Annotated in this window: 53 protein-coding genes, 2 tRNA genes and 1 pseudogene (2 of these 56 cut by a window edge); 11 read left to right on the forward strand and 45 right to left on the reverse strand. The window is 69.5% G+C overall.

Annotated features, from left to right (window positions below):
• Positions 1–348 carry the final stretch of a multidrug effflux MFS transporter gene (locus tag HCA44_RS01880; protein ID WP_169646917.1) on the forward strand. 855 nt of this gene lie to the left of the window's left edge, so 348 of the gene's 1,203 nt are visible here — the last part of the coding sequence; its start codon lies off the left edge, out of view; it ends in the stop codon at positions 346–348.
• A gap of 49 nt (positions 349–397) precedes the next feature.
• Here HCA44_RS01880 and HCA44_RS01885 read toward each other — a convergent pair whose 3' ends face one another.
• The 11 genes and pseudogenes from HCA44_RS01885 to HCA44_RS01935 all read right to left on the reverse strand — a co-directional run bounded on the left by HCA44_RS01885 (position 398) and on the right by HCA44_RS01935 (position 10,850).
• Positions 398–1,174: a siderophore-interacting protein gene (locus HCA44_RS01885; protein ID WP_169646810.1), complete on the reverse strand. Its 777-nt coding sequence runs from the start codon at positions 1,172–1,174 to the stop codon at positions 398–400.
• 54 nt (positions 1,175–1,228) lie between these two features.
• Positions 1,229–2,380, reverse strand: coding sequence for a DNA-processing protein DprA (dprA, locus tag HCA44_RS01890; protein ID WP_169646811.1), 1,152 nt, complete (start codon positions 2,378–2,380; stop codon positions 1,229–1,231).
• Between the two features lie 134 nt (positions 2,381–2,514).
• A pseudogene (locus tag HCA44_RS01895) lies at positions 2,515–4,014 on the reverse strand (YifB family Mg chelatase-like AAA ATPase); the annotation flags it as partial.
• A 1-nt stretch (position 4,015) separates the two neighbouring features.
• On the reverse strand, positions 4,016–4,375 hold the full coding sequence (locus HCA44_RS01900; RefSeq protein WP_169646812.1) for a YraN family protein: 360 nt from the start codon (positions 4,373–4,375) through the stop codon (positions 4,016–4,018).
• A gap of 157 nt (positions 4,376–4,532) precedes the next feature.
• Positions 4,533–4,994, reverse strand: coding sequence for a limonene-1,2-epoxide hydrolase family protein (locus tag HCA44_RS01905; RefSeq protein ID WP_240945221.1), 462 nt, complete (start codon positions 4,992–4,994; stop codon positions 4,533–4,535).
• A 44-nt stretch (positions 4,995–5,038) separates the two neighbouring features.
• The gene (locus HCA44_RS01910) at positions 5,039–5,350 is read right to left on the reverse strand and encodes a DUF2469 domain-containing protein (protein WP_169646813.1); all 312 of its coding nucleotides are present in this window, start codon (positions 5,348–5,350) and stop codon (positions 5,039–5,041) included.
• 49 nt (positions 5,351–5,399) lie between these two features.
• On the reverse strand, positions 5,400–6,188 hold the full coding sequence (locus HCA44_RS01915; protein WP_346764521.1) for a ribonuclease HII: 789 nt from the start codon (positions 6,186–6,188) through the stop codon (positions 5,400–5,402).
• Position 6,189: 1 nt separating this feature from the next.
• Positions 6,190–6,912 carry a signal peptidase I gene (gene lepB, locus HCA44_RS01920; RefSeq protein WP_346764538.1) on the reverse strand — a complete coding sequence of 241 codons (723 nt, stop codon included), beginning with the start codon at positions 6,910–6,912 and terminating at the stop codon, positions 6,190–6,192.
• A gap of 240 nt (positions 6,913–7,152) precedes the next feature.
• Positions 7,153–7,494, reverse strand: a complete 342-nt coding sequence (rplS, locus tag HCA44_RS01925) for a 50S ribosomal protein L19 (protein ID WP_169646815.1) — start codon at positions 7,492–7,494, stop codon at positions 7,153–7,155.
• A gap of 93 nt (positions 7,495–7,587) precedes the next feature.
• Entirely contained in the window at positions 7,588–8,472 is an 885-nt protein-coding gene (locus tag HCA44_RS01930) for a hypothetical protein (RefSeq protein ID WP_169646816.1), read from the reverse strand.
• Positions 8,473–8,537: 65 nt separating this feature from the next.
• Positions 8,538–10,850, reverse strand: a complete 2,313-nt coding sequence (locus HCA44_RS01935) for a Tex family protein (protein WP_169646817.1) — start codon at positions 10,848–10,850, stop codon at positions 8,538–8,540.
• A gap of 116 nt (positions 10,851–10,966) precedes the next feature.
• Here HCA44_RS01935 and HCA44_RS01940 point away from each other — a divergent pair, with 116 nt between their 5' ends.
• Positions 10,967–11,974: a hypothetical protein gene (locus HCA44_RS01940; RefSeq protein WP_240945222.1), complete on the forward strand. Its 1,008-nt coding sequence runs from the start codon at positions 10,967–10,969 to the stop codon at positions 11,972–11,974.
• Positions 11,975–11,981: 7 nt separating this feature from the next.
• Here the strand turns inward: HCA44_RS01940 and trmD are convergent, their stop codons facing one another.
• The 23 genes from trmD to HCA44_RS02055 form a co-directional block, all read right to left on the reverse strand.
• Complete coding sequence (trmD, locus tag HCA44_RS01945) at positions 11,982–12,686, reverse strand: tRNA (guanosine(37)-N1)-methyltransferase TrmD (protein ID WP_169646818.1); 705 nt, start codon at positions 12,684–12,686, stop codon at positions 11,982–11,984.
• A gap of 2 nt (positions 12,687–12,688) precedes the next feature.
• Positions 12,689–13,261 carry a ribosome maturation factor RimM gene (gene rimM / locus HCA44_RS01950; protein WP_169646819.1) on the reverse strand — a complete coding sequence of 191 codons (573 nt, stop codon included), beginning with the start codon at positions 13,259–13,261 and terminating at the stop codon, positions 12,689–12,691.
• Positions 13,262–13,274: 13 nt separating this feature from the next.
• Positions 13,275–13,517, reverse strand: a complete 243-nt coding sequence (locus tag HCA44_RS01955; protein WP_169646820.1) for an RNA-binding protein — start codon at positions 13,515–13,517, stop codon at positions 13,275–13,277.
• Positions 13,514–13,969, reverse strand: a complete 456-nt coding sequence (gene rpsP, locus HCA44_RS01960; protein ID WP_169646821.1) for a 30S ribosomal protein S16 — start codon at positions 13,967–13,969, stop codon at positions 13,514–13,516. The genes HCA44_RS01955 and rpsP overlap by 4 nt, the downstream gene beginning before the upstream one ends.
• Before the next feature lie 176 nt (positions 13,970–14,145).
• A complete protein-coding gene (locus tag HCA44_RS01965; protein ID WP_169646921.1) occupies positions 14,146–15,243 on the reverse strand; it encodes an amidohydrolase family protein in 1,098 nt (365 codons plus the stop codon).
• Between the two features lie 33 nt (positions 15,244–15,276).
• A complete protein-coding gene (gene ffh / locus HCA44_RS01970) occupies positions 15,277–16,839 on the reverse strand; it encodes a signal recognition particle protein (protein ID WP_169646822.1) in 1,563 nt (520 codons plus the stop codon).
• A gap of 115 nt (positions 16,840–16,954) precedes the next feature.
• On the reverse strand, positions 16,955–19,519 hold the full coding sequence (locus tag HCA44_RS01975; protein ID WP_169646823.1) for a [protein-PII] uridylyltransferase: 2,565 nt from the start codon (positions 19,517–19,519) through the stop codon (positions 16,955–16,957).
• The gene (locus HCA44_RS01980; protein ID WP_169646824.1) at positions 19,509–19,847 is read right to left on the reverse strand and encodes a P-II family nitrogen regulator; all 339 of its coding nucleotides are present in this window, start codon (positions 19,845–19,847) and stop codon (positions 19,509–19,511) included. The genes HCA44_RS01975 and HCA44_RS01980 overlap by 11 nt, the downstream gene beginning before the upstream one ends.
• Positions 19,848–19,943: 96 nt before the next feature.
• On the reverse strand, positions 19,944–21,248 hold the full coding sequence (locus HCA44_RS01985) for an ammonium transporter (RefSeq protein WP_346764522.1): 1,305 nt from the start codon (positions 21,246–21,248) through the stop codon (positions 19,944–19,946).
• A gap of 207 nt (positions 21,249–21,455) precedes the next feature.
• Complete coding sequence (ftsY, locus tag HCA44_RS01990) at positions 21,456–22,952, reverse strand: signal recognition particle-docking protein FtsY (RefSeq protein WP_169646825.1); 1,497 nt, start codon at positions 22,950–22,952, stop codon at positions 21,456–21,458.
• Positions 22,953–22,989: 37 nt separating this feature from the next.
• The gene (gene smc / locus HCA44_RS01995; protein WP_169646826.1) at positions 22,990–26,589 is read right to left on the reverse strand and encodes a chromosome segregation protein SMC; all 3,600 of its coding nucleotides are present in this window, start codon (positions 26,587–26,589) and stop codon (positions 22,990–22,992) included.
• 22 nt (positions 26,590–26,611) lie between these two features.
• Positions 26,612–26,893 carry an acylphosphatase gene (locus HCA44_RS02000; protein ID WP_169646827.1) on the reverse strand — a complete coding sequence of 94 codons (282 nt, stop codon included), beginning with the start codon at positions 26,891–26,893 and terminating at the stop codon, positions 26,612–26,614.
• Positions 26,890–27,324, reverse strand: coding sequence for an OsmC family protein (locus HCA44_RS02005; RefSeq protein WP_169646828.1), 435 nt, complete (start codon positions 27,322–27,324; stop codon positions 26,890–26,892). Before HCA44_RS02005 ends, HCA44_RS02000 begins: the two co-directional genes overlap by 4 nt.
• A gap of 60 nt (positions 27,325–27,384) precedes the next feature.
• On the reverse strand, positions 27,385–28,269 hold the full coding sequence (mutM, locus tag HCA44_RS02010) for a bifunctional DNA-formamidopyrimidine glycosylase/DNA-(apurinic or apyrimidinic site) lyase (RefSeq protein ID WP_169646829.1): 885 nt from the start codon (positions 28,267–28,269) through the stop codon (positions 27,385–27,387).
• 7 nt (positions 28,270–28,276) lie between these two features.
• On the reverse strand, positions 28,277–29,026 hold the full coding sequence (rnc, locus tag HCA44_RS02015; protein ID WP_346764523.1) for a ribonuclease III: 750 nt from the start codon (positions 29,024–29,026) through the stop codon (positions 28,277–28,279).
• Positions 29,027–29,037: 11 nt separating this feature from the next.
• Positions 29,038–29,220, reverse strand: a complete 183-nt coding sequence (gene rpmF / locus HCA44_RS02020) for a 50S ribosomal protein L32 (RefSeq protein ID WP_169646831.1) — start codon at positions 29,218–29,220, stop codon at positions 29,038–29,040.
• A gap of 2 nt (positions 29,221–29,222) precedes the next feature.
• Positions 29,223–29,837 carry a DUF177 domain-containing protein gene (locus HCA44_RS02025; RefSeq protein WP_240945223.1) on the reverse strand — a complete coding sequence of 205 codons (615 nt, stop codon included), beginning with the start codon at positions 29,835–29,837 and terminating at the stop codon, positions 29,223–29,225.
• A 148-nt stretch (positions 29,838–29,985) separates the two neighbouring features.
• Positions 29,986–30,735, reverse strand: a complete 750-nt coding sequence (locus tag HCA44_RS02030; RefSeq protein WP_169646833.1) for a DivIVA domain-containing protein — start codon at positions 30,733–30,735, stop codon at positions 29,986–29,988.
• Positions 30,736–30,903: 168 nt separating this feature from the next.
• Positions 30,904–31,413 carry a pantetheine-phosphate adenylyltransferase gene (gene coaD / locus HCA44_RS02035; RefSeq protein ID WP_169646834.1) on the reverse strand — a complete coding sequence of 170 codons (510 nt, stop codon included), beginning with the start codon at positions 31,411–31,413 and terminating at the stop codon, positions 30,904–30,906.
• Positions 31,410–31,976 carry a 16S rRNA (guanine(966)-N(2))-methyltransferase RsmD gene (rsmD, locus tag HCA44_RS02040; RefSeq protein WP_169646835.1) on the reverse strand — a complete coding sequence of 189 codons (567 nt, stop codon included), beginning with the start codon at positions 31,974–31,976 and terminating at the stop codon, positions 31,410–31,412. Before rsmD ends, coaD begins: the two co-directional genes overlap by 4 nt.
• Entirely contained in the window at positions 31,976–35,365 is a 3,390-nt protein-coding gene (locus HCA44_RS02045; RefSeq protein WP_169646923.1) for a pyruvate carboxylase, read from the reverse strand. Before HCA44_RS02045 ends, rsmD begins: the two co-directional genes overlap by 1 nt.
• Before the next feature lie 112 nt (positions 35,366–35,477).
• A complete protein-coding gene (gene recG, locus HCA44_RS02050) occupies positions 35,478–37,730 on the reverse strand; it encodes an ATP-dependent DNA helicase RecG (protein ID WP_169646836.1) in 2,253 nt (750 codons plus the stop codon).
• 14 nt (positions 37,731–37,744) lie between these two features.
• Entirely contained in the window at positions 37,745–39,436 is a 1,692-nt protein-coding gene (locus HCA44_RS02055; RefSeq protein ID WP_346764524.1) for a DAK2 domain-containing protein, read from the reverse strand.
• Between the two features lie 272 nt (positions 39,437–39,708).
• Here HCA44_RS02055 and rpmB point away from each other — a divergent pair, with 272 nt between their 5' ends.
• A complete protein-coding gene (gene rpmB / locus HCA44_RS02060) occupies positions 39,709–39,900 on the forward strand; it encodes a 50S ribosomal protein L28 (protein WP_084385504.1) in 192 nt (63 codons plus the stop codon).
• 257 nt (positions 39,901–40,157) lie between these two features.
• The gene (locus HCA44_RS02065) at positions 40,158–40,925 is read left to right on the forward strand and encodes an enoyl-CoA hydratase-related protein (RefSeq protein WP_169646925.1); all 768 of its coding nucleotides are present in this window, start codon (positions 40,158–40,160) and stop codon (positions 40,923–40,925) included.
• Between the two features lie 27 nt (positions 40,926–40,952).
• Here HCA44_RS02065 and HCA44_RS02070 read toward each other — a convergent pair whose 3' ends face one another.
• Both HCA44_RS02070 and HCA44_RS02075 read right to left on the reverse strand, forming a co-directional pair.
• Entirely contained in the window at positions 40,953–41,630 is a 678-nt protein-coding gene (locus HCA44_RS02070; protein WP_346764525.1) for a uracil-DNA glycosylase, read from the reverse strand.
• Positions 41,631–41,764: 134 nt separating this feature from the next.
• The gene (locus HCA44_RS02075) at positions 41,765–42,751 is read right to left on the reverse strand and encodes a thiamine-phosphate kinase (protein WP_169646838.1); all 987 of its coding nucleotides are present in this window, start codon (positions 42,749–42,751) and stop codon (positions 41,765–41,767) included.
• Between the two features lie 178 nt (positions 42,752–42,929).
• Here HCA44_RS02075 and HCA44_RS02080 point away from each other — a divergent pair, with 178 nt between their 5' ends.
• On the forward strand, positions 42,930–43,553 hold the full coding sequence (locus HCA44_RS02080) for a DUF3515 domain-containing protein (RefSeq protein ID WP_169646839.1): 624 nt from the start codon (positions 42,930–42,932) through the stop codon (positions 43,551–43,553).
• A 31-nt stretch (positions 43,554–43,584) separates the two neighbouring features.
• Here HCA44_RS02080 and HCA44_RS02085 read toward each other — a convergent pair whose 3' ends face one another.
• The 3 genes from HCA44_RS02085 to HCA44_RS02095 all read right to left on the reverse strand — a co-directional run bounded on the left by HCA44_RS02085 (position 43,585) and on the right by HCA44_RS02095 (position 46,951).
• The gene (locus tag HCA44_RS02085) at positions 43,585–44,691 is read right to left on the reverse strand and encodes a D-alanine--D-alanine ligase family protein (RefSeq protein ID WP_169646840.1); all 1,107 of its coding nucleotides are present in this window, start codon (positions 44,689–44,691) and stop codon (positions 43,585–43,587) included.
• Positions 44,692–44,775: 84 nt separating this feature from the next.
• Positions 44,776–45,948 carry a cystathionine gamma-lyase gene (locus tag HCA44_RS02090; protein WP_169646841.1) on the reverse strand — a complete coding sequence of 391 codons (1,173 nt, stop codon included), beginning with the start codon at positions 45,946–45,948 and terminating at the stop codon, positions 44,776–44,778.
• Entirely contained in the window at positions 45,938–46,951 is a 1,014-nt protein-coding gene (locus HCA44_RS02095; RefSeq protein WP_169646842.1) for an NAD(P)H-dependent glycerol-3-phosphate dehydrogenase, read from the reverse strand. The genes HCA44_RS02090 and HCA44_RS02095 overlap by 11 nt, the downstream gene beginning before the upstream one ends.
• A 151-nt stretch (positions 46,952–47,102) precedes the next feature.
• Between HCA44_RS02095 and cofC the strand changes: the two genes are divergently transcribed.
• From cofC to HCA44_RS02110, 3 genes are all read left to right on the forward strand, one after another.
• Positions 47,103–47,792: a 2-phospho-L-lactate guanylyltransferase gene (gene cofC / locus HCA44_RS02100; RefSeq protein ID WP_169646843.1), complete on the forward strand. Its 690-nt coding sequence runs from the start codon at positions 47,103–47,105 to the stop codon at positions 47,790–47,792.
• Between the two features lie 288 nt (positions 47,793–48,080).
• On the forward strand, positions 48,081–50,192 hold the full coding sequence (locus HCA44_RS02105) for an RNA degradosome polyphosphate kinase (protein ID WP_346764539.1): 2,112 nt from the start codon (positions 48,081–48,083) through the stop codon (positions 50,190–50,192).
• Positions 50,193–50,334: 142 nt separating this feature from the next.
• Complete coding sequence (locus HCA44_RS02110) at positions 50,335–51,240, forward strand: NUDIX hydrolase (protein WP_346764540.1); 906 nt, start codon at positions 50,335–50,337, stop codon at positions 51,238–51,240.
• A gap of 86 nt (positions 51,241–51,326) precedes the next feature.
• Here HCA44_RS02110 and HCA44_RS02115 read toward each other — a convergent pair whose 3' ends face one another.
• The 3 genes from HCA44_RS02115 to leuC all read right to left on the reverse strand — a co-directional run bounded on the left by HCA44_RS02115 (position 51,327) and on the right by leuC (position 54,340).
• The gene (locus HCA44_RS02115) at positions 51,327–52,055 is read right to left on the reverse strand and encodes an HU family DNA-binding protein (protein WP_169646844.1); all 729 of its coding nucleotides are present in this window, start codon (positions 52,053–52,055) and stop codon (positions 51,327–51,329) included.
• A 172-nt stretch (positions 52,056–52,227) separates the two neighbouring features.
• Positions 52,228–52,833 (reverse strand): 3-isopropylmalate dehydratase small subunit, encoded by a 606-nt coding sequence (gene leuD / locus HCA44_RS02120; protein WP_169646845.1) that lies wholly within the window; start codon positions 52,831–52,833, stop codon positions 52,228–52,230.
• An 85-nt stretch (positions 52,834–52,918) separates the two neighbouring features.
• Positions 52,919–54,340: a 3-isopropylmalate dehydratase large subunit gene (leuC, locus tag HCA44_RS02125; protein WP_169646846.1), complete on the reverse strand. Its 1,422-nt coding sequence runs from the start codon at positions 54,338–54,340 to the stop codon at positions 52,919–52,921.
• A gap of 116 nt (positions 54,341–54,456) precedes the next feature.
• Here leuC and HCA44_RS02130 point away from each other — a divergent pair, with 116 nt between their 5' ends.
• The 3 genes from HCA44_RS02130 to HCA44_RS02140 all read left to right on the forward strand — a co-directional run bounded on the left by HCA44_RS02130 (position 54,457) and on the right by HCA44_RS02140 (position 56,025).
• Positions 54,457–55,158, forward strand: a complete 702-nt coding sequence (locus tag HCA44_RS02130) for an IclR family transcriptional regulator (RefSeq protein WP_169646847.1) — start codon at positions 54,457–54,459, stop codon at positions 55,156–55,158.
• 48 nt (positions 55,159–55,206) lie between these two features.
• The gene (locus HCA44_RS02135; RefSeq protein WP_169646848.1) at positions 55,207–55,743 is read left to right on the forward strand and encodes a PPOX class F420-dependent oxidoreductase; all 537 of its coding nucleotides are present in this window, start codon (positions 55,207–55,209) and stop codon (positions 55,741–55,743) included.
• A gap of 114 nt (positions 55,744–55,857) precedes the next feature.
• Positions 55,858–56,025: a DUF5302 domain-containing protein gene (locus HCA44_RS02140; RefSeq protein ID WP_169646849.1), complete on the forward strand. Its 168-nt coding sequence runs from the start codon at positions 55,858–55,860 to the stop codon at positions 56,023–56,025.
• Between the two features lie 111 nt (positions 56,026–56,136).
• Here the strand turns inward: HCA44_RS02140 and HCA44_RS02145 are convergent.
• The 3 genes from HCA44_RS02145 to gltX all read right to left on the reverse strand — a co-directional run.
• Positions 56,137–56,209, reverse strand: a tRNA-Glu gene (locus HCA44_RS02145).
• Positions 56,210–56,370: 161 nt separating this feature from the next.
• Positions 56,371–56,442: transfer RNA gene (locus tag HCA44_RS02150), tRNA-Gln, on the reverse strand.
• 135 nt (positions 56,443–56,577) lie between these two features.
• Positions 56,578–57,671, reverse strand: partial view of a glutamate--tRNA ligase gene (gene gltX, locus HCA44_RS02155; protein WP_169646850.1) — the 3' portion only. It continues 388 nt past the right edge of the window; the window shows 1,094 of its 1,482 coding nt (coding positions 389–1,482); its start codon lies off the right edge, out of view; it ends in the stop codon at positions 56,578–56,580.

Here is a 57,671-nt window from a genome sequence, read left to right on the forward strand (position 1 = left end):
ACACTCGCCGTCGTGCTCGTGGTGGACACCCCGCCGTGGTGGGCCGTGCTCGTCCCGCTGTTCGTCACGATGTCGAGCATGGGAATGATCTTCGGCAACTCGACGGGTCTCGCGCAGAGCGAGGTGCCGCACGCGGCCGGCACCGGCTCGGCGCTCATGGGCGCGGGCCAGTTCCTTCTCGCCGCGGTGGTGTCGCCGATCGTGGGCGTAGCCGGGCCGGAGACGGCAGTGCCGATGGCGATCGCGATACCCGCATTCGCGCTGCTCGCGCTCTGCTCGGCGGGCCTGCTCGCGCGCGGTAACGCCTCCTCCGCCGACCACGCGCTCCTCGCCGAGCAGCACGGCTGAGGCTGCCGCCCGGCGAGGAGTCACGCTTCGACCCGTGTACTCGCCGGAACTACGCCGACGCCTCGGCCTCTGCCAGTTCACGCTTCCACACGCGGAAACCCTCTTCGGTGCGTCCACGCCGCCAGTAACCCGAGATCGACGCCCGTGCGGCAGGCACACCGCGTTCCTTGCGGATGTACGGGCGCAGGTTGTGCATCACGGCCTGTGCCTCGCCGTGAACGAAGACCTGGGCGTCGCCTGCGCGCCACTCGATCGAGCGCACGGCCTCGACGAGCGGCGCGTTGTCGCCCGCTCGGTCGTCGCCGACGGCGTCGGAGCTCGCTCCGCGATGGACCCAGCGCACCGTGACCCCCTGGGGCGCAGCGATCGCGATTTCGTCGTCCGCACCGCCGACCTCGACGACGACGTCGCCGATCGCGTCGGCGGGCAGCGCCTCGACGGACGCCGCGATCGCCGGGATCGCCGTCTCGTCGCCCGCGAAGAGGTACCAGTCGGCCGACGGATCAGGGGCGTACGCACCGCCCGGACCACGCACCGTGACCGTCTGCCCCGGCTCGGCGTTCGCCGCCCACGGACCCGCGATACCCACGTCGCCGTGGACGACGAAGTCGATCGCGATCTCACGCGCGACCGGGTCGACCGACCGGATGGTGTAGGTGCGGAGCGTCAGGTCGCCGTCCGCCTCGAATTCGATCTTGACGTACGCGTCGGTGAACCCGTTCGGGACGAACGAGTCGAATCCGGGACCGCCCAGGTACACACGCACGAGGTGCGGGGCGAGGCGTTCGGTGCGCACGACGGTGAGGGTTGCGGTGGGCTTGGCCAAAACAGCCACCTTCCGTGAGTCGGCACCCGCGAAGAGCGCGGGAATTAGCATTACCTAAGTCACCGTACCCGAGCGATTCCCCGTTCCTCCCCGCAGCCGGAACCAGCCGGTGTCGTCGGTGCCGACGAAGCCTTCCAGTTCCAGGAGCGGCAACAGCGCCCGCACCATCGGCAGGGGGACGCCCGACGTCTCGGACAGTTCCGCCGCGCTCTGCGACCCCGCTGCGGGCAGCGCCTCGTAGATCAACAGCATGTCGCCGGTCAGCCTGTCGGTGTCGCGCGTGACCACTGCCTCGTGCCCGTCGAACAGCTCGAGCGGGCCGACGACGTCGACGACATCGCGCGCACCAGCGACCAGGATCGCCTCGCCGTCGCGGATCATGCGGTTGCAGCCGACCGAGGCGGCCGACGTCACCGGGCCCGGAACCGCGGCGACCGGGCGCCCGAGTTTGCGACCCCATGCCGCGGTGTTGCGTGCCCCGCTGCGCCAGCCCGCCTCGACCACGACGACACCCGCCGACAGTCCGGCGACGAGCCGATTGCGCGCCAGGAAGCGGTGCTTGGCAGGCGTGGTGCCCGGCGCGTACTCGCTCACCACGAGGCCACCCGCCGCAACGGACTGCAGCAGCCGAGCGTGGCCCGCGGGATAGGAACGGTCGACCCCGCACGCGAGGACCGCGATCGTGGTGCCGCCCACTCCGAGCGCGGCACGATGCGCCGCGCCGTCGACACCGAATGCCGCACCCGACACGATCGTCCACCCGTCCACCGCGAGATCTCCTGCGATCTCCGCGGTGACCTGCTCGCCGTACGCGGACGCGGCGCGCGTGCCGACGAGCGCGACAGACCGTTCGACGAGCTCGTCGAGCGGGCGCCGGCCGAGTACCCACAACGCAATCGGCGGCGCGGTGTCGGCACCGTCGAGTCGCCCGAACGGAAGCAACTGCCAGGCAGGCCATTCCGGGTCGTCGGGGGACACGAGGCGTCCACCCGCCGCCGCGATCATCTCGAGATCGCGTTCCGCGGAGTCGAGATGCGCTCGCACCGTGAGCCTCGTGCCGAGTTCTCCGTTCAACGCGCCTCTGCGGATCACCTCCGCCGTCTCGACAGGACCCCGCTCGGCCACGAGGTCGGCGAGCGCACGATTCGGCCCTTGCAACACCTTCGACAGATATGCCCATGCGCGTGTGCGCTTCTCGTCCCCCACGTGCGTCTCCTTCTCCCCCGGTTCGGTACGGCTGGTGGTTCGGTACGGATTGCTGCCCGGATCGCGGTCGGGCCCGATTCGGTGTGCCCGTTCAGCAGTTCAGGCTCCACGCGCCGCGGCGACGGTGTCCCGGCACCGCGGTCACGGAAAGCGAGTGCGGTGGCTACCTGCTCGGCGCCCGGAGCGTCGAGGCCCGCGAGATCGGCGACGCTCCAGGCCACTCGGAGCGCGCGATCGGCTCCGCGGGCCGTGACCACTCCGCGGCGCAACGCCTTCTCGATCGGGGCGAGTGCGGTGCGCGAGAGCCGGAACCGTTGCCGCAGAGCAGGCCCCGGCACCTCGGAATTGGTGCGCCACCCGTGCTCGCGCCATCGCTCGGCTGCCGCCGCCCGTGCCTGTTCGACGCGCGCGCGTACGACCTCGGTGCTCTCGCCGACGTCGTTGATCAGGGCCCCGGTGTCGACCGATTGCATCCGCACCCGAAGATCCACCCGGTCGAGCAGCGGGCCCGACAGCTTGCCCAGATACTTGCGGCGGGCGGTGGGCGCGCACACACAGTCCGCCTCGCGGGCGGGCGCGCACGGACACGGATTGGCGGCGAGGACGAGTTGGAAGCGCGCCGGATACCGCGCGACACCGTCTCGGCGCGCGATGCGCACCTCGCCGTCCTCGAGCGGTGTGCGCAGCGATTCGAGCACCTTGGTGCCGATCTCGGCACACTCGTCGAGGAAGAGCACCCCGCGATGCGCGCGACTGACGGCACCCGGCCGCGCCGTCCCGCTGCCTCCGCCGACCAGTGAGCTGACGGACGCCGTGTGATGGGGCGCGATGAACGGCGGCACCTCGACGAGCGGCCGGTCGGCGGGCAAGGTCCCCGCCACCGAGTGGATTGCGGTGACCTCGAGGGATTCCTCCTCGGTGAGATCCGGGAGGATTCCCGGAAGGCGCTGCGCCAGCATAGTTTTGCCGATTCCTGGCGGTCCGGTGAGCATCAGGTGATGCGATCCGGCCGCAGCCACCTCCATCGCCCAGCGCGCCTCGCTCTGCCCGACGAGTTCGCTCAGGTCGAGTCGTACGGTGCGGTCCGGAGGCGCGAGCGGCTGCGGACCGTCGAGCACACGCTCTCCCCGCAACCAGGCAAGCAGCGCGCGCAGGTCCGGTGCACCGAGCACCTCGATGTCGCGGACCAGCCCGGCTTCCGCGAGCGCTGCGGTCGGCACCACGACCCGCTCGTACCCGGCGTGCTTGGCGGCCAACACCGCGGGCAGAATCCCCCGTACCGACCGGAGCCTGCCGTCGAGGGCGAGTTCGCCCAGCATGATCGTCGCGTGTACGCGTTCGCGGCGCACGAGACCCGCCGCGTCCATCACGGCACACACCAGCGCGGCGTCGTAGCCCGAGCCGACCTTGCGGAGGGTCGCAGGCGAGAGCGCGAGGATGACCTTCGAGTCCGGCCACTGCTCGCCCGAGTTCGCAACCGCGGCGCGGACACGATCACGTGCCTCCGACAGCGCGGTGTCCGGGAGCCCGACGAGGTGCACCGCGGGAAGACCTCGTCCGATATCCGCCTCGACCTCGACGATCTGCCCCTCGACGCCGGTGACGGCCACCGAGTACGCCCGCCCGAGCGCCATGTCAGAACGCTCCCCGCAGGTGGTCGACCACCGGTCGGTAACCGCGGCGCAGATGAACCGACACGACGTCGAAACGCACGCGGGCCCAACGCCGGTCGGATTCGGTGAGCCATTCGAGCCCGAGCAGGCGGATGCGTCTCTGCTTGACGACGGTGACAGCCTCGGCGGGCGTGCCGTAGCCGTTGCCGGTACGGGTCTTGACCTCGACGAAAACCACGGTGTCGCCGTCCGCACCCACCAGATCGATCTCGCCGAACCGGCTGCGCCAGTTACGCGCGAGGACGTCGATTCCCGCGTCGGTGAGGAACTGCGCGGCGAGATCCTCGCCGCGCAGTCCCACACGACCACGCTCGTTGACCATGTCGACTCCTCCCCCGAAAGCCCGGTTCACCGAGCGCTGAGAGGGAGCATGGCAGCACCGACACTCCGGCCGCCGCCGACAGCGCCCCCGTCAGGTTCGCCTGTGGATGACCGAGATGCTGTGGACGAACGTGAGTGCAGACGCCGCGACACGGAGGTCAGCGCACGGCGACGGGTGCGGGCGCCGAGGGCATCGTGCGGTTGAACGCGGGAACGACCACGCCGAGCGCACCCCGCGTGAATCCGAGCATGAGGTCGTACCAGTCGAAGGCGTCGCGCCACAAGGTGATCCGGCCGTCACGCACTTCGAACCTGCCGTACACCCAGAACCGGGCCGCGAAGCGGCCGAACGCGATCTCGTCGGTGCGGTCGGTCAGCACCATGTCTCCGTCGGTCGCGAGGTAGTGGGTGCGGACGTCGAAGCCGAGGCGGCCGGGACGGAAGAGGCTGCCCAGCGCCGAGGCGACCCGGGCACGGCCACGCACCGACGGCAGTGACACGTTGACGTAGACGACGTCGTCGGCGAGGAGGCGTTCGATGGTGGCGCTGTCGTTCGACGCGAGCGCGTCGAGGAATTCGGTGACCACGTGCTCCGGGGACTGTGTTTCCAGTTCGCTCATCCGGCCATACTGGGCCACGACACGAAGCGGCACAATCCCCGGAATCAGACGTTGTCGGGCAACCGGAGTTCCGGCTTGTCGAGCTCCTCGATGTTGACGTCCTTGAACGTGATGACCCTGACGTACTTGACGAACCGCGCCGGCCGGTACATGTCCCACACCCACGCGTCCGACATCCGGAGCTCGAAGTAGATCTCGCCGTCGGCGTTGTGGGGCAACAGCTCGACCGAGTTGGCGAGATAGAACCGCCGCTCGGTCTCGACGACATACGAGAACTGGCCCACGATGTCGCGGTATTCGCGGTACAGCGAGAGCTCCATCTCGGTTTCGTACTTTTCGAGATCCTCGGCGCTCATCGGTGTGTCGGCCTTCCTGCTCGTACCGGGTGTTGCTGTGTCGTCTCCATCATCGCGCACCGCCGAACTCGCGTTCCAGCGACGCACCGGCCTGCACGTCGGGATCCGAGGACACGGTTTCCGGCGGCACGGCGTCGAGTGCGACCTCGTCCGGGCGAGCGCCCTGCACGAGCGCGCGCACATTCGACCACGACAGACGGTGCTGCGTGCTTGCACCGTGATCGGCGATCGCACGCATGTGCCGCCGCGTGCAGTATCCCTTGTGGACGCCGAAGTCGTACTGCGGGAACTCCTCACCGAGGGCGACCATCGTACGGTCGCGCGAGACCTTCGCGAGGACGCTCGCCGCGGCGATGCAGGCTGCCGCGGCGTCGCCCCCGATGACCGGCAGCGACGGCGCGGGGAGTCCCGGAACGCGGAAACCGTCGGTGAGCACGTAGCCCGGCGAGAGCCCGAGCCCCGCGACGGCGCGGCGCATGCCCTCGATGTTGGCGCGGTGCACGCCCACCGCGTCGACCTCTGCGGCGGAGAACTCGACGACGCTCCAGCCGAGTGCGACGCGGGTGATGATCGGGAAGAGCTCTTCGCGGACGCGTTCGGTCAGCTTCTTGGAATCGTCGAGGCGCTCGAGCGACGGCAGCGGCCGGGCCGGCAGGACACACGCGGCGACGACCAGCGGACCCGCGCACGCGCCGCGGCCCGCCTCGTCGACACCCGCGACCGGGCCGAGGCCGCATCTCAGCAGCGTCGACTCCATCGTGCGCAGGCCCGACGAGCGGCGCACCACCGCCCGCGGCGGCCATTTGGCTGCCGCGCCGTTTCTTCGATCGACCGTCACGTCAGTTCTGGATCTCCGGGGAATCGATTCCGCCCATGCGTCCGGGCGGAAGCACGATGAACTGGGCCTTGCCGATCACGTTGTCGACAGGGATCGTGCCCTGACGCTCGTCGTTGACGTGGTACCGGGAGTCGGCGGAATTGCTGCGGTTGTCGCCCATCACCCACAGGTTGCCCTCGGGGACGGTGACGGGTCCGAAGCAGCGACCGGACTTCGCGTCGGTGCTGCACGTCAGTCGATCGGGCACGAACGGGAAGTCCATCTCGATGTACGGCTCGTCGATCGGTGTGCCGTCGACGAGGACGCGGCCCTGTTCGTCGCAGCATTCGACGGTCTGGCCGCCGGTGGCGATCACCCTCTTGACGAGGTCGTTCTCGTCGGGTGCGACGAGGCCGACGTACGACCCGATTTCCTGGATGCCGCGCACCACGACATTGTCCGAGCGAGTCGAGACGAAGTCCTGCGACCACGAGTCCGGTCCGCGGAACACGACGACGTCGCCCGGCTGGGGATCGTGGAAGCGGTAGCCGATCTTCTCGACGACGATGCGGTCGCCCGTGCACCCGGGACATCCGTGCAGTGTGGGTTCCATCGACTCGGAGGGAATCAGGTACACCCGCGCGACGAACGTCTGCAGCAGGAAACTCAGCACGAGGGCGACGAGGATCAGAATCGGGATCTCGCGTAGGAACGAGCGATCCTTCTTGTTCTTGCTGCGATCGATGGTGGCGAACCGAGCCGCCGGATTGTCGTCGTCGCCGGCATGCCGCTGCGAGTGCGCTCCTCCACGGGAGCGAGACGTTTCCGACGACACCGACGGTTCCCTCGACGAATCTGTCACCGAATCAGAGTAGCCCGGCACCGCTGAGCGAGCGGTGCCGGGCCATCCGGTGATCGTGCAGCACGTGACGTACGAGCGATCAGCGCCTTGCCGCGACCGGGCAGCGCTTCTCGACAGCTGCGGTCAGCGCTTTTCCTTGATCTTCGCGGCCTTGCCACGCAGATCACGCAGGTAGTACAGCTTGGCGCGGCGGACGTCGCCACGCGTGAGAACCTCGATCTCGGCGATGTTCGGGCTGTGCACGGGGAACGTGCGCTCGACGCCGACGCCGAACGAAACCTTGCGGACGGTGAACGTCTCGCGGATGCCGCCACCCTGGCGACGGATGACCACGCCCTTGAAGACCTGCACGCGCTCCTTCGAGCCCTCGATGACCTTGACGTGCACGTTCAGGGTGTCGCCGGGACGAAACTCGGGGATGTCGTCGCGGAGGGACTTGGCGTCCAGGAAGTCCAGGGTATTCATCGGTTTTCCATCCTTGCGTTCATTCGCAGCGAGCAGAGGAACCGAGCGGCAACTCGGCGCGCGGCGCCGAGGCTCGACTGGTTCGTGCCCAGATCAAGTGGTGTCACCTGGCCCAGGCAACCCGTCCATTGTGCCAGACGACGTGGTCGCAGGTGAAATCGGTGCAGGTGCCGGGCGCACGGTGCGCTCGACCGTCTCCCCCGCCACCCGGCGTGCCCGTTCGGGATCCGGCCGGCCGGCGACGAGATCCTGCAGGTAGATGCGAGCCTGCACAACGGGTCTGCGCCACCTCTTCTCGCGCTCCACCGCCGTGCACATACGCTCCGGACGCGCGTGGTAGAACCATCGAGCCCACGGCGAGGCGGGGCGCGCGAGGCGCACCGCGCCGACGAACAACAGTACCGGGACGACCAGCCCGCACAGCCCGGTCCACAGTTTCCCCTTCAGCAACACGACGGCCGCGAGCAGCAGGTTCACGACGGACAGCACGGTGAGCCCGAGGCGGATACCGAGGTGCGCCTCCTCGGTCATCTCGCCCGCCTCGAACAGAGAAAGGGGGCGCACACCCGTGAGCACCAGACCCGTGATGCCGACGGCGACGAACACGGCGTCGACCGACGCGCGACCCTGATCGCTCCAGTACACGTCCCGCAGATAGAAGATGAGGGCGAACTCGTCGAGCACGAGCGCGGCGCCCACCCCGAACAGCGCAGCGAGGATCGTGATCGTGGTGCGGCCCGCCGATTCGACGACCGTGATGAGCGCGCCGCCCGACACGATCATGGCGATCACACCGAACACCGCGTGGTGGATGTGCTGACCGCCGGGCGTGATGTTGCCCGGCCACCACTTCACGCCCGCACGAATCATCCGCGTGCTGGCGCGGATGAACAGGAACGTGACGACGAACGCGACGAGGAAGAAGAACAGCGGCACGTGGCCGTGCTCGGCGATCTCGCGCTCGAACCACTGCGACATGCGATCACTATGGCAAGCGCTGCCGCGCGAGGGCGGGAATTCGCAGCCTCCCGCCCTCCCGCTCGCTACTGCCCGAAGCCGGCCCGACGCAGCGCGTCCGCCATCGAGCCCGAGGCCGCCGGGCGGGCAGCACCGGACCCGCGCCCCTTCCGGCCCCCGCCACGGCCGTCGCGGGGGGACCCACCACGCGGCTTGCCACCGCCGCGCGGTGTGCCGCCACCCGGGCGCGCCGCGCCCGCGCCGACCTCGTCGTCGAGGCGCAGGGTGAGCGAGATGCGCTGACGCTCGAGGTCCACCTCGAAGACCTTCACCTTGACGACGTCGCCGGACTTGACGATCTGACGGGGATCGTCGACGAAGGTGCGCGACATGGCGGACACGTGCACGAGCCCATCCTGATGCACACCGACGTCGACGAACGCACCGAAGGCGGCGACGTTGGTGACGACACCTTCCAGAACCATGCCCGGCTTCAGGTGGGAGACCTTCTCGACACCCGCCGCGAAGGTCGCGGTCTTGAACTCGGGGCGCGGGTCGCGGCCCGGCTTGTCGAGCTCGGCGATGATGTCGGTGACGGTCGGAACGCCGAACCGCTCGTCGACGAAGCGCGCCGGATCGAGCTTCGTGAGCACCGCGGTGTTGCCGATCAGCTCGTCCACCGACTGTCCGGATTCGTCGAGGATGCGCCGCACCACGGGGTACGCCTCGGGGTGGACGGCGGACGCGTCGAGTGGGTCGTCGCCGCGGATGCGGAGGAAGCCGGCGCACTGCTCGAATGCCTTCGGCCCGAGACGGGGAACGTCGGACAGCGCGGCACGCGTGCGGAACGGTCCGTGCGCGTCACGGTGGCCGACGATGCTCTCGGCAAGAGACTGCGCGATACCCGACACGCGCGCGAGCAGCGGCACGGACGCGGTGTTGACGTCGACGCCGACCGCGTTGACGGCGTCCTCGACGACGGCACCGAGTGAACGCGCGAGCAGCGACTCGGACACGTCGTGCTGGTACTGCCCCACGCCGATCGACTTCGGGTCGATCTTGACGAGTTCGGCGAGGGGATCCTGCAGTCGACGGGCGATCGACACGGCACCGCGGATCGACACGTCGAGATCCGGCAGTTCGCGGGAGGCGTATTCGGATGCCGAGTACACCGACGCACCCGCTTCGGACACGACGATCTTGGTGAGCCCCGACGCGCCCGCCTTCTCGATCAGTTCGGTGGCGAGACGGTCGGTTTCGCGGGACGCCGTGCCGTTGCCGATCGCGACGAGTTCGACGCCGTGTGCCGCGACGAGCCGTGCGAGCGTCGCGAGGGACTGGTCCCACTTGCCGTGCGGCTGGTGCGGATAGATCGTGTCGTGCGCGACGACCTTGCCGGTGGCGTCGACGACGGCGACCTTCGTGCCGGTGCGATAGCCGGGGTCGAGGCCCATCGTGGCGCGTGTGCCCGCGGGCGCCGCGAGCAGCAGGTCCTCGAGATTCTTCGCGAAGACGGCGACCGCGTCGGCCTCGGCGGATTGCCGCAGCCGCATCCGGACGTCGATGCCGAGGGTGATCTGGAGCTTGGTGCGCCACGCCCAGCGGATGGTGTCGAGCAGCCAGCGATCGGCGGCGCGGCCACGGTCGGCGACGTCGAAGCGGTGTGCGATGCGCGTCTCGAAAACCGACGGCACTCCCTCTTCCGCCGATGCGTCGGGCACGAGCGTGAGCGCGAGGACTTCCTCCTTCTCGCCGCGCAGGAGCGCGAGGATGCGGTGCGAGGGCAGCTTCGTGAAGGGCTCGGAGAACTCGAAGTAGTCGGAGAACTTGGCGCCGTCGCTCTCCTTGCCCGCGCGGACCGTGGACACGATCTGCCCGCGCTGCCACATCAATTCACGCAGCTCACCCACCAGATCCGCGTCCTCGGCGAATCGTTCGACGAGGATCGCGCGGGCACCGTCGAGCTGCTCGTCGGTGTAGCCCGCCGGGTCCGTCGTCGGATCGGAGACCAGCGCGTCGGCGACCGGTTCGTGACCGGCTTCGCGCGCGATCTGGGCCTTCGTGCGCCGCTTCGGCTTGAACGGCAGGTAGATGTCCTCGAGCCGGGCCTTCGTGTCGGCGGACATGATGCGCGCACGCAGTTCGTCGTCGAGTTTGCCCTGACCGTCGATCGACGCGAGGATCGCATCGCGACGCTCGCCGAGTTCGCGCAGATACCGCAGACGCTCTTCGAGGGTGCGCAACTGGGCGTCGTCGAGACCGCCCGTCACCTCCTTGCGGTAGCGCGCGACGAAGGGCACGGTGGCGCCGCCGTCGAGCAGCGCGACCGCCGCGGCGACCTGGGCCTCTCGCACCTCGAGTTCGTCGGCGATGCGCTGATTCACTGTCTCGACACTCACGGCGCCCGACCCTACCGGTAGAGTCGGACCACAGGCTTCGTCGGCACGAACGCCGAAGACGATTTGCCGAGTGGGCCACCATGTTCCGCACGCACGCAGCACGGTCTCGGTCCCGGATGCAGCGCCCCCGCCCACCCGGGCAGTCGATTGCGCGCACTCTCTCCCTCCTGGTGTTCGCACTCGTCGCGGGGGTGGCCGTCGCCTCGTGCACACTTCCGGTCACGCCGGACGCGGCCGACGGCGCCTCGCCCACACCGTCGACCACGTCCGCGCCACTCGCCGAGCGCGTCGCAGCGGCCGATGCCTACGCGCGCGCCCGCCGTGCGGACGTGTCGATTGCACTTCTGGACCGCGCGACCGACGGCGCTGTGGAGGTCTCCGGTTCGTCGATCGACGTCCCGGTACCGTGCGCATCGATCGTGAAGGTCTTTCTCGCGGCGCAACTCCTGCACCTCGACGCGACCGGCGAGCGTCCGCTCTCCGCGGACGACGACGCCACGCTGTCGGCGATGCTCGAGTCGTCGGACGACGGCGCGGCGGGCACATACTGGACCGAACTGGGCCCGGACGCGGTGCGCGAGGTCGCGGACCGCTACGAACTCGCGCACACGACTCCCGCCTCGGGAGCCTCGTGGTGGAACACCGAGTCGACCGCAGGCGATCTCGTCCGGTTCTATCGCGGTGTCCTCGACGATGTCGACGGGCTCGGCGCCGCGCGCATCGACCGTTTCGTCGACCTGCTCGAGGGTTGGGCCGAGACGGCGAACGACGGCTACGACCAGGAATTCGGGATCGCGGCCGTGCTGACGTCGGCTCCGCGACACCATCCCGACGCGCGAGCCGTCGCGGTGAAACAAGGCTGGATGTGCTGCATCTCGGGGCGCTGGATCCACTGGTCGACCGGCATCGTCGGGCACGACGAGGACGGGCGCCCGGGCCGGTACGTGATCGCGGTCGCGTCGACCGAGGACGTGCAGTACCCGGACGGGGACGATCTGATGTGGTTTCCCGACACGTCGTACACCGACGCATCGGAGGACGACAGTGCGCGGCACGCCCGCGAGACCGTCACCGGAGTGGTGTCCACAGTGTTCCCGGGTGGTGCGGACGAGTGGAATCGATGACGTGCACTCACGCCTCGTAGCCGGGAGGCAGCAGGTCTGGCCTGCGTTCCGCGGTGCGCTCGAGCGCCCGCTCGCGGCGCCAGCGTGCGACCCGCGCGTGGTCGCCCGACAGCAGCACGTCCGGCACGTCCAGCCCACGCCACGACACGGGTCGCGTGTAGCTCGGGCCTTCGAGCAGTCCGTCGGAGAACGAGTCGTCGCGGTGCGACTGTTCGTTGCCGAGCACGCCCGGCAACAGCCGCACGACGGCCTCGGCCATCACGAGTACCGCGGCCTCGCCGCCGATCAGCACGTAGTCGCCGATGCTCACCTCTTCGACACGTACACGCGTCGCGGCATCGTCGAAGACGCGCTGGTCGATGCCTTCGTACCGGCCGCATGCGAAGACGAGATGGCGTTCACTCGCCCACCTCTGCGCGGTGGCCTGGGTGAACGGCACTCCGGCGGGCGTCGGCACGACCAGGACCGGGTCGGGGTCGCCGCCGAGCGGCAGCACGTCGTCGAGCGCGGGGCCCCACACGGCGGGCTTCATGACCATGCCCGGACCGCCGCCGTACGGGGAGTCGTCGACGGACTTGTGCACGTCGTGTGTCCAGTCGCGCAGGTCGTGGACCCCGACCGATACCAGGCCCTTGTCGATCGCCTTGCCGAGCAGCGCGACACGCAGCGGTTCGAGGTACTCGGGAAAGATCGTGACGACGTCGAGTCGCACTGTCACTCCCCGCCAGCAGCTTCGTCCGGGCCGTCGTCCGCCGGTTCGAAATCCGGATCGAGGAGTCCCGCGGGCGGATCGACCGTCACGAGGCCGTCCGCGATCGACACCGTGGGCACGATCGCGGTGACGAACGGCACGAGGACCTCGCGCGACGCGTCGCCGCTCGTGCGGATCGCGAGCAGTTCGCCTGCGCCGGTGTGCAACACCTCGCGCACCGTCCCGATCTCGGTGCCGTCGACGTGGACGGCACGCAGCCCTTCGAGTTCGTGGTCGTAGAACTCGTCGGGGTCGTCGGAGGCTTCGAGTTCGTTCGAGTCGACCACGAACAGAGTGCCGCGCAGCGCATCGGCCGTCGCACGATCGGACACACCGTGCAGACGCAGCAGAAGCCGCCCGGAGTGTTCCCGGGCGGCTTCCACCGTGTAGTCGTGCGTGACGGTCTCCCGCGGGCGACGTGCGTGCAGGACGGCACCGAGCGCGAACCGTTCGTCCGGCTCGTCGGTGCGGACCTCGACGACGATCTCGCCCTTGACGCCGTGCGACTTGGCGACGCGGCCGACCACCAGTTCCATCGTCGGCGGACCGTCAGCGGTCGGTGTCGACGACGTCGACGCGGATACCGCGGCCACCGATGCCGGTGACGAGGGTGCGCAGCGCCGTGGCGGTGCGACCGCCGCGGCCGATGACCTTGCCGAGATCGTCGGGGTTCACGTGGACCTCGACGGTGCGTCCGCGGCGTCCCGTGAGCATCTCGACGCGGACGTCGTCGGGATTGGCGACGATGCCGCGCACGAGGTGCTCGACCGCGTCGGCAACGACGGCGCTCACTTGTCGGCGGCCTCGGACTCCGCGGGAGCCTCGGCGTCGGCCGACGCCTCGGCCTCGTCGGCCTTGGCCTTCTTCTTCTTGGGCGTGACGGCCTCGGCGACCGGCTCGTTCTCGGCCTGCGCGAGGGCGGCGTTGAACAGGTCGAGCTTCGACGGCTTGGGCTCGGCCTTCTTGAGGGTGCCCTCGGCGCCCGGCAGACCCTTGAACTTCTGCCAGTCACCCGTGATCTTCAGCAGCTGCTCGACGGGCTCGGTGGGCTGTGCGCCCACACCCAGCCAGTACTGAGCGCGCTCGGAATCGATGTCGATGAGCGACGGCTCTTCCTTCGGGTGGTACTTGCCGATGGTCTCGATCGCGCGGCCGTTGCGGCGGGTGCGCGAGTCGGCGACGACCACGCGGTACTGCGGGTTGCGGATCTTGCCGAGGCGGGTGAGCTTGATCTTGACAGCCACTGCTGTTGTCTCCTTCGAGCGCGCAGTAATCTGCGCATGTCACGTGCAATTCAGCGAAGTGCCCGGATGGCACGACCGGTTTTGCCTCTCTCCTGTGACCGTCGCGCGGGCGTACCCGGCTGCGACGACAGCTCTCCATTCTGCCAGACGCCACCGCCGGAGCGGAAAACGACTGTTCAGGGCACCGGATGGAGGGCGCCGCGGAGCATCACCACTGCGGGCGCACGCAGCACGTCGGTGCCCCTGGGGTCGCCCCGGTAGAGCGTGAGATCGGCCGACTCCCCCGCGCGCAGGCTCGTGCAGCCGAGCCAGGATCGCGCGGCCCAGCTCGCGGCGCCGAGAGCGTCGGTGGCGTTGAGCCCGGCGCGGCGCAGTTCGTCGACCTCGTCGGCGATGCGGCCGTGTCGGATCGAGCCACCCGCGTCGGTGCCGGCGTAGATCGGCACCCCCGCGTCGTGGGCGGCGGCGATCGTGTCGTAGCGGCGTGTGTGCAGTGCGCGCATGTGTGCGGCGTACACCGGGAAGCGCGTCGCGGAGTCGGCGATCTCCGGGAAGGTCGCGATGTTGATCAACGTGGGTACCAGGGCGACGCCGCCGTCGACCATCGCCGCGATCGTGGTGTCGGTGAGCCCGGTGCCGTGCTCGATGCAGTCGATGCCCGCACCGAGCAAGCCGGGCAGCGCGTCCTCTCCGAACACGTGCGCGGTGACTCGCGCACCCTCGTCGTGCGCGGCCGCGATCGCGTCCTTCAGGATCGCGTCGCTCCACAGCGGCGTGAGGTCGCCGACGGCGCGATCGATCCAGTCGCCGACGAGCTTGACCCAGCCGTCCCCCGCACGCGCCTGCCTGCGGACCTCGTCGGGCAGCTGCGACTCGTCGTCGAGGTCGACGGGCAGGCCGCGGATGTAGCGTTTCGGCGCCGCGATGTGCCGGCCCGCGCGCACGATGCGCGGCAGGTCGGGGTGGTCGTCGACCATGCGGTTGTCGACCGGTGAGCCGGCATCGCGCAGCAACAGCACACCGGCATCGCGTTCGATGCGCGCCTGCTCGAGCAGGCCCTCGGTACTTTCACCACCACCTCCGCCGAACCGGATGCCGACGTGGCAGTGCGCGTCGACCAGCCCGGGCAGGATCCACGTGTCGTCGATCGTGCCGCCGACGTCCAGGCTGCGAGCACCGGCGACCGGCTCGTCGACGATGCGGCCGCCGTCGGTCCAGAACTCGATCGGTTCGCCGTCGGGCAGTGCCCGCCCGCGCACGTGCCATGCAGCCACGGCACGCGTCGCCGAGACGCTCACGTCCGCCGCCTACTTCTTGGGCAGCTTGAGCTTCGACAGATCGAGACCTTCGAGCCCGGGCGGCAGTTCGTCGAGGCCCTTCGGCATCTGCGACAGGTCGGGCATGCCCGCGGGCATGCCGCCGGGCAGTCCACCGGGGAAACCGCCCTTGATCTTCGGCGGGGTCGGTCCGCGGCCACCCTTCTTGCCCTTCTTGCCCTTCTTGCCGCGCTGGTTCTTGCGGGAACCGGGCATACCCATACGGCCTGCCATCGCCGACATCATCTTGCGGGCCTCGAAGAACCTGTCGACGAGTTGGTTGACATCGGACACCTTGACGCCCGAACCGTTCGCGATGCGCAGCCGGCGCGACGCGTTGATCATCTTCGGGTTCGCGCGCTCCTCCGGGGTCATACCCCGGATGATCGCCTGCACCCGGTCGAGTTGCTTCTCGTCGACGTTCGCGAGGGCGTCCTTCATCTGACCCGCGCCGGGCAGCATGCCCAGCAGGTTGCCGATCGGACCCATCTTGCGGACCGCCATCATCTGCTCGAGGAAATCCTCGAGGGTGAGCTCGCCCGCACCGATCTTGCGGGCCGTCTTCTCGGCTTCCTTCTCGTCGAAGACCTGCTCGGCCTGCTCGATGAGGCTCAGGACGTCGCCCATGCCGAGGATGCGGCTCGCCATGCGGTCGGGGTGGAAGACGTCGAAGTCCTCGAGCTTCTCGCCGGACGACGCGAACAGGATCGGCTCGCCGGTCACCTCGCGGACGCTGAGCGCGGCGCCACCGCGCGCGTCGCCGTCGAGCTTGGTGAGCACGACGCCGGTGAACCCGACGCCCTCACGGAACGCCTCCGCGGTGCTCACTGCGTCCTGGCCGATCATCGCGTCGAGCACGAACAGCGTCTCGTCGGGCTGCACCGCGTCGCGGATACCCGCGGCCTGCTGCATGAGTTCCTGGTCGATGCCGAGGCGACCCGCGGTGTCGACGACGACGACGTCGTACTGCTTCGTGCGCGCTTCCTCGACGCCTGCACGGGCCACTTCGACGGGGTCGGCGGCGGTGACGCCGAGTTCGTTGTCGCCACCACCCACGGACGTGCCCGGGTGCGGCGCGAACACAGCCGCGCCTGCGCGCTCGCCGACGATCTTCAGCTGCTGCACGGCGCCCGGCCGCTGCAGGTCGCACGCGACGAGCAGAGGCGTGTGCCCCTGCGCGGTCAGCCACTGGGCGAGCTTGCCCGCGAGGGTGGTCTTACCCGAGCCCTGCAGACCGGCGAGCATGACGACGGTGGGCGGATTCTTCGCGAACCGCAGCCGCCGCGTCTCACCGCCGAGGATCCCGACGAGTTCCTCGTTGACGATCTTGACGACCTGTTGAGCGGGATTGAGGGCCGCCGACACCTCGGCGCCCTTCGCACGTTCCTTGATGCGCGCCACGAAGGCCCGCACGACCGGCAGCGCGACGTCCGCTTCGAGCAGCGCAAGCCGGATCTCGCGCGCGGTCGAGTCGATGTCGGCGTCCGACAGGCGGCCCTTGCCGCGGAGATCCTTGAGCGCTCCGTTCAACCGGTCGGAAAGGGATTCGAACACCGAGTGCGCTCCTGAGGTCGTTCGGATGTGGCCTGGATGCGAGTGCACGAGCAGTACACCCGCATCCAGGGTAACCGTCCACGGCGCCGCTCTCCGTGTCGAGTCCGGCGCGACGTCAGTCGGCGGTGTCGGCCTGCTTCGCCGGGGCCGGGCGCGGCACGACGGCCAGCACCGCGTTCTCGACCTGTTCCCGGGTGGCGCGCGAATCCCCCGACCCGAGGTCGAGGCAGAACGCGTCGACGACCGACGCGCCGCGCGTGGTGACACGCGCCCACCGGATGTCGGCGCCGACGCTCTCGAGCGCGCTCGCGAGTCTCGAGAGCAGGCCGACGCGATCCTCCGCGCGCAGCTCGAGGATCACCTCGTCGGGGGCGTCGGTCTCCCACCACAACACGCGCGGCGGCGCGGTCGCGTACAGCACGGGCACCGCGTCGACGCGATCCTCGCCGACCTGCACCGCACGGCTCTCGCGCACCTCGCTCTCGCGCACCTCGCTCTCGCGCGCGTCGAGAGCCGCCGCGACGTCGAGATCGCCGCCGTTCGCGCGGACGAGTTCCTGCCGCAGCAGACCGGCCTGCGGTGGTGTGCCGAAGCGCGGCGACACCACGAAGGTGTCGACGGCCGAGCCCGCGTACGCCGCGAGCGACGCCGACAGCACGCGCAGCCCGTGCATCGCGAGGACGCCCGCTTCGCGGGACAACAGGCCGGGCCCGTCGGGCGCGATCATCGTGACCCTCCAGGTGTGCGGGCTGTCGGCAGGCACGAGCGTCACGTGCACCCCGCCGCGTTCGGCGAGCTCGCGGTGTTCGTCCGCGACGAGCGCCGGTTCGGGTAGCGGTTCGCCTGCCATCACCATGCGGCAGCGGCGGACGAGTTCGCCGATGAGAGTCGATTTCCAGTCGCCCCACACTCCGGGGCCGGTGGCGAGCGAGTCGGCCTCGGCGAGTGCGTGCAGCAATTCGAGCAGCGTCGAATCGCCGCCGACGGCGTCGACGACACGTTGGACCGTGGCCGGGTCGTCGAGATCGCGCCGTGTCGCGGTTTCCGGAAGCAGTAGATGGTGGCGCACCATCGCCGCCAGCACGTCGACGTCGGACGGCCACAGGCCCATCCGCCTGCCGATGTGGGTCGCGAGTTCGGCACCGACCACACTGTGGTCGCCGCCGCGACCCTTGCCGATGTCGTGCAGCAGCGCCCCGAGGACGAGCAGGTCGGGCCGCGACACCCGGGTGGTGAACGCACTCGCGTACGCGGCGGTCTCGACGAGATGGCGGTCGACCGTCCACGTGTGCACGGCGTCTCGGGGCGGCAGATCGCGGATGGCGCCCCATTCGGGGAGCAGCCTGCCCCACAGCCCCGTGCGGTCGAGCGCCTCGACGACGGACACCGCGCGATGACCCGATCCGAGGAGCACCAGCAGCTCGTCGAGCGCATCCTTCGGCCACGGTTCACGCAGTTCGGGAGCGTTGTCGGCGAGCCGGCCGAGGGTGGATGCCGAGATGGGCAGCGACGTCTGTGCCGACACCGCGGCGACGCGGGTGACGAGTGCGGGGTCCTTCTTCGGGCGTGCGTCGCGGGCGAGGACGACCTCGCCCGCGTGTTCGACGACGCCCTCGTCGAGCGGGCGGCGCACCGGCGCACGACGCAAGCGTGCCAGGCCACGGCGCGGGATCGCGTTCGCCGCCGTCCGGATGCCGACCTCGACCGAATAGCTGACGGTGCGCGCCGAATCGCTGAGCGTGCGGGCGAGATCGAATCGGTCGCCGATGCGCAGGGCGGCGCCGATCTCGTCGGCGTCCTGTGCGCGCAGCTGGTCGCGTGCACGGCCGGCGACGCGATGCAGTTCGGTGCGCACGTCGAGCAACCGCCGATGTGCGAACGCGAGGCCGCCGCCCGGGGTGTCGGGACCGAGGCCCGGCGCGCTGTCGGTGAGCTGCGCGATGGACAGGGCGCCGAGCAACTGGATGTCGCGGAGACCGCCGCGACCGCTCTTGAGATCCGGCTCGGCACGGTGCGCGATCTCGCCGCTCCGCGCCCAGCGGGCCTCGGTCTGTTCGATGAGGTCGTCGAACCGGTACCGGATGTCGGTGCGCCACTGCCGCTGCACGCCGCTGATCAGCAGGTTGGTCAGTTCGACGTCGCCCGCGATGTGCCGGGCCTCGAGCATCCCGAGCGACGCCGGGACGTCGGACGCGGCGACCTGCAGTGCCTGCGCGATGCTGCGGACGCTGTGGTCGAGCTTGATGTGTGCGTCCCACAGCGGGTACCACAGTCGGTCGGCGAGTTCGGACACGACGGCGACGTCCATGTCGTCGTGCAGCAGCACGAGATCGAGATCCGAGTACGGCAGCAGCTCGCGTCTGCCGAGCCCACCCACGGCGACCAACGCGAACCCGCAATCCGGCTTGATGCCGAGCTCGTTCGCCTTCGTCGTCAGCCAGAACTCGTGCAGATCGACGAGCGCGTGCCGCAGGGCAGGCGCGTCGAGCCTGCGTGAGCCCTTCGCTCCGCCGTCGAGCAACTGGGTCCGTGCCCGCGCGAGGTCTGCCGCGGCGCCGCCACCGGACGGGCCCGGCCCCGGCCCGGCGGCGTGTGCCACCGGACCGGGGCCGGGCGTGCCGGACGCTCGCGCTGCGGAACTCGTGCGACCGGACTCGGTGTGTCCTTCGTCAGAGGGCATCCGCGCCGCGTTCCCCGGTACGGACCCGGACGACCGACTCGATCGGCGACACCCACACCTTGCCGTCGCCGATCTTTCCGGTCCGGGCCGCGTCGACGATCACCTCGACGACCTTGTCGACCGCCGCGTCGTCGACGACGACCTCGACGCGCACCTTCGGCACGAAGTCGACGGAGTACTCGGCCCCGCGGTAGACCTCGGTGTGACCCTTCTGACGCCCGTACCCCTGGACCTCACTGACGGTCATCCCCAGCACGTCCGCCTGTTCGAGGCCTGACTTGACGTCTTCGAGCGTGAACGGCTTGACGATTGCCGTGACCAGCTTCATTTTCCGTGTCCTTCCAGAGCTATCGGATCGATCGATACCGGTTGAGGATCAGTGGCTCGAGGCTCATTCTCCACGAACCCTGCAGGCGGAAACGACTCACGCGAGGTCGTACGCCGTTTCGGCGTGTTCCGATTCGTCGATCCCGCGGCTCTCCGCCTCCTTGGACACGCGCCAGCCGAGCGGCTTGAGAGCGAACGCGATGATCGCGGTGAGAATCGCGGTGAACAGGAGCGCCGCGATCGCGATCACGATCTGGACCACCAGTTGCTTGTAGTCGCCGCCGTAGAACAGGCCGGTCTCGGTGGCGAAGAAACCGATGCCGACCGTGCCCCACAGGCCTGCCACGAGGTGCACGCCGACGACGTCGAGCGAGTCGTCGTACCCGAAGCGGAACTTCAGTCCGACCGCGAGCGCCGACAGGATGCCTGCGATCACGCCGAGGAAGATCGACCCGACAGGGTTGAGTGCACCCGCGGCGGGCGTGATCGCCACCAGGCCCGCGACGGCGCCGGACGCGGCACCGAGGCTCGTGGCGTGACCGTCCCGGATACGTTCCGTGAGCAGCCAGCCCAGAATCGCGGCGGCCGTCGCGGTGGTGGTGTTGACCCACGCGAGGCCTGCACTGCCGTCGGCCGCGAACGCCGAGCCCGCATTGAAGCCGAACCAGCCGAACCACAGCAGCGCCGCACCGAGCATCACGAACGGCAGGTTGTGCGGGCGGAACGCCGTCTTGCCGAAGCCGAGACGCTTGCCGACCACGAGAGCGAGCACGAACGCCGCCATGCCGGCATTGATGTGGACGACGGTGCCGCCCGCGAAGTCGATCGGTTCGACGGCGGCCGTGAGTCCACCTTCGCCGTCGTCGGTGGTGCCGAACATCTTCGCTGCGAGCCCGTCCTCGGAGCCCGACAGCAGGCCGCCGCCCCACACCATGTGGGCGAGCGGGAAGTACACGAGGGTGACCCACACACCGGAGAAGATCATCCAGGTGCTGAACTTGACGCGCTCGGCGAGCGCGCCGCTGATGAGCGCGGTCGTGATGATCGCGAAGGTGGTCTGGAACGCGATGTCGATGACATTTGGGTAGCCGAACGCGCCTGCCACGAAGTTGCCGTCGTCGTCGACGATCGAGTCCTTCAGGCCGAAGAGTTCGAAGGGGTTCGCGAAGATGCCGCCGATGTCCTGGGTGCCGTAGGACATCGACCAGCCCCACAGCACGTAGATCACGGCGATCACGGCCATCGCGCCGAACGACATCATCATCATGTTCAGCACGGACTTCGAGCGGGACATGCCGCCGTAGAAGAAGGCCAGGCCAGGGGTCATCAGCAACACGAGCGAAGACGCCATCAGCATCCACGCCGCGTTGCCCGAGTTGGCCAACAGATCGTCGGGGCTCACTAGTTTCCTCCTTGTCACGCGCCGGTGTGCACGTCGTCAAGGAGAAGGGTGGATTCACGGTGTTTCCGCTGTGGCACTGTGCTGTTTCGCGCGTGTGAACGAACCTGGCGCAATTGTTGCGAGTGAGTTTCACCAGGCCGTTTCCGCCGCGCGGACGGCTGTGCGCGGGTCCGGGACGCCGCTCGACGCCCCGGACCCGCGGGACACTCAGCCGAGGAGCGCGTCGACGAACGCCTCGGGTTCGAAGGGCGCCAGATCGTCCGCGCCCTCGCCGAGCCCCACGAGCTTGACCGGCACACCGAGCTCGTGCTGCACCTGGAACACGATGCCGCCCTTCGCGGTTCCGTCGAGCTTGGTCAACACCACACCGGTGATGTCGACGACCTCGGCGAACACACGCGCCTGCGCGAGACCGTTCTGGCCGATCGTCGCGTCGAGGACGAGCAGCACGTCGTCGACCGACGCCTTCTTCTCGATGACGCGCTTGACCTTGCCGAGCTCGTCCATGAGTCCCGTCTTGGTGTGCAGCCGGCCTGCCGTGTCGACGAGCACGACGTCGACACCCTCGTCGATCCCGGTCGACACCGAGTCGAACGCGACGGCGGCGGGGTCGGCGCCTTCCTTGCCCCGCACGACGGTGGCACCGACTCGTTCGGCCCACGTCTGCAACTGGTCCGCAGCGGCAGCGCGGAAGGTGTCGGCCGCACCCAGCACGACGCGTCGCCCGTCGGCGACGAGCACGCGGGCGAGCTTGCCCGTCGTGGTCGTCTTGCCGGTGCCGTTGACGCCCACGACCAGCAGCACCGCGGGGTGGTCGTCGTGCGGCAGTGCCCGCACCGACCGGTCGAGTTCGGGCCGCAGTTCGTCCACGAGTACCTCGCGCAACAGTTCGCGTGCCTGCGCCTCGCTGCGCACACTGCGCGACGCCATCTCGCGGCGCAACCGTTCGACGACCTTCGTGGTGGTCGCGGTGCCGAGGTCGGCGATCAGCAGAGTGTCCTCGACCTCTTCCCACGAGTCCTCGTCGAGGTCGCCGCCGCCGAGCAGACCGAGCAGGCTCTTGCCCACCGCGTTCTGCGAGCGCGACAGCCTGCCGCGCAGCCGTTCGAGCCTGCCTGCCGTCGGTGCGATCTCCTCGACCGGCGAGGGCGCGGGCGCCGCAGGCGCAGGCGCCTCGGCGGCGGGGGCCGCAGGAGCCTCCGGCGCGGCATCCGTCTCGGGTTCTGCTTCAGGGGTGACCGTTTCGGGCTCGATCGTTTCGGGCTCCGCGGTCTCCGACTCAGCGGTCTCCGACTCAGCGGCCTCCGGCTCAGCGGTCTCCGGCTCGACCGTTTCCGGCTCGGCCTCGGGCTCCACCGTGTCGGGCGCGACAGCGTCGGGTTCGGCGGTCTCCGGCTCCGCTGCTTCGGGCTCGGGCTCGACCGGCGTCGGGGTGGGCTCGGCGGGCGGCACGACGGGGGGAACCGTCGGCGGCGCGGGCGCGCGCGTGACCGGCTCCTTGGGCGCGGTGGCGGTGCCCTGACTGAACGTGAAGCCGCCACCGGCCTGATAACTGCCCGATCGATCCTCACGCTCCTCGAGCTGCGGTTTCTCGGGCGCGGTCAACGAGATGCGACGCCGCCGGTACAGCACGAGTCCGACGACGAGCGCGACGACGACGACCGCCAGAACGGCGGCCAGTGCAATCCAGGCTCCAGTAGTCACCGTGCCATTGTTTCAGGCGCGGGCGGGCGGGCACCGATCAGTTCGGTACGGCGACCATGTCGTGACCGCGCAGGCGCTGCGAGATGACGGTGGTGATGCCGTCGCCGCGCATGCTCACGCCGTACAGCGCGTCGGCCACCTCCATCGTCGGCTTCTGGTGCGTGATGACGATGAGCTGCGACTTCTCGCGCAGTTGCTCGAACAGGCTGATGAGCCGGCGCAGGTTCGTGTCGTCGAGAGCGGCCTCGACTTCGTCCATGACGTAGAAGGGCGACGGCCGGGCACGGAAGATCGCGACGAGCATCGCGACCGCGGTGAGCGATTTCTCGCCACCCGACAGCAGCGAGAGCCGCTTGACCTTCTTGCCCGGCGGCCGGGCCTCGACCTCGATACCGGTGGTGAGCATGTCCGACGGGTCGGTGAGCACGAGCCTGCCCTCGCCGCCCGGGAACAGCGTGTCGAAGACCTGCGTGAACTCGCGCTCGACGTCCTCGTAGGCGTCGGTGAACAGTTGCAGGATGCGCGCATCGACCTCGGCGACCACGTCGAGGAGATCCTTGCGGGCTGTCTTGACGTCCTCGAGCTGCGTCGACAGGAAGTTGTAGCGCTCCTCGAGAGCCGCGAACTCCTCGAGTGCGAGCGGGTTGACCTTGCCGAGTGCCGCGAGATCCTTCTCGGCCCGCTTGGCACGTCGCTCCTGGGTGGCCCGGTCGTAGGGCACCGAGGCGGGGCGCACGACCTGCTCGCCGCGCTCCTTGGCCTGCTCGTACTCGTCGATCTCGAGCTGCGACGGCGGCAGCGGCACGTCCGGCCCGTACTCGGCGACGAGATCGTCGACGGCGAGACCGTGCTGCTCGAGGACGGACTCCTCGAGTTGCTCGATGCGGGTGGCGGCCTGCGTACGGGCGATCTCGTCGCGGTGCACGGCATCGGTGAGCGAGGCGAGTTGACCGGTCAGATCGCGCACCTGCTGCCGCGACGCATCGAGCGCGGAGACGCACTCGGTGCGTCGTGCGGCGAGCGCGTCGCGGTGCGCCATCGCCTCGTCCACGACGGCGGCGAGCCGTCGGGCGACGTGGGTGCCCGCCTCGGCGACGGCCGCGGCCACGGCGGCGGCGTGCTTGCGGGAACGGCGTGCGCGCTCGGCCCGCGCCCGCGCGTCGCGCTCGGCGCTCGCGGCGCGGCGCAGCGCGTCGGCCTTGCCGCGCACCGCCTCGGCACGCTCTTCCGCGGTGCGGACGGCGAGGCGCGCTTCGACCTCCACCGCGCGCACCTCCGTGACCGCCGCGGCGGCGGCTTCGCGTTCGCGCTGCGACACATCCGAACCACCGGTGTCGTCGCCGGATCCCGAGTCGGCCTCCGCGAGCGCGAGCCGCTCCTCGAGCTCGGCCAGTTGCGCGAGCGTGTCGGTGCGGTTGGCCTCGGCGCGTGCGCGTTGCGCCACGAGGCGCTCGGACTCGGCATTCGCCGTGCGCGCGGCCTGACCGAGCCTGCCGAGTTGCTCGTAGACCGCGGAGATCGCGGCGTCCGATTCGTTGAGTGCCGCAAGCGCTTCGTCCGCACTCTCCTGTCGCGCATCGCGTTCGGTGATCGCGCCGGACAGCGCGGCGGACAGCTCTTCGGCTCGCCGTTCGGCGCGCGCGAGGTCACGCTGCGACGCCTCGACAGCCGCCTGCACCTCGAGCGTGCTGGGCGCGCGACCCGAACCGCCTGTGCGCCAGCCGTATCCGACGACATCGCCTGCACGCGTGACGGCACGCAGATGTGGATGGGCAGCCACGACGGCCTCGGCGGAGACGGCGTCCTCCACGACGACGATGCCGCCGAGCAGTGCGGACAGTGCGGGACGCAGTTCGGCAGCAGCCTCGACGACGTCGAGCACCGCGCGGGCCCCCTCCGGGACACGGATCGGCGCGACATCGCCCGGCGCGGGATGCACGATCGCGGCGCGCCCGCCGTCGACCTCGACGAGCGCGTCGACCGCGGCGCGGGCGGAATCGAGCGACTCCCCCACCACCGCCTCCGCTGCCGGGCCGAGCGCCGCCGTGACCGCGGCCTCGTAGCCCTCGTCGACCCGGATGCGGTCGGCGAATGTGCCCGTGATCCCCGCTCCCGCACGGTGTTCGAGCAGCCAGCCCACCGCGTCGCGGCGGTCGAGCGTCAACGCGAGTGCTTCGATCCGGGCACGCAGCGACGCGACCTCCTGGCCCGCCGCCTTCTCGTCCCGCTCGAGTTCCGCGACACGCACGACGGCGTGTTCGAGCGCTGCGGCCGCACGCTCGTGGTGCGAGTCGAGACCCAGCTCGCCCGCGTCGAGTTCGCCGATGCTGCCCTGCACCTCCTCGAACTCGCGTTGCGCATGTTCACCACGCGTGCGGGCGTCCTCGACGGCGGCCTCGAGCCTGGCGACCTCGGTGTCGATCGAGTCGATGCGCGCCCGAAGGGTGTCGACCTGACCGGACAAGCGCGCCACGCCTTCCCGCCGGTCGGCGACCGCGCGCACGGCGGCCATGTGGGCCCGTTCGGCCTCGGCGGCCGCCTCTTCGTTCGCGGCCAGCTGTTCGCGCGCTGCGTCGAGAGTCGCGCGCGCGATCTCGACGCCCTCGGCGAGTTCGAGTTCCTCGTGCGCGAGTCGTTCGGCGCGCGCCTCCATCTGGTCCGGATCCTCGCCACGCGGCCGTTCGGGCTCGGCGTCGAGATGACGCGCGCGTTCGGACGCGATGCGGACCGTCGCGTCGACGCGTTCGGCGAGTGCCGACAGCCGGAACCAGGTCTGTGCCGCGGACTCCGCACCGGGTTCGAGCCGTGCGAGTTCCTGTTCGTGCCTGCCGAGCTCGAGGTTCGCGGCGTCGACCGCGGCGGCGACGACGTCGTAGCGCTCGCGCGCGGCTTTCTCGTCGCGGATCTGCGCTTCGAGTTCGGCGCGCTTGGTGACGACGTCGTCTGCGGCGAGCCGCAGACGCGCGTCGCGCAGATCGGCCTGCACTGTCTGCGCGCGCCGGGCGACTTCCGCCTGCCTGCCGAGCGGCTTGAGCTGGCGACGCAGCTCGGAGGTGAGGTCGGTGAGGCGGGCGAGGTTCGCCTGCATCGAGTCGAGCTTGCGCACCGCCTTTTCCTTGCGTTTGCGGTGTTTGAGCACGCCCGCAGCTTCCTCGACGAAGGCGCGGCGATCCTCGGGCCGCGACTCGAGAATCGCCGACAGGCGCCCTTGGCCGACGATCACGTGCATCTCGCGGCCGATACCCGAGTCACTGAGCAGTTCCTGGACGTCCATCAGCCGGCACGTGCTGCCGTTGATCTCGTATTCGCCCGCGCCGTCGCGGAACATCCGGCGGGTGACGGACACCTCGGCGTAGTCGATCGGGAGCGCGCCGTCGGAGTTGTCGATCGTGAGGGTGACCTCAGCGCGGCCGAGCGGCGGCCGGCCCGCGGTGCCGGCGAAGATGACGTCCTCCATCTTGCCGCCGCGCAGCGCCTTCGCGCCCTGCTCGCCCATGACCCACGTGAGCGCGTCGACGACATTCGACTTGCCCGACCCGTTGGGGCCGACGACGCACGTGATGCCGGGCTCGAACCGGAGAGTCGTCGCGGACGCGAAGGACTTGAAGCCCTTGAGCGTCAGACTCTTGAGGTGCATGACGACAAACCTTACCGTCGCGTCACCGCTCGACGAACCCGCTCAGATCCCCGCGTGGCGCGTCGCGGCTGTCGACCACCAGTTCGACCCGCCCGGGAGTCTCCCCCGAGCGCAGGTGCGCGAGCAATGCGTCGAGCGCGGTGGGCGGGCCCTCCGCGACGACGAGGACACGACGATCCCGCTGGTTCGACGCGTAACCCACGAGTCCCAGCTCGAGGGCGCGGGCGCGCGTCCACCACCGGAAACCGACGCCCTGCACGTGGCCGTGCACCCACGCGGTGAGCCGCTCGCGCGGCTCGCTCACGACTCGCGCTCGACCGTGAGCGACACCTTCGTCCCGGCCTTCAACGTGCGTCCCACGGTGCACACCTTGTCGACCGAACGCTCGACGAGGGCGACGAGCCGCTCCTGGGCGTCGGCGTCGAGTTCGCTGAGATCGAGCTCGAGCACCTCCTCGAGATGGGGGTAGACCTCGTTGTCGCGGTCCGCCGCGCCGGAGACACGGACGGTCGCGTCGTAGTTGTCGCCGAGCCTGCGCGACAGCGCGAAATCGCTGCTCATGCCGGTGCACGCGGCGAGGGCGATCTTGAGCAGCTCGCCGGGCGTGAACACGCCGTCGACGGATTCGGACCCGATGCGCACCTCGGCGCCGCGCGAGCTGCGCCCGGTGTAGAGGCGCGTGCCGGTGCGCTCGACCCACAGCGACGTGCCGGGAGCGGGAGAACTTTCAGTCATGCCGCAATTGTGCCACCGCGGCGGTACAGGCCCGCAGGTCGTGCCGTAGTGGGCGTTCGATCACCGCGTGCGCGTCGACCTCGGCGCGGGCTGACACTTCGGACAGCTGAACGACGAGCGATTCATGAACTGCTGACGCCGGATCGGGGCGCCACATCGCGGGCACGGCTCGCCTTCGCGCCCATAGGCGTTCAGCGAGCGCTCGAAATACCCGGACTCGCCGTTGACGTCGACGTACAACGCATCGAAGCTGGTGCCCCCTTGCCCGAGGGCTTCCTGCATGACGTCGTGGGCCGCCGCGAGCACTCTCCGCAGCACGGGACGGGTGAGCGTGTCGGTAAGCCGGTTGCCGTGGACCTTCGCCCGCCACAGCGCTTCGTCGGCGTAGATGTTGCCGATCCCCGAGACGACCGTCTGGTCGAGCAGTGCGCGTTTGATCTCGGTGTGCTTGCGCCGCAACACCTCGACGACGGCCTCGGCGTCGAAGCGCGGATCCATCGGGTCCCGCGCGATGTGCGCGACCGAGTCGGGCAGCGCGGTGCCGTCGACGTCGACGAGGGGCGCGAGCGCCCAGCCGCCGAACGTGCGCTGGTCGACGAAGCGCAGTTCGGTGCCCGGGGCCAGGTGTGCTCCGTCCAGCCGGGCGCGGATCCGCAGATGCTTCTCGTCGGGCGCGGCTGCGGGCTGCACCAGCATCTGGCCGCTCATCCCGAGGTGGACGACGAGCGCGAGGTGCGCGGGCTCGAGCACGAGCCACAGGTACTTGCCGCGGCGATCGGCTGCTGCGACGCGCTGGCCGACGACCTGCGCCGCGAGATCGTGGGCACCGGGGACGTGACGGCGGACGGCACGCGGATGCAGGACGTCGATGCCGGTGACGGTGGCACCGAGGACGTGCCGTTCGAGACCGCGCCGGACGACCTCGACCTCGGGAAGTTCGGGCAATGTGCGCCTATGCGCTGTCCGGAACGCCGGCCTCGCCGCCCGACAGCGCGTTCCACGCGGTGCTGGCGGCCTTCTGCTCGGCTTCCTTCTTGGTGCGGCCGATGCCGATGCCGAGCGGTTCGCCGCCCACGAGGACCGTGGCGGTGAACTCCTTGTCGTGATCCGGGCCGGTCGCGGTGATCTCGTACACCGGGACCCCCAGCGACCGTTCGGCGGTGAGTTCCTGCAGGCTCGTCTTCCAGTCGAGGCCGGCGCCGAGGCGCGGGCCGCGCTGCAGCAGATCGCTGAACAGCCGCATGACGACCTCGCGCGCGGTGTCGATGCCGTGCTGGAGGTGGACGGCGCCGAGGAGGGATTCCATGCCGTCGGCGAGGATGCTCGCCTTGTCGCGACCACCCGTCATCTCCTCGCCCTTGCCGAGCAGCAGATGCGCGCCGAGCCCACCCGCACCGAGCGTGCGTGCCACCTCGGCGAGCGCGTGCATGTTGACGATGCTCGCGCGGATCTTGGCGAGTTCGCCCTCGGGCTTGTCGGGATGCGACAGGTAGAGCTTTTCGGTGATGGTGAGGCCGAGCACCGAGTCGCCGAGGAACTCGAGGCGCTCGTTGGTGGGCAGGCCGCCGTGCTCGTACGCGTACGAGCGGTGGGTGAGTGCCAACACGAGCAGCTCACGATCGAGGGGAACGCCGAGAGCGGCGAGGAGCGACGCGTGGTCCTCCTCGCCGCTGCCGGGCGAATTGCTGCTGGTGTCGGTCACGATGGTCGAACTCAGACCGCTGCGGTGACCTGGCGACCCTTGTAGGTACCGCATGCCGGGCACGCGACGTGCGGGAGCTTCTTCTCACCGCAGCCACGGTTGGGGCACGTGACGAGGGTGGGCGCAGTGGTCTTCCACTGGCTGCGACGCGACCGGGTGTTGGACCGCGACATTCTGCGCTTCGGGACAGCCACTTCTACTTCTCCTCGGGATTCGAATCGTTCTTGTCGCCGGCATCGGAGCCGGCGGCGGCATCCAGGCCGAACTTGGCCGCGAGACCAGCCCAGCGAGGATCCAGTATGTCATGCCCGTGCCCGGGTTCGGCAATCGCCAGGCGAACACCGCACTCGGGGCACAGTCCGAGGCAGTCCTCGGAACACAGCGGCTGGAACGGAAGTGCCAGCCCGACGGCGTCCACGATCACCGGTTCGAGGTCGATCGTGTCGTCCTCGACGAGGTACACCTCGCCCTCCTCGGTGGTGGCTTCCGTCTCGCTGTCGCGGTAGGCGAACAGCTCGGTGACCGGGAGACTCACGTTCCCCTCGAACGGCTCGAGGCATCGCGAGCACTCCCCCGTCGTGTCGGCCTCGACGGTGCCGGTGACGAGCACACCTTCCGACACGGCTTCGAGCCGGAGGTCGAGGTCGATGTCGGCCCCCTCGTCGATCGCGACCATCTCGGCACCGATCCGGCGCGGCGACGGCACCACGCGGTGCTCGGCGCGCATCGATCCCGGACGCCGTCCCAGTTCGGACGTGTCCAGTACGAAACCGGCGGCCGTCTCGGGACGCCGACTGCGATGGGTGCTCAACGGGCTCGCTTTCGATCGGGGTTGGACGCCTGCCCAGCCGAAGGGCGGAACAGGTGCAGGAACCGTGCCCATGAGGGCAACCACCCCACGATACGCCACGGGCGCACACGCCCTCAAACGGTTGCGCGCGCCGTCACACACCTGCCGGCTAGTGCCGACGGTCGGCGCGGCCGTAGTCGGGTACGCCCGCCCCGGTGCGCAACTGCTGACGGCCACGCCCGACCGAGCGAACCGTGGTGTCGAGGAACTCCTCGAACTCGGCGAGCTTCGAGTCGACGTACAGGTCGCATTCCGAGCGCAGGCGATCCGACTCGGCGTGCGCGGCATCGATCACACGCGCGGACTCGGCGTGCGCCGACTGCACGACCTCCGTCTGCGACACGAGCCGCTCGCGTTCGGCCACACCCTCGGCGACGGAGCGGTCGTACGCGGCCTTGCCGGACTCGATCATCCGGTCGGCGTCGTCGCGCGCACGCGACGTGACGGTGTCGTACTCGCGGCGAGCGTCGGCGACGGTGCTTTCGGCCTCCTCCTGTGCGTCGGCCTCGAGCTCCTCGGCGTGGGCACGCGCCTCCGCGACCATGCGGTCGGCTTGCGCCTTGGCGTCGGCAAGGAGGCGGTCGGCGTCCTCACGCGCGGTGTCGACGAGGTCCCGGGCCTCCGTCGAGGCGGACGACAGCGTGCTCTCGGCGGTCGCCCGCGCGTCGCCGACGAGCTTGTCGCGGTGGTCGAGCACGTCCTGTGCGTCGTCGAGTTCACCCGGAATGGCGTCACGCACGTCGTCGAGGAGTTCGAGGACGTCGCCGCGCGGGACGACGCAGCTCGCGGTCATCGGCACGCCACGCGCTTCCTCGACGATCGCCACGAGCTCGTCGAGAGCTTCGAATACGCGGTACACGGCAAACCCCAATCCTCGGACGAGGGCCGCGCACGGGACGTGCCCCGGCCGTCGTCGCATGTCGTTCGACTTCTCAAGTCTGCACGACGTCGCAGCACAAGTGTGGTGGGCACGGCCGGTGTGTCGGCGAGCGCACCGTCACACCCGACGGGCCCGCACGGTGCCGCGTCAGGCGGGGCCGGCCGCCTTCGCCGCCTCGGCCCGCTCACTCAGCCGCGCGAGGAGCTTGGTGTGCACACTCTCCGGAAGCATGCCCGCGACGTCGCCACCGAACGTCGCCACTTCCTTGACGAGCGAACTCGACAAGTAGCTCAGTGCGGGATTCGTCGCAAGGAACAGCGTGTCGACACCGGTGAGCTTCTGGTTCATCTGCGCCATCTGCAACTCGTAGTCGAAGTCGTTGGCGCCGCGCAGCCCCTTGACGATCGCGGAGACACCTTCCTGCCGCGCGAAGTCGACGAGCAATCCGTGCCATGCCGCGACGCGGACGTTCGGCAGCGCCGCCGTCGCCTCCTCGATCATCGCGATGCGTTCGTCGACCGAGAACAGACCCTGCTTTTTCTTGTTGATCATGACGGTGACGATCACGTCGTCGAACTGTGCTGCGGCACGGGTGATCACGTCGAGGTGACCATTCGTGACGGGGTCGAACGATCCGGGACACACGGCGCCTGTCATGGTGCGAGACCGTAGCAGGTGGCGAATTCGACTCGCGTCTCCCCGTACTTCTTGGTGCGGTCCGCTTCGTAGCCGGGCGGCCATTCCGTTTCGGGCGAACGCGTCGACCGCTCGACCACGACGACGGTGCCGTCCCCTACCCAACCGTTGTCGCGCAACGCCGCGAGCATCCGGTCGATGTCGTCCGCGGGGACGGCATAAGGCGGGTCCGCGAGCACGAGATCGTATTCGCGGTCGGCCCGCCCGCCGGTGACCGCGGCGACCGACGCGGTGCGCACCGACGCGCCGGGCAGGTCGACCGCCGCGATGTTGCGCGACACCGTCTTCGCGGCACGTGCGTCCGACTCGACGAGGACCACGTGCGCGGCACCGCGCGAGAGGGCTTCGAGGCCGAGGGCGCCCGACCCGGCGTACAGGTCGAGCACCGCCGCACCGTCGAGATCGAGCCTGCTCTCGATCGCGCTGAACATCGCTTCGCGCACACGGTCGGAGGTGGGTCTGGTGCCGCTCGGCGGCACCTCGAGCCTCCGACCGCGTGCGCGACCCGCGACGATACGGGTCATCAGTTGATCTCGAGCAACAGATCCGCGCCCTCGACCTGCTGGACCGATCCGATCGCGAGGCGCGTGACGGTGCCGCCGCGTGGTGCGGTGATGGCGGCTTCCATCTTCATCGCTTCGATGGTGGCGATGGTGTCGCCTTCGGTGACGGTGTCGCCCTCGGCGACGGTGAGGGTGACGACGCCCGCGAAGGGGGCGCCGACATGTGCGGGGTTGGTGCGGTCGGCCTTCTCGGCGGCGGGAACGTCGGACGCGATCGCGCGGTCGCGCACGGCGGTGGGCCGCAACTGGCCGTTGAGGATGCACATGACGGTGCGGTAGCCGCGCTCGTCGGGATCGGACACCGCTTCGAGTCCGATGAGCAACTCGACGCCCTTCGCCAGACGCACCCGATGCTCTTCACCCTGGCGCAGTCCGTAGAAGAACTGGTTCGCCGACAACAGCGAGGTGTCTCCGTACCGGTCGCGATGGTCCTCGAATTCCTGTGTGGGCCCGGGGAACAACAGCCGGTTGAGCGTCGCGCGCCGGGTGCGTGAGTCGCTCTCGGCCGACAGTGCCTTCTCGTCCTCGCCGGTGAGGGTCTGTTCGGGCTTGGCCGGGCCGCGGCCTTCGAGGGCGCGGGAGCGCAGCGGTTCGGGCCAGCCGCCCGCGGGTTCGCCGAGTTCGCCGCGCAGGAACCCGATCACCGAGTCGGGGATGTCGTAGCGGCGCGGGTTCGCCTCGAACTCGGCCGCCGAGACCCCGGCACCGACCAGGGCGAGGGCGAGGTCGCCGACGACCTTCGACGACGGCGTCACCTTGATCAGGTGGCCGAGCATGCGGTCGGCCGCCGCATACGCGGCTTCGACGTCCTCGAACCGGTTGCCCAGGCCGAGGGCGATGGCCTGTTGGCGCAGGTTCGACAGCTGTCCGCCGGGGATCTCGTGGGTGTAGACGCGCCCGGTGGGGGCCGGGACACCGGACTCGAACGGCGCGTACACCTTGCGCAACGCCTCCCAGTACGGTTCGAGATCGCACACCGCCTGCAGGTCGAGGCCGGTGTCGCGGTCGGTGTGCGCGGCGGCGGCGACTATCGCGGACAGTGCGGGCTGGCTGGTGGTGCCCGCGAGCGGGGCCGACGCGCCGTCGACGGCGTCGGCACCGGCCTGCCACGCGGCGAGGTAGGTGGCGAGCTGACCGCCGGGGGTGTCGTGGGTGTGCACGTGCACCGGCAGATCGAAGTTGCTCTTGAGCGCGGACACCAGGCGGGTGGCGGCGGGTGCCCGGAGCAGTCCGGCCATGTCCTTGATCGCGAGGACGTGCGCGCCCGCGTCGACGATCTGTTCGGCCAGACGCAGGTAGTAGTCGAGGGTGTAGAGATCTTCGTTCGGGTCGGTCAGATCGCCGGTGTAGGACAGGGCGACCTCGGCGACCGTGGTGCCGGTCTCGCGGACGGCGTCGATCGCGGGCCGCATCTGGTCGACATTGTTGAGGGCGTCGAAGATGCGGAAGATGTCGATGCCGGTGGCGGCGGCCTCGGCGACGAACGCGGACGTGACCTGCTGCGGATACGGGGTGTAGCCGACGGTGTTGCGGCCACGCAGCAGCATCTGCAGGCAGATGTTCGGTACCGCCTCACGCAGCGCCGCGAGCCGCTCCCACGGGTCTTCCTTCAAAAAGCGCAGCGCGACGTCGTAGGTGGCGCCGCCCCAGCATTCGAGCGAGAGCAACTCGGGGGTGGTGCGCGCGACGTACGGGGCGACGGCAACCAGGCCCGAGGTGCGCACGCGGGTGGCGAGCAGCGACTGGTGCGCGTCGCGGAAGGTGGTGTCGGTGACCGCGAGGGCGGACTGCTCACGCAGCGCGGCCGCGAACCCGTCCGGCCCGAGCGTCAGCAGCCGTTGCCGCGACCCGTCCGGCGGCGGCGTCGACAAATCGACAGTGGGGAGCTTGTCGTGCGGATAGACCGTCGACGCACGCTCACCGTGCGGCTTGTTGACCGTGACGTCGGCGAGATACTCGAGGATCTTCGTGCCCCGATCGGCCGACGAGCGCAGCGTGAGCAGACCCGGCCGCTGCTCGATGAACGACGTCGTGACGTCTCCTGCGCGGAAGTCCGGGTCGTCGAGCACCGCTTGCAGGAACGGGATGTTCGTCGACACACCACGGATGCGGAACTCGGTGACCGCGCGCTTGGCGCGCGCGACCGCCGCCTCGAGATCGCGGCCGCGGCACGTGAGCTTGACCAGCATCGAATCGAAATGCGCACTGACCTCGGCGCCGACGCTCGTGCCGCCGTCGAGCCGCACCCCAGCCCCGCCCGGGGTGCGGTAACCGGTGATCCGGCCCGTGTCGGGACGGAACCCGTTCGCAGGATCCTCGGTCGTGATCCGGCACTGCAGCGCGGCACCACGAATCGACACCGACTCCTGCGACAGACCCAGCTCCGTCAGGCTCGCACCCGCCGCGATCCGCATCTGCGACTGCACCAGGTCGACGTCGGTGATCTCCTCGGTCACCGTGTGCTCGACCTGGATCCGCGGGTTCATCTCGATGAACACGTGATTGCCGTGCGCATCGAGGAGGAACTCGACCGTGCCCGCACACGAGTACCCGATCTGCCGCGCGAACGCCACCGCGTCGGCGCAGATCCGCTCCCGCAACTCCGGATCCAGATTCGGTGCCGGCGCGAGCTCGATCACCTTCTGGTGCCGACGCTGTACCGAACAGTCCCGCTCGAACAGATGCATCACATCGCCGTGCGTGTCCGCGAGGATCTGCACCTCGATATGACGCGGATCGACCACCGCCTGCTCGAGGAACACCGTCGGATCCCCGAACGCCGACTCCGCCTCCCGCGACGCCGCCTCGATCGCCTCCCGCAACAGCGCATGCTCGGCCACGCGACGCATACCCCGCCCACCGCCACCGGCGACGGCCTTGACGAACACCGGGAACTGCATCTCCCGCGCGACCTCGACGAGATGATCGACATCGGCCGACGGCTCACTCGACGCGAGCACCGGCAGCCCCGCGGCCTTCGCCGCCGCGATCGCCCGCGCCTTGTTCCCGGTCAGCTCGAGCACCTCCGCCGACGGACCGACGAACGTGATCCCCGCCGCCGCACACGCCGCCGCGAGATCCGGATTCTCCGACAAGAACCCGTATCCCGGATAAACCGCGTCCGCACCGGCACGCTGCGCCGCCGCGACGATCTCGTCGACCGACAGATACGCCCGGACCGGATGCCCCTCCTCACCGATCTGGTACGCCTCGTCGGCCTTGAGCCGATGCACGGAATTACGGTCCTCGTAGGGATACACCGCGACCGTTCCGGCGCCCAGTTCGTACGCGGCACGGAACGCTCGGATCGCGATCTCGCCACGGTTGGCGACGAGAACCTTCGAGAACATGGTCGGCGCGGTGGCGCCGGCGAGAACGTCTGCTGTAGGCATTCCTGAAATCTACCGTGTCGCCGATCACTCCAGGACGGTGCGTCCCCGGCTCCGCTGTCTCGAGATGTGGTCAGGTCTTCTCGAGATACGACAGCCGCTCGGCGTCGAGCGACGAACCCACGAGCGCCGCGAGGCCGGGATGACGCTCGAGGCTCGGATCGTCCGTCACGACCTCCGTCGCGAGTGCGGCAGCCGCGGCGATCACGTCCTCGTGGCCGACGAGCGAGAGCAACCGGAGTGTGGTGGTCGCACCCGACTGGGCCGAACCGAGCACGTCGCCTTCGCGCCGCGTCGCGAGATCGAGTTGCGCGAGCGCGAAGCCGTCGTTGGTGGCCGCGACCTGCGACAGACGCTCGTAGGTCGGCCCACCGGGATTCATCTGTGTGACGAGGATGCACAGCCCCTGGTGTTTTCCGCGCCCGACGCGGCCGCGCAGCTGGTGCAGTTGGCTCACACCGAACCGGTCGGCGTCCATCACGACCATGACGGTCGCATTGGGGACGTCGACGCCGACCTCGACGACCGTCGTGCAGACCAGGACGTCGATGTCGCCCGCCGCGAATTCGGCCATGACGGCGTCCTTCTCGTCGGACGGCAGCCTGCCGTGCAGCAGGCCGACGCGCAGATCGGACAGGGTGTCGGCGCCGAGGGCGTGATACAGGTCGATCGCGGAGACGGTGGGGTTCTCCTTGCCGTCGGGGCCGTCCTCCCCGTCGCCTTCTCCCCCGTCGCCGATGCGGGAACACACGACGTACGCCTGCCGCCCCTCGGCGACCTCTTCGCGGATGCGCTCCCATGCCCGCGTGACCCACTGCGGTTTCTGGCTCGCGGGAACGACGTTGCTCTTGATCGGCGAACGGCCACGCGGCAACTCCCGCAATGTCGACACCTCGAGGTCGCCGAGGACGGTCATCGCGATCGTGCGCGGGATAGGGGTCGCGGTCATCACCAACAAGTGGGGGCTGATGCCTTCGCGTGCACGCGAACGCAGCCGGTCACGCTGCTCGACACCGAACCGGTGTTGTTCGTCGACCACGACCATGCCGAGATCGAAGAACTCGACGCCGTCCTGGATCAGAGCGTGCGTGCCGATCACGATGCCCGCATCGCCGGTGACGGCTTCGAGCATCGCCGCCCTCTTGTCGGCCGCCGACATCGAGCCGGTGAGCAGCGCGACGCGCGTCGCGTTCTCCGCGGCGCCCAGTTCCCCCGCCTTCCCCAGGTCGCCGAGCATCGCGCGGATCGACGTCGCGTGCTGCGTCGCGAGTACCTCGGTGGGCGCCAGCAGCGCACACTGACGCCCCGAGTCGACGACCTGCAGCATCGCGCGCAGGGCGACGATCGTCTTGCCGGAACCCACCTCACCCTGCAGTAGACGGCTCATCGGGTGCGGTCGCGAGAGGTCGTCGGAAATCTCGGTGGCGACGGCGCGCTGGCCGTCGGTGAGTTCGAACGGAAGTCGCGCGTCGAATGCCGCTGCGATGCCGTCGCCGTGCGGCGGGCACGCGGGCGCGAGGCGTTGAGCGTTGTCGTGTCTGCGGGTAGCGAGGACGAGTTGCAGCGCGAGTGCCTCGTCGAACCGAAGGCGATCGTGCGCCGCCTCGATCTGTGTGCGTTCGTCGGGCAGGTGGACGTCGTGCAGTGCGGTGCGGAGCCCGACGAATCCCTGCGCGTCGCGAATCTCGGCGGGCAGTGGATCGTCGATGTCGTCGAGCTGCTCGAGGACCTGCTGGACGCACGCGAGGATCGTCCAGCTCTCGACGTCGCGCGTGGCGGGATAGATGGGGATCAGCGGGCGTTCGAAGATCGACATGTCGACCTCGCCCCCGGCGCCCGACGCCCGGGCGATGCCCGCGAGCTGACCCGCGCCGCGGATGCGGCCGACCGTCATCACCGGGTCGGCGCCCTCGACGGGTTCGGGGAGCACCAGATAGCTGGGATGGGTGAGGCTCCACTTGCCGCGGAAGTACTTGACCGTGCCCGAGAACATCGCCCGCACGCCGGGACGGATGACGTGCTTGACCTTGTGCGGGTTGAAGAACGTGACATCGACCTTCTGTGTGTCGGTCGCGAGCACGACCTTGAGCATCGAGCCGCGACGGCTCTTCATGCGCACCTCGGCGGCAGAGACGACGCGCGCGACGATCGTGAGGTGCTCGCCCTCCGGTGGATCCTGTTCCGCCAGATCACGGCCCTGCGAGGCGTACCGCTGCGGATAGTGGCGCAGCAGGTCCTCGACGGTGACGATCTCGAAGGCGCCTTCCAGCGCATCCGCGTGCGCGCGGGAGACGATGCCGTCGATCCGGTCTCCGAGCGTTGCCATCGAGTCTCCTGCCGCTATTCGACGCCCAGCTGGAACAGGTCGCCGGGTTGTCCGCCGTCGTAGACCACCACCTCTACACCGGGGTACCGACTCTCGATGTAGTCGGTCAGCCCGTCGCAGAAGCCGTCCGGCTCCTCGGCGCCGCGCAGGAGCGTCACGAGTTCGCCGCCGCCGCTGCCGACCGCGAGGTCGGCAAGCCGGCGCGCGGCGCTCGCGACGTCGTGATCGATCACGATCACCTCGTGGCCCATGAGGCCGATCCCGTCGCCCGGCTCACACGTGCCGACGTAGGTGAGCGCCCGTTCGCGCGCGATGCGCAGCGAACCCCAGCGTGTCGACGCGGCCGCCTCCGACATCGTGTACGCGTCGTCGCGTACGTCGCGCGTACGGTCGTGGACTGCGAGCGCAGCGAGCCCCTGCACCATCGAGGACGTCGCGAGCATGAACACCTCGTGGTCCGAGTCCCGCGCCGCAGCGCTGACGGCCACCACCTCCTGAGGCGGCAGGGCGCCGTTCGGCAACACGAGCACCTGCCGCCGGTCCATCGCGCGGATCGCGTCGAGCAGCGCCGCGCGGGTGACGGACTCGTCGCAGCGCAGCACCGCGGCCCCCTCGGCGCCGAACAGGTCGGCGGCCGCGTCGCCCGCCGCGACCGCGAGCACTCCCCGCTCCGTGCGCACCGCATGCTCGACACGGGGCGTGCGCCTGCGTAGCTCGTCGACGACGAAGCTCGACACACGGATGTCGTGGATGCGGCCGAGCCCGAGACCTGCCTCGATCGCGGCGCCCGCATCGGTGCAGTGCACGTGCGCCGACCAGCATCCGTCGCCGTCGCCCACGATGACCACCGAATCGCCGATCCCCTCCAGCCGCCGGCGCAGCTCGCGTGCCGCGTCGGCATCGGTGTCCCCGACGAGATACATGACTTCGAAATCGTGGTCGGAATGATCGGCGCATTCGATGCTGCCGGGACGGCCGGAGGCCCCGGGCGTGTGTGCCCCCGCTCGCGGAGTCCGGCGCAGTGCGAGCTCGCGAGCAGGCGCGATGCCCGTGACGACCTCGACGAGCGCATCCGCGAGGACGACGAATCCGAATGCCCCCGCGTCCACGACACCCGCCTGATCGAGCGCGTCGAGTTGAGCGGGGGTGCGGCCGAGCGCGTCGGCAGCGGCATCGGCGACGACCACCGCGGACACCGCGAGGGGGACGGCGTCGTCGAGCGCCGACGCGGCGTCGGCAGCCTCACGCAGTGCGGTGACGATGGTGCCCTCGACGAGGAAGCTCACCGACTCCACGACGAGTTCGGTCGCACGACGCAGCCCGGTGCGCAGAAGACCGGTGTCGAATCCGGACGCATCCGGCTGTGCCTGCGCCGCGTCGGCGAAACCACGCAGCACCTGCGACAGGATGACGCCGGAGTTGCCCCGCGCACCGCTGACAGCACCTTTCGCGAGTGCCGACGCGAGCGCCACCCCGTCGTCGTCCGTGACGTCCTCGCGTGAGCCTGCATCGGTGACGGCCGCCAGCGCCGCGCGCATGGTGAACAGCAGATTCGTGCCCGTGTCGGAATCCGGCACGGGGAAGACGTTGAGATCGTTGATCTCGTCGCACCGCCTGGCGAGTGCCTCCACGCCTGCACGAGCCCACGCGACGAGCAGGTCGTCCGCCCGTCGAGGGGCCACGTACGCCGCGCGCTGCTCCGCCACCGTCACCGTCCTCTCGTCCCCGATCCGTAGCGCCAGCGTAGTCTCGGCACGAGCGCGGCGAGCACGTGGCCGAACGGCCGGCTCGCGCCCGCGGCGGGCGGTCGCATCGGGCCCGGCGCGGGCAGCCCTCGACCCCGGTTTGGCGTCGGACGTGCGGAACGGCTATTCTTGCACGGTTGCCTCCGACAGGGCGTCGTCCTTTTTCGTCCTCGTCGTCGGCGAGAACATTGCACGTTTCACCACTCGAGTTTCTATCCGAAGGAGTTCGCGACATGGCTGCCGTCTGCGACGTATGCGCCAAGGGCCCCGGCTTCGGGAAGTCGGTCTCGCACTCGCACCGGCGTACCAACCGTCGCTGGAACCCGAACATCCAGACCGTCCGCGCCGAGGTTGCGCCGGGTAACACCCGCAAGCTCAACGTGTGCACCTCGTGCCTCAAGGCAGGCAAGGTCACGCGCGGCTGACTCTCGCTCGTTCCGAGCGAACGTTTTCACGACGATGCCCCCGGCACTTCGAGTGCCGGGGGCATCGTCGTGTGTGCACGGCGGAACCGGTCGGCGTGTGCCCGACCCGTGCTGGGGCCCGTGCGGGCACGACCCGTAAGGTGCTGCCCGTGACTTCACCAGATCCTTCCGACCCCCGCTTCGACGGCACGAACGACCCTGGCGCCCTGGGCTCGGGGGCCGGAGCAGGCGACGCGGCCGGCACGGAGCGCTCGTACGTGCACTTCGAGGACGGCGTCCTCCGTATCACGGTCGCGACTGCCGCCGCGGGTTCGTCGCTCGACTCGGAGGGCGTCGCGCAGGGCACGCGCGCTCTCGAGGCCGCGGGCGACGATCTCGGCTGTGTGCTCCTCGTCGGCGAAGGCCCCAACTTCTGCGCGGGCGGCAATGTCGTGGGCTTCGCGAACGCGGAGAACCGCGGATCGCACGTCATGGCGGTCGCGGACTCGTTCCACGGATTCGTCCGCGCCCTCGACGCGACCGAGGTCCCGATCGTTGCGGGCGTCCAGGGCTGGGCCGCGGGCGCGGGCATGAGCCTGGTGTGCTGTGCCGACATCGCGATCGGTGGTCCCGCAACGAAACTCCGCCCCGCGTATCCGGGTATCGGATTCACGCCCGACGGCGGTCTCACGTGGTCGCTCCCCCGACTGGTGGGTCTCGGCCGCGCCCGCGAGATCCTGCTCACAGACGAGACACTCGGTGCCGACGAAGCGGCGCGCATCGGCATCCTCGCGCGCCTCGTGGGCGACGATCTCGTCCAGGACGAGGCCTTGCGGCTCGCGCGGACGATCGCGGCGGGACCGACGCCGGCCTACCGCGGCACCAAGGCTCTGCTGTCCGCCTCGCGCACCAGCACCCTCACCGAACAGCTCGACGCCGAAGCGGCCTCGATCTCGGCTGCTGCCGACACCCCCACGGGCCGTGAGGGCGTCGATGCATTCGTCCAGAAGCGCAGGCCCGATTTCGGCTCGGTCAAGCAGTACTGACCGCCACGGCGGCTGCCGTCCCGGGCCTCACGGCAGCCGCCAGTCGACGGGCTCCGCGCCCATCTCGGCGAGCAGTTCGTTCACGCGGCTGAACGGGCGCGAGCCGAAGAACCCGCGGGACGCGGACAGCGGCGACGGATGCGCCGACTCGATCGTCGGCACGTGCCCGAGCATCGGCTTCAGGGTGCGAGCGTCCCGGCCCCACAGGATCGCGACGAGCGGGCGTTCGCGGGCGACGAGAGCCCGGATGGCCTGCTCGGTGACCGCTTCCCATCCCTTGCCCCGGTGCGACGCCGCGGCGCCGGGCGCGACGGTGAGCACGCGGTTGAGCAGCAGCACACCTTGATGCGTCCACGGCGACAGGTCGCCCGACCGCGGGGTGTCGTACCCGAGGTCGGCGGAGTACTCGGTGAAGATGTTCGCGAGACTCCGCGGCACCGGACGCACCTCCGGCGACACCGAAAAGCTCAGCCCCACAGCGTGTCCCGGAGTGGGATATGGATCCTGTCCGACGACGAGCACTTTGACGTCGTCGAACGGCGCGGCGAACGCGCGCAACACGTTCGGGCCCGACGGCAGGTACTCACGCCCGGCCGCGAGTTCTGCGCGCAGAAAGTCCCCCATCCGCGCAACACGGTCGGCGACGGGTTCGAGCGCAGTCGACCATCCGGGTTCGACGAGTTCGGCGAGCGGGGCGGGCATCACGCACCCACCAGAGCCGCGGAGACTACCTCGGAATACGCTGCGGCACAGCATGGGTCGTGCCGCACCGCGGTGACGCACAGTGGACCGGAGGGCACGGGACGATCGTCGGAGACGTACACAGCCATGCGGGCAACCTATACCCGGAATGCCTGCCAGCCGCGGTCGCCCGCCCAGGGGTGACCGTCGACACGCACGAGCCCGGCGGCAGCGCGGGCCCCGTCGCCGGCGGCGGCGTCGGGCCGACCGTCCGACGACGTGACAGTGCCCACGCGTCTCCACCCCGGCGGCAACGCGGTCGCGGGTCCGAATGTGGCGGCGAACGCATGATCCTCGCCGCCGCCGAGTACCCACTCCCCCACGTCCACGGCGAGCAGGTCTGCGGCATCGCGAAGCTCGCGGTCCACCGGGATCGCGGCACGGTCGAGGTCGACGACCACCCCGGACGCGGTTGCGATGTGCCCGAGATCGGCGACGAGACCGTCGGACACGTCCGTCATCGACGTCGCTCCCGCGTCCGCGGCCGCAAGGGCTGCGTCGTAGGGCGGCTGCGGGACACGGTGCGCCGCGGCGAGCGCGGGATACCGGTCCGCGTGCCCTGCGACGAGCAGTGCCAGCCCCGCCGCCGACGCGCCGACCGGGCCCGCGACGGCCACGACGTCCCCTGGTCGTGCCCCCGAGAGTGTGACCGGTGTGCGGTCGTCGAGCGAGCCGAGTGCCGTGACCGACACGACGAGCGCGTCGGCCGCCACGAGGTCGCCGCCCACGACGCCGGCGCCGAGTTGCTCGGCCGCGGAACCGATACCGTGGGAGAGATCGTCGAGCACGTGCGCGGGGGTACTCGGCGGGCAGCCGAGTGCGACGACGAATGCGGTCGGGCACCCGCCCATCGCGGCGATGTCGGCCGCATTCTGCGCGACGGCCTTGGCGCCGATCTCGTACGGGGAGGACCAGTCGAGCCGGAAATGTCTGCCCTCGACGAGCATGTCGGTCGACACCAGCACTCGTCCGTCCGCGGCGGCGACGAGCGCGGCGTCGTCGCCGGGGCCGACGAGCGTGGTGGCGGGCTGGGTGCGCCCGTGGACGGAGCGCGCGATGACACCGAACTCCCCGACGTCGGACACCGTGGCGCCCGCCGCGTCGTCCGGTCGGTCGTCTTCCGGTCGGTCGTGAACGCTGATGCGCGGGCCTCCTGATCGGCGCGGACGCGGCGGACGGTAGTTTCGGTGCTGTACGCAGGACTCTACCGACCCGCCACCGGCCCCGGTCTCGGGCGGCCGGGGCAGAGCAGGACGCAGCACGGTGCACGGTGACAGCCCGGAACAGCACGAGACGCCGGAATCGCACGGCCCCGAAGACACCGGCGCCGCCGACGCCGACTCGAGCCGCAACACCTCCGGCCGTCATCCCGCGGTCATCGCGACGGCCGTGGCGCTGCCCGTCGCACTCGTGGTGGGCCTGATCGTCTCGGCGCTGCTCGCAGGGCGCAATCCCGAACGTGAGCCCGTCGCACTCGGTCCTGTACCCGCACCGGCCGCGCCTTCCGCGGAGTGCGGCACGCTCATGGCCGCACTGCCCGACCAGCTGGGCGACTTCGACCGGGCCGAGCTCGTCGAACCCGCACCGGAGGCGACCGCGGCGTGGCAGCAGGACGAGGGCGAGCCGATCGTCCTGCGCTGCGGGCTCGACCGCCCGCTCGAGTTCGATCAGGCGGCCGCGCTCCAGGTCGTGAACGGCGTGCAATGGTTCGAGGTGTCCGGTCAGGACGTCGGGATGGCGTCGAGCAGCTGGTTCGCCGTCGACCGCGGCATCTACGTGGGTGTCACGATCCCCGACGGCACCGGCCCCACTCCCCTGCAGGATGTTTCCGACACGCTGTCCGCGGCCCTGCCGCAGCAGCCGCTCGACCCGGCACCTGTCGGCTGATGGGGGCCGTCTCCGGTGTCGCCGACGCAGCTCAGCGCAGGCCGGTGCCCCGCGCGAGCGCGGTGTCGACGAGGGTGGTCAACAGCGTCGGGTAGTCGACTCCCGCGGCGGCCCACATGCGCGGGTACATCGAGATCGGTGTGAACCCGGGCATCGTGTTGATCTCGTTGACGACCGGACCGTCCTCGGTCACGAAGAAGTCGACGCGTGCGAGCCCCTGGCAGTCGAGCGCACGGAACGCACGCACCGCGTACTCGCGGATCTGGTCGGACACGTCGTCGTCGAGCTTGGCCGGCACATCGAACTCGCACACGTCGTCGAGGTATTTCGTCTCGAAGTCGTAGAACGCGTCGCCTGCGTCGTCGGTGTCGGGCATGCGGATCTCGGCGACGACGCTCGCGCGGACGTCGCCGTCCGGGAACTCGAGGACACCGCACTCGACCTCGCGGCCGACGATGCCGCTCTCGACGATGACCTTGGGGTCGTGTGCCCGTGCGTGTGCGACAGCCGCGTCGAGGCCCTCCCACGACGTGACGCGGGTGATCCCGATGGACGATCCCCCGCGAGCAGGCTTGACGAAGACCGGCAGGGTGAGCGTCGCGCGCTGCTCGTCGGTGAGCGTCTCGTCGTGCGGCCGCAACACGATCTGGCTGCCGACGGGAATGCCGTCGGCCGCGAGCAGCTTCTTCGTGAACTCCTTGTCCATGCCCGCCGCGCTCGCGAGCACACCGGGGCCGACGTACGGGATGTCGGCGAGCTCGAGCAGCCCCTGGATCGTGCCGTCCTCGCCGTACGCACCGTGCAGCACAGGAAAAACGACGTCGACCGACGCGAGCACATCGCCCGCGCCGTCGCCGCCGAGCGCGACGAGCTCGCCCGAACGTGTGGGATCGGCGGTGAGTACGAGGGGCTGTCCGTCCGGGTCGACCGCAGGCAGTCCCCGCGCGGAGAAGGTCAGCGCCTCGAGATCCGCCGCGCTGGTGACCCAGGAGCCGTCGGGGGTGATCCCGACCGCGACGACGTCGAACCGCTCGGGGTCGAGGTGGGCGAGGATGCTCCCTGCCGACACGCAGGACACGGAGTGCTCGTTGCTACGCCCACCGAACACGACGGCGACGCGGGTGCGGGTTGTGCTCACGGTGCAAACGGTACCGGCACGACCACGCCGACGCCGCACACGGCTCGCCGCTGCGCGGGCGCAGCGTGCCCGCAGGCACCGGCGTCAAGCGAGGCGGTCGAGCGCAGCCTCGATATCGGCGACGAGGTCGATCGTGTCCTCGATGCCGCACGAGAGCCGGACGAACCCGGGGGCGACCTGATCGCCCCAGCGCGCCCGGCGATCGGCGGTGGTGTGGATTCCGCCGAAGCTCGTCGCGGACGTCACGAGCGTGCTCGCGTCGACGAACCGATGGAAGGCATCCGCCGACGGAAGGTCGAACGCGACGAGGCCACCGAATCCGGTCATCCGACGCGTCGCGACGGCGTGCGCCGGGTCGCCGGGCAGTCCCGGATACCGCACTCCCCGCACCGCGGGGTGCGCCTCGAGCAGCCGTGCGAGCGCGAGCGCGTTGGTGTTCTGCCGCTGGATCCGCAGTCCCGCCGTGCCGAGGCTACGGACCGCGAGCCAGGTCTCGAACGGGCCGAGCACGCTGCCCGAATGCAGCCGCTCGCGTTCGATCGTGGCGGCCAGCGCGCTGTCGGTGGTCGCGGAATACCCCATGAGGAGATCGCTGTGGCCCGACAGTGACTTCGTGCCGCTCGCGACCACGACGTCGGCGCCGAGCAGCAATGGCTGCTGCCCGAACGGTGTCGCCGTCGTGTTGTCCACGGCGAGCAGCGCGCCGTGCGCGCGGCACCGGTCCGCAAGGGCCGGCAGATCCACCACGTCGAGAGTCGGATTGCTCGGTGTCTCCGCGAGTACGACGGCCCGGCCCGGCGCCTCCGCAAGGGCCCGGTCCACCACGTCCTCGTCACCCAGTGCGGCAGTGGCGATCTCGTGCACCGTGACACCTCGGCTCGCCAGTTGCTCGTGTGCGTAGACGCGCACCTGGTAGTAGCCGTCGGACGGCACGACGACCGTGTCCCCCGTGCGCAGCAGTGCGCGCAATGTCGCGGTGATCGCGGCCATTCCCGAACCGAACACGCGGACGTGGATGTCCGCGGAATCCACGCCACGGCCCGGGTGTTCGAGCGCGCCGAGCGCGACCTCGAGGTCGCGCCACCCCGGGTGCGACGCACGCGCGTACGTATCGGATTCGGAGCCTTCGTCTTTCCCGAGATGATAGGGCGCTGCAGGCACCGGGCCTCGCGTCATCGGCAGGCCGGCAACGGGTTCAGTGGCCACCGCTGCGACGGCGCGCGTCGAGGAGCCCCGCGGGTGGGCGTCACCAGTCATGGCGGAACTCGGGTTTCGTGCGCCTGCCGAGCAGTTGTCCGATCGCGTCCTGCACCACGAGCCCTTCGTGACACACGCGGTCGACGGCCTCGGTGAGCGGCATCTCGACGTCGTGACGCGCGGCGAGCGCACGGATCGAGGTGCACGACTTGACGCCCTCCGCCACCTGACCGTGCGTCGCGGCCTGGGCGCTCTCGAGCGACCCGCCACGGCCCAGACGTTCGCCGAACGAACGGTTGCGTGAGAGCGGCGAGGCGCAGGTCGCGACGAGGTCGCCGATACCGGCGAGGCCGGCGAAGGTGGCAGGCTTGGCATGTACCGCGACGCCGAGGCGGATGATCTCCGCGAGACCGCGCGTGATGATGCTCGCCTGCGTGTTGTCGCCCAGTCCGACTCCGGCCGCCATGCCGCACGCGAGCGCGATGACGTTCTTGCAGGCGCCTGCGATCTCGCACCCGATCACGTCGTCGGTCGTGTACGGCCGGAAATAGCCGGTGGCGAACAGTTTCTGGAGGCGTTCGGCGCGGGTGCGATCCCCGCACGCGACGACGGTGGCGGCCGGCTGCCCCAGCGCGATCTCGCGCGCGAGGTTGGGACCGGAGAGCGCCGCGATCCGTCCGGGCTCGGCCGCGGTGACGTCGGCGATCACCTCGCTCATTCGGGCGAGGGTGCCGGTCTCGATTCCCTTCGCCACGCTCAGCAGTGTCGCGTCGGGCGGCAGGAGTCCTCGCCACTGACCGAGATTGCCGCGCAGCGACTGCGACGGGACTGCGAGGACGACGACCTCCGCCCCGTCGGTCGCGCGAGCAGGATCGTGCGTCGCGCCGACGTTGTCGGGCAGCCGGGTACCCGGCAGGTAATCGGGATTCTCGTGGTTCTCCGCGATCGCGAGCGCAACGGATTCGCGCCGCGCCCACATCGTGACGTCCGAGCCGGCATCCGCGAGCACCTTCGCGAGCGCGGTGCCCCACGACCCCGCGCCCATCACAGCCACCCTGCTCACACGACCCCCTCTGCCTTCACCACTCGGCCGTTCCGGTCGGCCGTCCGGCGACCGACGCATCGGCCTCCCACACTATCGCCCCCGCCCGGTCGGACGGCCCCGCTGCCCGTGTCCGCACAGCGGCACCGGGGTTACTGGCAAGATCGGACGAGTGCACGTCCTCGTGGCCGTCAAATCCCTCGAACTGGCCAAGTCCCGCCTCGCCGCGCATCTCGACGCGCGCGCACGCTCGGGGCTGGTGCTCGCGATGCTCACGGACACCGTCTCGGCCGCCCTCTCGGTCGACGTCGTGGAGGCTGTCACGGTCGTGACCCCGGATCCGGCCGTCGCCCGGGCCGCGACGCAGGCGGGTGCGCTCGTCCTCGCCGAGCCGGCGCTGCCCGCGCTCCCGGGCACCGGCCGGACACACCACCTTGCCGCCACGCCCGAGCAGGGACTCAACGACGCGGTGCGCGCCGCGGAGCGACACGTGCGTCGCACGGGTTACCCGGGCGGTGTCGTCGCACTGCAAGCGGATCTGCCTGCGCTGCACGCGCACGAGCTGCGGGACGCACTCGGGTCGGCACCGCGCGGCCGCTCGTGCGTCGTCGACCGGCACGGCACCGGCACGTCGGCTCTGCTGGCCTCGGGGGCCGAGTTCGCACTGCACCCGTGCTTCGGCCCGCACTCGGCCGCCCGGCACCTCGCGTCCGGCGCACGCGCGCTCGACGGCGACTGGCCCGGACTGCGTACCGACATCGACACCGTCGACGATCTCCGAGCCGCTGCGGACGTCGGGCTCGGCGTCGCCACTGCCGCGATCGCGGCGGAGATCCCGTGTCTCGTGGGCGGTGCCGGCTGAACAGACGCCCCTCGTCGGCGAACCGGCCGACGCACGCGCGGTCGCCCGACGAATTTGCCACATCGATTGTCGGTAAGCGTCCACGTCGGGGATGATCGGAGAGTGAGCAATCGCGAGATCCTGCAACATCGGTCGGCCTCCCAGGCCGGCGCCCCCGGCAAGGACACCGGACGGAAGGGCGCCCCCGCCGTGGACGCGTCGGACGGCCGTGCCGCGCAGCGCGGAAGCGGTCTACCGGTGTCGCCCGGGCACACCGACGCCGCCGAGATCCCGTTCGCGTCCACCTCGATTCCCACAGCACCGCCCGCCGCCACGGTCGTGCTGCCCAGTTCGCACACCGAGGGCCTGCCGGACGACCGGTATCTCAACCGCGAACTGAGTTGGCTCGACTTCAACTCGCGTGTGCTCGCTCTCGCCGAGGACACGTCGTTGCCCTTGCTCGAGCGGGCCAAGTTCCTCGCGATCTTCGCGTCGAATCTCGACGAATTCTTCATGGTGCGCGTCGCAGGCCTCAAGCGCCGCGACGAGACCGGGCTCTCCGTGCGATCCGCCGACGGCCTGTCCCCGCGCGAACAACTCGCCCTCATCGCGCGTCGTACCCAGGAGATCTCGGACAAACATGCCCGGGTGTTCCTCGACTCGGTGCAGCCCGCCCTGGCGCGCGAAGGAATTTCGATCATCGGTTGGTCCGAACTGGGCGACGACGACCGCAGGCGCTTGTCCGTGTACTTCCACGAACAGGTCTTCCCGGTGCTCACACCTCTCGCGGTCGACCACGCGCACCCGTTCCCGTACATCAGCGGACTGAGCCTCAATCTCGCGGTGACGGTCAAGGACGCGGAGACGGGAGGTGAGCATTTCGCGCGCGTCAAGGTGCCCGACAACGTCGAGCGGTTCGTCCGGGTGCGACGCGACGACTCCCCCACCGCCGTCGACGCTTTCCTCCCGATGGAGGATCTGATCTCGGCACACCTCGACGTGCTGTTCCCGGGTATGGAGATCGTGGAGCATCACGTCTTCCGGATCACCCGCAATGCCGATTTCGAGGTCGAGGAGGACCGGGACGAGGACCTGCTGCAGGCGCTCGAACGCGAACTCGCGCGCAGACGTTTCGGCTCGCCGGTGCGCCTCGAGGTCTCCGACGACATGACCGACCACATGCTCGGGCTGCTGTTGCGCGAACTCGACGTGCACCCGGGCGACGTCGTACAGGTTCCGGGTCTGCTCGATCTGTCGAGCCTGATGCAGGTGTACAGCGTCGACCGTCCAGGGCTCAAGGAGGCACCCTTCGTCCCCGCCACCCATCCGGCGTTCGGCGAACGCGAGACACCCAAGAGCGTCTTCTCGACCCTCCGCGAGGGCGACGTGCTCGTCCATCACCCGTACGACTCGTTCTCGACGAGCGTGCAGCGGTTCATCGAGCAGGCCGCCGACGACCCGCAGGTCCTCGCGATCAAGCAGACCCTCTATCGCACGTCGGGCGATTCCCCGATCGTCGACGCACTCATCGACGCGGCCGAGGCGGGTAAACAGGTCGTCGCGCTGGTGGAGATCAAGGCGCGATTCGACGAGCAGGCGAACATCCGGTGGGCGCGCAAACTCGAACAGGCGGGAGTGCACGTCGTCTACGGTCTCGTCGGGCTCAAGACACACTGCAAGACATGCCTGGTCGTGCGCCGCGAGGGCTCGCACATCCGACGCTACTGCCACATCGGCACCGGCAACTACAACCCGAAAACCGCGCGTCTGTACGAGGACGTCGGACTGCTCACGGCAGCACCGGAGATCGGCGCGGATCTCACCGACCTGTTCAACTCGCTCACCGGCTACTCCCGAAAGTCGCGCTACCGCAACCTCCTCGTCGCGCCGTACGGCGTGCGTCGCGGCATCGTCGAGCGCATCGAACGCGAAATCGCGGCGAAGATCGAGGGCCGGGACGCGCGAATCCGGCTGAAGGCCAATGCGCTCGTCGACGAACAGGTCATCGACGCGCTGTATCGGGCGTCGCTTGCCGGGGTGCCCGTCCAGATCGTGGTGCGCGGCATCTGCGCGTTGAAGCCAGGAGTCCCGGGGCTGAGCGAGAACATCGAGGTGCGGTCGATTCTCGGGCGCTTCCTCGAACACTCCCGGATGTTCCATTTCCAGGCAATCGACGAGTACTGGATCGGCAGCGCCGACATGATGCATCGCAATCTCGATCGACGCGTCGAGGTCATGGCGCAGGTCAAGGATCCTCGACTCACCGCGCAACTCGGCGAGATCCTCGATTCCGCACTCGATGCCCGCACCCGATGCTGGGTACTCCAGAGCGACGGCAGCTGGGTGGCCGCACCCGAGCGCGACGCCGACGTACGCGAACACCAGCAGTCACTCATGCGCAACCGCACCTCCGCGTCATGAGGCAGGCCCGGTTGAACAGAGCGGTGTCGTGATTCATCGCACGGGCGATACGGGAGAGGAAGATCCTGCTGTGGGCACACATCCCCCTGCCGAAGAATCCGGCTCCACCAAGTCCGGGTCCACACAGTCCGGCTCCAAACAGATCAAGGCCAACATCTTTGCCGCAGGCGCCGTCGTATGGCGCAGATCACCGCGCGATCCCGAACGCGTCGAGATCGCGCTGATCCACCGACCGAAGTACGACGACTGGTCATTCCCGAAGGGCAAGCTCGATCCTGGCGAGACCGCGATCGTCGCTGCGGTCCGGGAAGTCGGCGAGGAGACGGGCTTCCGCGTGCGGCTGGGCCGCTATCTCGCTGCCGAGACGTACCCGGTGCCCGGGCATCGCAAACTCAAGCGCGTGCAGTTCTGGGCGGGCGAGCTCGTCGACGGGGAGTTCGCGCCCAACTCGGAGGTCGACGAACTGCGGTGGTGGACACCGCACGACGCCGTCGACCAGCTGTCGTACCCGATGGACCGCAAGGTGCTCCGACGATTCGGGGAGGCGTCCGTCGACACGTCGACGATCCTGCTCGTCCGACACGCGAAAGCGGGAAGTCGCAAGCGGTACAAGGGGGACGACGCCGACCGGCCCCTCGAGACTCGCGGACGCGCACAAGCCGATGCGCTCGTGCCGCAACTCGAAGCATTCGGTGCGCGCACGGTGTACAGCGCGGACCGCGCGAGGTGCGTCCAGACCGTCGAGCCGCTCGCCACATCTCTCGGCACAGATATCGAGATCGAACCGGCCCTGAGTGAGGAAGCGTACAAAGCGGATCCGGCACGCGCACGCGAGCGCATGCTCGCGATCGCGGCACAAGGCGGCGTGGGCGTCGTCTGCAGCCAGGGCGGCGTCATCCCCGACCTGGTCGAGTGGTGGTCGGCGCGGGACGGCGTGAGTCTGCCCCCGGCCCGAAATCGCAAGGGCAGTACCTGGGTGCTGTCGTTCGCCGACGGCCGGATGGTCGCGGCGGACCACATCGACACTCCCCTGCCCCGCGCCTCCTGACCGACTCCGCACCTCGCCGACATACGACGAGACCTGCTGTCCGGCGCAACCGGGCAGCAGGTCTCGTCGTATTCAGCAGGCGACGACTACTTCGACCGCTTGGACGCAGTCTTCTTCGCAGCCGACTTCTTGGCCGGAGCCTTCTTCGCGGCCGTGGTCTTCTTGGCCGCCGTCGACTTCGCGGCAGTCTTCTTGGCCGGAGCCTTCTTCGCGGCCGTGGCCTTCTTGGCCGCCGTCGACTTCGCAGCAGTCTTCTTCGCCGCAGTGGTCTTCTTCGCCGCGGTGGTCTTCTTCGCGGCCGTGGTCTTCTTGGCCGCCGTCGACTTCGCGGCAGTCTTCTTCGCCGCAGTGGTCTTCTTTGCCGCGGTGGTCTTCTTTGCCGCGGTGGTCTTCTTCGCGGCCGTGGTCTTCTTGGCCGCCGTCGACTTCGCGGCAGTCTTCTTGGCCGCAGTCTTCTTGGCCGCGGTCTTCTTCGCCGCCTTCTTCACCGGTGCGGCAGCGCCACGCTTGACCGCGGGGCCGGAGGCCGGAAGCTTCTGGGAGCCCGCGATGACGGCCTTGAACTGTGCACCGGGACGGAAGGCCGGGACGGACGTCGGCTTCACCTTGACGGTTTCGCCCGTACGCGGATTGCGAGCGACGCGCGCCGCACGGCGACGCTGCTCGAAGACACCGAAACCGGTGATGGTCACGTTCTCGCCGCGATGCACGGCACGGACAATGGTGTCGACGACGTTCTCCACCGCCTCGGTGGCGGTGCGTCGGTCCGTGTCGAGCTTCTCGGTCAGAACATCGATCAGTTCTGCCTTGTTCATTGATTTCCTCCGCCAAGTGGTTGGTCCGTCTTCGGACCGTCTGTAACAACGGTAAACCCAGACTACGGCAAGAGTCTATGTGCCACGCCAATTCTCGAATCGGCGGGGCCGGGGATACGGCGGTTGTATGCGGTCGAATACGCGACCTTTATGTGACGAAGGCGGTTTCGGCTCAGTCCTCCACAGCTTCGGAGAGCGTCACCGGTTTCCATGAAGGCCTTTGCTTTTCGAACTCCGAAATGGCGTCTACCTGGCGCAACGTCAATCCGATGTCGTCCAGCCCTTCGAGCAGACGCCACCTCGTGTAGTCGTCAATGTCGAACGCCACCACTGTCGTTCCCGCACTGATCGTCCTGTTCTCGAGGTCGACGACGAGTTCCAGACCGGGCTGCTCCTCGAGGAGTTTCCACAACAGTTCGACATCGCTCTGCGCGACCTGCGCGGCGAGCAAGCCCGCCTTACCCGCGTTGCCGCGGAAGATGTCGGCGAAGCGCGACGCGATCACGACGCGGAATCCGTAATCGGACAATGCCCATACGGCGTGCTCGCGCGACGACCCGGTGCCGAAGTCGGGACCGGCGACGAGGACCGAACCGCGATCGTACGGCGGCACATTGAGAATGAAGTTCGGGTCGGTGCGCCACGCGGCGAACAAGCCGTCTTCGAATCCCGTTCGCGTGACGCGCTTGAGATACACAGCGGGGATGATCTGGTCGGTGTCCACATTGGACCGACGCAGCGGGACACCGATTCCGGTGTGTGTGGTGAACTTCTCCATGACTCACTCCTGACGTATGTCGAATCCTGCATCCGGTGCCCGATTCCGTGACCGGCGGGAAGTCGCGGTCACGCGGCTCCGGGACTCAGTTCAAGTCGGCCGGTGCGGAAAGCGTTCCGCGGACGGCCGTCGCGGCCGCGACGGCGGGCGACACGAGATGCGTGCGGCCACCCTTCCCTTGCCTGCCTTCGAAGTTGCGGTTCGACGTCGACGCGGAACGCTCGCCTGGCGCAAGTTGGTCGGGATTCATTCCGAGGCACATCGAGCACCCCGCCTGACGCCATTCGGCACCGGCGGCCTCGAACACCTCACCGAGCCCTTCCGATTCGGCCTGTGCGCGCACGCGCATGGAGCCGGGCACCACCAGCATGCGTACGCCCTCGGCGACGTGCCTGCCGCGCAGGACGTCTGCGACCGCGCGCAGGTCCTCGATCCGGCCGTTGGTGCACGATCCGACGAACACCGTGTCGACCGCCACATCGCGCAGCGGCGTGCCTGCGTCGAGACCCATGTAGGCGAGCGCCTTCTCGGCCGCGAAGCGCTCGCTCTCGTCGACGAAGTCCCGCGGGTCGGGCACAGAGGCACCGAGGGGCGCGCCTTGACCGGGATTGGTGCCCCACGTGACGAACGGCGTGAGCTTCGACGCGTCGATGTGGACTTCCTTGTCGAATTCCGCACCCTCGTCGGTCTTCAACTTCTCCCATTCGGCGACGGCCGCGTCCCACTCGGCTCCTTGCGGAGCGTGCGGCCGCCCCTTGACGAATTCGTAGGTCGTCTCGTCGGGCGCGATCATGCCCGCGCGTGCGCCTGCTTCGATCGACATGTTGCAGATCGTCATACGCGATTCCATCGACAGCTTCTCGATGGCCTCGCCCCGGTACTCGAGGACGTAGCCCTGCCCACCCCCGGTCCCGATCTGCGCGATCACGGCGAGGACGAGGTCCTTGCTCGTGACCCCGGGAGGCAGCTCGCCGTCGACGGTGATCGCCATCGTCTTGAACGGCCGCAGCGACAAGGTCTGGGTCGCCATGACGTGCTCGACCTCGCTCGTGCCGATGCCCATGGCGAGGGCGCCGAAGGCACCGTGCGTGGACGTGTGACTGTCTCCGCACACGACGGTCGTTCCGGGCTGGGTGAGACCCAACTGCGGGCCGACGACGTGCACGATGCCCTGATCGAGATCGCCCATGGGGTACAGGCGCACACCGAACTCTTCGCAGTTGCGACGGAGCGTGTCGACCTGAGTACGCGAGACCGGATCGGCGATGGGCTTGTCGATGTCGATCGTCGGCACGTTGTGGTCCTCGGTCGCGATCGTGAGATCGGGACGGCGCAGCGGACGGCCGGCCAGACGCAGCCCGTCGAAGGCCTGCGGACTGGTGACTTCGTGCACGAGGTGGAGGTCGATGTAGATGAGGTCCGGCTGATCGCCTTCGCCGCGAACGACGACGTGCTGATCCCAGACCTTCTGCGCCAACGTGCGTGGTGTCTCCGTCATCTCTTCCACCTTCGAGTGTCGCTGTCTTCCGAATGTCGCTGTCTTTCGTGGCCAGGCGCCGTACCCACGGTGTCCCGGGCGTCGATACGCTACGATCTCACTATGCGAGAGGGTGGTATCGACCTATGAGACAGCATAGCGGCATCGGCGTACTCGACAAAGCGATGGGCGTGCTGCACGCGGTCGCCGAATCGCCGTGCAATCTGACCGAACTGTGCACGCGTACCGGATTGCCGCGCGCAACCGCACATCGACTCGCGGTCGGACTCGAGGTGCACCGGCTGCTCACGCGCGACGCGGACGGCCTGTGGTGCACCGGCCCCGGCCTGGCCGAGCTGGCAGCCACGGCCAACGATCCCCTGTTGTCCGCCGCGTCCATGGTGCTGCCACGGCTTCGCGAGATCACCGGCGAGAGCGTCCAGCTGTACCGGCGGGAAGGCACACAACGCATCTGCATCGCGTCGATGGAGCCTCCGACCGGTCTACGCGACACGGTCCTCGTCGGCGCACGACTGCCGATGACGGCCGGCTCTGGCGCGAAAGTCCTTCTGGCATGGGCTGATCCGCAGATCCAACGTGCGATCCTCCCCGACGCCGCTTTCGGCGAGCGCGTCCTGCTCGAAGTGCGCAGGCGCGGCTGGGCACAGAGCGCCGCCGAGCGCGAGCCCGGGGTCGCGAGCGTCGCCGCCCCGGTGCGCGACGCCGGCGGCACGGTGGTCGCCGCGATCTCGGTCTCCGGGCCCATCGATCGCATGGGACGCCGTCCCGGGGCACGATGGGCGGCAGACCTCCTCGCAGCAGCGGAGGCACTGCACAAACGTCTGTGATCGGCCGGCGGCAGCGCGCGGCACCGATCGCGAAGAGAGGAACACACCGTGGGCACCAACCAACGAGCACAGATCACGATGAGCGACCGCGAGATCGCGGAGTTCGTGACAGCCAGTCGCGTCGCGACGATGGCCACCCTCGGGCAGTCGGGCATGCCGCACCTGGTCGCCATGTGGTACGCCGTGATCGACGGCGAGATCTGGTTCGAGACCAAGGCCAAGTCGCAGAAGGCCACCAACCTGCGCCGCGACGGCCGGATCTCGGTGCTCGTCGAGGACGGCGACACGTACGACACATTGCGCGGCGTCTCGATCGAAGGCCGCGCCGAGATCCACGACGATCCCGGCGCGATGTTCCCGGTGGGGGTCAGCGTGTGGGAGCGCTACACGGGCCCGTACTCGGACGATCTTCGGCCGGCGGTCGAGGCGATGCTGCACAAGCGCGTCGTCGTCCGCGTGGTGCCCGAGCGGGTCCGCTCGTGGGACCACCGCAAGCTCGGCCTGCCCGCGATGCCCGTCGGGGGCAGCACCGCGGCATCCGTCACGTCGGCAGCGGTGGGCGCATCCGGCGAAGCTGCCGTGTAGAGCGGACACGCGGCGTATTTTCGAGCGCAGCGGGCCTGTGCGTCGGACCCGGGGCGCACCCGTCCCACCGGCAACAGGTCAGGCCCGCCCGTCCCGAACCGAGAGGAGCGAGCGGTGACCGAACCGAGCGACGAGACCAGACGACGCTTCCGCGAGGCGCTCGAACGCAAGAATCACGCGACCCATGCGACCGGCGGCTCACACGAGGACGCCCACGCCAAGGTGGATCACGCGCACGGCCCCGCCGATCACAAGCGCGAGTTCCGGCGCAAGAGTGGGTGAGCTCGCAGCGAGACAGAGCGGGTGAGACCGTCGCCGATCAGCGAACACGGCGGTATGGTTCCCCGAAATGGAAGAACGCCCCCGGTCGATGACCGGGGGCGTTCTTCGTTGTAGCCCCGACGGGATTCGAACCCGCGCTACCGCCTTGAGAGGGCGGCGTCCTAGGCCGCTAGACGACGGGGCCAGGACTTGCACTCGCCGCTGACGGGATCGATTTCCCGTGTGCGACAAGGTCTTTCGCGTGGAAGCTGAGCTCTTCGCTTGCGAAGCTCTGTCAGCTTAGCTTCCCGGCGCTCGGAGTCAAAATCGGCCCTTTCGGGGCAGATCCGCAACTCGCGCTCACCGCTGGGGTACCAGGACTCGAACCTAGAATGGCTGAACCAGAATCAGCTGTGTTGCCAATTACACCATACCCCACTGACCTGTTGCGGCCCGGCTCACACGAGGAGAACCGGGCCGCTCGGGCCGAAGAGAAGATTACCAGCACACCCGGCCGGTTTACCAAATCGTCAGGTCAGAAGCCCTTTCGCACCGACCGACGCCAGCAGCTGTTCAGGACAACGCGCGCGCACGATCTCGCGCCGCCGCGAGACGTCCCATCGTGGCGGGTGCGCCGAGCAGTTCGAGCGACTCGTAGAGCGGCGGGCTGATGTGCGAGCCGGTGACAGCGACGCGCACCGGCGCGAATGCCTTACGAGGCTTGAGACCGAGCCCGTCGACGAGCGCGGACTTGAGCGCGTCCTCGAGGGCGGCAGCGCGCCAGTCGTCGACGCCCTCGAGTGCCCCGATCGCTGCGTCGAGAACCGGCACCGCGTCGGCGCCGAGGTTCTTGTCGGCCGCCGCCGGATCGATCTCGAACACGTCGTCGGGGGTGAAGAGGAACTTCAACAGTCCCCACGCGTCGGACAGCACCACGATGCGCGTCTGCACGAGCTCGGCAGCCTTGACGAAGAGTTCCTCGTCGACCTCGACGAGGCCGTAGTACTCCGCGAGGTACGCGCGGAGCCGCCGTGCGAACTCCGCGGGAGCGAGCAGCCGGATGTGCTCGGCGTTGATCGCGTCGGCCTTCTTCTGATCGAAGCGCGCGGGGTTCGAGTTGACCTTCGAGATGTCGAACGCCTCGACCATCTCGTCGAGCGAGAAGACGTCGTGGTCGTCCGAGATGCCCCACCCGAGCAGTGCCAGGTAGTTGAGCAGTCCCTCCGGAACGAACCCGCGCTCACGGTGGATGAAGAGATTCGACTCGGGGTCACGCTTGGACAGCTTCTTGTTGCCCTGCCCCATCACGAACGGCAGATGACCGAACGCGGGTGTGAACTTCGCGACACCGATACGCTCGAGCGCTTCGTAGAGAGCGAGTTGACGCGGTGTCGAGGACAGCAGATCCTCGCCGCGCAACACGTGCGTGATGTTCATCGTCGCATCGTCGACCGGGTTGACGAGCGTGTACAACGGGATGCCGTTGCCGCGGGTGAGCGCGAAGTCGGGCACCGTGCCCGCCTTGAAGGTGGTCTCACCGCGCACGAGATCGTGCCAGGTGAGGTCGTGGTCGGGCATCCGCAGCCGCACGACCGGCTTGCGTCCCTCGTCGAGGAATGCCTGCCGCTGCTCGGGCGTGAGATCGCGATCGAAGTTGTCGTATCCGA

The organism is Rhodococcus sp. HNM0569, assembly GCF_012726205.1.
Taxonomy (GTDB): Bacteria; Actinomycetota; Actinomycetes; order Mycobacteriales; family Mycobacteriaceae; genus Rhodococcus_F.

What these genes read in the sequence shown, in the direction of transcription:
- HCA44_RS01900 (WP_169646812.1), bottom strand. Translation starts at nt 4,375, where the DNA reads ATGGTCAACGAGCGTGGTCGTGTGGGACTGCGCGGCGAGGATCTCGCC.
- HCA44_RS01905 (WP_240945221.1), bottom strand. Translation starts at nt 4,994, where the DNA reads ATGAGCGAACTGGAAACACAGTCCCCGGAGCACGTGGTCACCGAATTC.
- HCA44_RS01910 (WP_169646813.1), bottom strand. Translation starts at nt 5,350, where the DNA reads ATGAGCGCCGAGGATCTCGAAAAGTACGAAACCGAGATGGAGCTCTCG.
- rplS (WP_169646815.1), bottom strand. Translation starts at nt 7,494, where the DNA reads ATGAATACCCTGGACTTCCTGGACGCCAAGTCCCTCCGCGACGACATC.
- HCA44_RS01930 (WP_169646816.1), bottom strand. Translation starts at nt 8,472, where the DNA reads ATGTCGCAGTGGTTCGAGCGCGAGATCGCCGAGCACGGCCACGTGCCG.
- HCA44_RS01940 (WP_240945222.1), top strand. Translation starts at nt 10,967, where the DNA reads ATGCAGCGCCCCCGCCCACCCGGGCAGTCGATTGCGCGCACTCTCTCC.
- rimM (WP_169646819.1), bottom strand. Translation starts at nt 13,261, where the DNA reads ATGGAACTGGTGGTCGGCCGCGTCGCCAAGTCGCACGGCGTCAAGGGC.
- HCA44_RS01975 (WP_169646823.1), bottom strand. Translation starts at nt 19,519, where the DNA reads ATGCCCTCTGACGAAGGACACACCGAGTCCGGTCGCACGAGTTCCGCA.
- HCA44_RS01980 (WP_169646824.1), bottom strand. Translation starts at nt 19,847, where the DNA reads ATGAAGCTGGTCACGGCAATCGTCAAGCCGTTCACGCTCGAAGACGTC.
- smc (WP_169646826.1), bottom strand. Translation starts at nt 26,589, where the DNA reads ATGCACCTCAAGAGTCTGACGCTCAAGGGCTTCAAGTCCTTCGCGTCC.
- HCA44_RS02005 (WP_169646828.1), bottom strand. Translation starts at nt 27,324, where the DNA reads ATGACTGAAAGTTCTCCCGCTCCCGGCACGTCGCTGTGGGTCGAGCGC.
- coaD (WP_169646834.1), bottom strand. Translation starts at nt 31,413, where the DNA reads ATGACAGGCGCCGTGTGTCCCGGATCGTTCGACCCCGTCACGAATGGT.
- rsmD (WP_169646835.1), bottom strand. Translation starts at nt 31,976, where the DNA reads ATGACCCGTATCGTCGCGGGTCGCGCACGCGGTCGGAGGCTCGAGGTG.
- HCA44_RS02045 (WP_169646923.1), bottom strand. Translation starts at nt 35,365, where the DNA reads ATGTTCTCGAAGGTTCTCGTCGCCAACCGTGGCGAGATCGCGATCCGA.
- recG (WP_169646836.1), bottom strand. Translation starts at nt 37,730, where the DNA reads ATGGCAACGCTCGGAGACCGGATCGACGGCATCGTCTCCCGCGCGCAC.
- rpmB (WP_084385504.1), top strand. Translation starts at nt 39,709, where the DNA reads ATGGCTGCCGTCTGCGACGTATGCGCCAAGGGCCCCGGCTTCGGGAAG.
- HCA44_RS02090 (WP_169646841.1), bottom strand. Translation starts at nt 45,948, where the DNA reads ATGACTGGTGACGCCCACCCGCGGGGCTCCTCGACGCGCGCCGTCGCA.
- HCA44_RS02115 (WP_169646844.1), bottom strand. Translation starts at nt 52,055, where the DNA reads ATGAACAAGGCAGAACTGATCGATGTTCTGACCGAGAAGCTCGACACG.
- leuD (WP_169646845.1), bottom strand. Translation starts at nt 52,833, where the DNA reads ATGGAGAAGTTCACCACACACACCGGAATCGGTGTCCCGCTGCGTCGG.
- HCA44_RS02130 (WP_169646847.1), top strand. Translation starts at nt 54,457, where the DNA reads ATGAGACAGCATAGCGGCATCGGCGTACTCGACAAAGCGATGGGCGTG.